Source organism: Shewanella sp. KJ2020 (assembly GCF_024197625.1).
Taxonomy (GTDB): domain Bacteria; phylum Pseudomonadota; class Gammaproteobacteria; order Enterobacterales; family Shewanellaceae; genus Shewanella.
Window position 1 is genome coordinate 1 of the sequence record NZ_JAKUKD010000033.1, and the last position, 47055, is coordinate 47055.

Here is a 47055-nt window from a genome sequence, read left to right on the forward strand (position 1 = left end):
AGCAATATACAACGATATGAGACCGCATCTGAGTTTGAATATGGCAACCCCTAATCAGGTGCACAATAGAAAAGGCCAGCTACTGGAGCTGGCCTAAAAACTGTCAACCTATCTTAGGACGGGACAACACTATGACACCGCAATCGCTATGAGATGTGGTTATTGGTCTCTGCCGTTTGGGATGTTTGCGCAGGTTGATCTTCCCCTGCACTTTTACGTTCTACCCAGTAATCTGCATTCTTAATACCGAGTTTTTCTGGGTCAAATAATGGCTCCAGCCCTTGACTCTGTTGTGATTCATAATCCTTAAGGCAAGTAAAAGCAGTTTTTTGCAAGAGGATAATGGCGACAATGTTGAGCCATGCCATCAGGCCGACACCTATATCACCTAATCCCCAAGCCAGATCTGCCGTTTTCACTGTGCCATATACGGTAGCGCTCATTAAGACGATTTTAAGCAAAACTGTTAGCCAAGGACGATTTACCTTACGATTAATATAGGCAATGTTGGTCTCGGCAATATAGTAGTAAGCCACAATCGTGGTAAAGGCGAAGAAGAACAGGGCGACGGCTACAAACATGTTACCAAAGCCTGGCATCATGCTTTCCATTGCCGTTTGCACATAACCAGGGCCCGCAGCAACACCCGCAATACCCGTGTAGAGTGCGGCACCTTCAGGGCCTTGCACATTGTAAAGCCCAGTGATAAGCAGCATAAAACCAGTGGCAGAGCACACAAATAGCGTGTCAATGTACACTGAGAATGCCTGTACTAATCCTTGTTTTGCGGGGTGACTTACCGCCGCTGCCGAGGAGGCATGTGGGCCCGTACCTTGGCCGGCTTCGTTAGAATAAATACCACGCTTGACCCCCCACATGATGGCAAGCCCTAAAATAGCGCCAAAGCCCGCATCAAAGCCAAAAGCACTCTTGATAATTAACCAGAGAATATCGGGTAGCTGGCCAATGTTAAGTGCAATAATCACGCAGGCGACAATGATATAACCCAGCGCCATAAAGGGCACGACAGTACTCGCAAAGTGGGCGATACGTTTGACGCCACCAAAAATGATAAACCCGAGCAGCATAGCCAATATTGCCGCTGTCACATTAGGATCAATATTAAAAGCCGTTTTTAAGCTCGAACCAATAGAGTTGGCTTGCACGCCGGGTAATAGGATCCCGCAGGCAAAAATGGTCGCAATGGCAAAGACCCAAGCATACCATTTCATACCTAAGCCTTTTTCAATATAAAAAGCCGGGCCACCGCGGTATTCGCCATTGATCTTTTCTTTGTAGACTTGGCCTAAGGTTGATTCGACGAAGGCTGAGCTGGCGCCGAAAAATGCCACCATCCACATCCAAAATAAAGCACCTGGGCCACCAAAAGTGATTGCCGTGGCAACCCCTGCAATGTTCCCTGTACCAACTCGACCCGCTAAGGTCATCGCTAATGCTTGAAAGGAAGACACCCCAGCGTCAGTGCTTTTACCATCAAACATCAGACGGATCATTTCGGGCAGATGACGTAATTGGAGGAATCGGGAGCGAAGGGAGAAATAGAGCCCAACACCTAGGCAAAGAAACACGAGCGCAGGGCTCCAAACGACACTATTGATCGCATTGACCATCTCATTCATATAGTTCAACTCCAATATTTTGTTGTTTTTGCAGAGTTTTTAGATTTACGGGTTTAAAATTTATTTGAAAAAGTCGCATTCGTTGACACTTAACACTTTTGCCAACGTCCAAGGTACTCAACATAACTATTTTTTGGGTTGCTTCATAGCTAAAGTTGTTAAATATTTGATAGTTTGATGTTCTTTTTTTACAAATGGAGTCTTGAAGGGGAAAACTGAGGTCAGCAGGTCTTTAAGATGAGGTTGGCCTGATAGGAGGTCAGTGGCGACTTAATATCCCGTGAAAATAGCGTTAGATAACGAGCCACAACATCATCCATAGCGCAAATAACCAAGCCAAACTACGGCGACTGACGCTATGATCCAGCAGTAGTGAAAGGCTCACGGCAATAGGAATAAACTGAATAATGTTCCAACAGACCATTGGAGCCTTAAGATTGATCTTCTCAAGTCCAATCTGACATAGGAGGCTTAATGCTAATAGCATTAGGCTGTGGAATATGACTAATTGATTGAGTCTTAATGCTAATTTTGGTTTTAAAGCGGGGTTTGTTGGATAGGGGAGTGTGAGTGTTTTCATATATTTCTCCTGATTTATTTCTCCTGTAACTGACAGAATACTATTCTTAAATGAGAACGATTCTCAAATTAATTTACACAGCTTTAGTTTTAGGGAGCAAGCTGTTTAAGTACGAATTGTTAAAGATGCACTCGTTATCGATACCAAGATACCGATTTGCACTCTTAAGTACTTTGCGCTAAATTATACTGTAATTATATCCAGTGTTTGGTGTTTGTATGATCCTCTATATCGCAGAAAAACCTAGCCTAGGGCGGGCCATTGCCGATGTATTGCCTAAACCCCATAAAAAAGGCGATGGATTTATCGAAGCCGCCAATGGCGATTGTGTGTCTTGGTGTGTCGGTCACTTGCTCGAACAAGCGGAACCTGATGCCTACAATCCAGAATATAAGTCTTGGAAATTTGAGCACTTGCCTATAGTGCCGGACAAATGGCAGCTTAAACCTAAGGCGGCGACTCGCAGCCAACTCTCAGTATTAAAAAAACTGGTAAAACAAGCCAATACACTCGTTAATGCTGGCGATCCCGACAGGGAAGGGCAATTATTAGTCGATGAAGTGATTGCCTATCTTGGCGTGACGGGTGACAAGTTACATCAAACTCAGCGGTTATTGGTTAGCGACTTAAACCCACAGGCTGTAAAACGGGCGCTAAGGCAACTGCGCAGCAATCGCGAGTTTATTCCTTTGTCCACTTCGGCCTTAGCTCGCAGTCGTGCCGACTGGCTCTATGGGATGAATATGACGCGTGCCTATACCATTCAAGGTAAAAAGGTCGGTTATCAGGGCGTGTTATCGGTTGGCCGCGTGCAAACGCCCTTGCTTGGGCTTGTGGTGCGCCGTGATGAAGAGATCGCTAATTTTCAATCTAAACCTTTCTATGAAGTGTTGGCCCATTTGGCAACCGAAAAGCAGGAAACCTTCTGTGCAAAATGGCAACCCAGTGAAGCCTGCTTACCCTATATGGATGAAGAAGGGCGAGTGTTAGCCAGAGGTTTAGCGCAAAATGTGGTGAATCGCATCAGTGACAAACCTGCCTTAGTGACGCAATTAGCCTCTAAGGATAAGAAACAATATCCGCCTTTGCCCTACAGTTTATCTGCATTACAAATAGATGCGGCGAAACGTTTTGGTATGAGTGCTAAGGACGTGCTCGATACCTGCCAGAGTCTGTATGAGCGTCATAAACTCATTACTTACCCACGCTCCGACAGTCGCTATTTACCCGTTGAGCAACATAACCTTGCGCCTTCGGTGCTTAGGGCGGTGAGTCAGGGGGCTGGCGAGTTATTGCAAGGGGCTAATGCGCCCGATCCCAGTCTTAAATCTAAGGCGTGGGATGATAAAAAAGTGGATGCACACCATGCCATAGTCCCCACAGAGAAAACTGCTAATTTATCGAGCTTAAGCCTGCGGGAAAAACAGCTTTATCTGCATATTGCCCGCCAGTATTTAGCGCAGTTTTATCCGGCTTATTGTTACAGTGAAACCACAGTGCAAGTGACGATTGAGGGCGGCTTATTTAATACTAAGGCGCGTCAAGATCAGTCTCTAGGTTGGAAACAACTCTTTGCCCGCCAAGAATCTAATGGCAGCAGGGCGAGTGGAAACCAATCGACGGAGGAAAGTACAGGCAAGGACGATGAGGATAATGATGAGTTTATTGGCCAGCTACCGCCTCTGAAATTGGGGCAGGCTTTGCATTGTACTCGAGGCGAATTGCTTGAAAAAAATACCCAGCCGCCGAAAGCTTTTACCGATGCCACTTTACTCAGTGCCATGACAGGGATAAGCCGTTATGTGACCGACCCAGAGATCCGTAAAATACTCAAAGAAACCGATGGCTTAGGTACTGAAGCTACCCGTGCAGGTATCATCGAACTGCTATTTAAACGTGGTTTTTTACAACGCTTAGGTAAATCGATTGTCTCGACAGATGTGGGCAAAGGATTGATTAACAGCCTGCCCGCAAGTGCGACTACGCCGGATATGACCGCGCTTTGGGAGGCGAGTCTGAACGGCATTTGCCATAAAGAAACCTCCTATCAAGCCTTTATGCAACCGCTGCTAGGCACTTTATCCACGCTTATCCAAAATGCAGGAGCACAACTGCCAACCGCGCTTAATGGTTTACAAGGCCAAGGTTATCGTAAAACGGCTGGGAATAAATCCGGTTATCGCAAGTCGCCTTACCGTAAAGCCTCTAGCTCTGCAAAACGCACTGGCACGGCAAGTACCGCAAAAACAAGTACAAGTAGCAGTGCGAAAAAGTCGAGTGCGAGTTCAGGGACGCGGAGTCGAACCCGCAAAGTGGCTGCTGAAGTTTGATGGATACGAGTGTGGGATTTTCCGACCATTAAACAATAGCTGGAACTAGCCTTAAATTTTTTGCAAAAAAAAAAGAGTAAACCAAGGCGGTTTACTCTTACGGAAAATAGGTCGTTGAACGTTGTAACCAAAATCACTCAGTTGGATGAGGAGCCCAGTTACAATGACAGCTTTTACTTAATTAACCCTTAAAATTAACATCTATCTTAAGAGTTCACCCCGATTCAAACTGATCAGTTTATCTAAAATCCGCTCGCCATCCATACGGATCCCATTATGTTCATATTCCGATGTGAGCCAATATTTTAGCTGGCCGATTTGCTGAGCTGACTCAAGGCTGTATTGCATTTCGACAAACATATCCTCGCTATAAATGGCCGCGGCAACGGGGACGCGGTTTTGGGTAAGTTGTTCCAGATGGTAAAGCACTGGCCAATCGGATTTGCTGGCCAGTATTTCTGCTGCAGCTTTGAGTGGCCTGAGGTGGCTAAATTGATCGAACATCCAAGGGTAAATCATTTCGCCAGTGAACAGGAAAGGCTTACCGACTTGGTAGTTAAAGGCGGGAAATGCTTGTCTTACCCTGTGCGCCGCCCACTGGGATGCGCTCTGCTGGCAATAGATGGCCTCGTGTAGCAGGGCAAAAATCGGGTTAGTGTTATAGTCGAGTAGTTGGCAAAAATGATTTAAGAATAATGGATTTACTTCTATGCCGGAGGGCGTGTTGATCAGGGCTTGTTCTAGCAGATAATAGACAGACTCCGGTCCTTGCTCCATGCCTAAGTTGATACCAAGTAGCTGCAACATTTCAACGGTGAGCCGTTCCCCCGTGGCCAAATACACTTCATTGTCAATTAAGTGCTTGGCTAACCGCGTGACTAAATGCTGGGCATCGTGAAAGCGCTGGAAGAAAGCGTGGTTTTTTGCGAGCACTCGATGATAGGTCGCTTGATACACTTCATCACTGCTACGGGTTAAGGATGGAATTCCCCCTGTGATATAGGCTTCACTCACGCCTTTAGGGGCGGCGCTCAGATAATGCAAAACGCAAAATCCCCCAAAACTTTGACCAAGAATCGCCCATTTATCGGCGGGGCAAAGTTGGGCGCGAATGGCTTCGGCATCACGAATGATATTATCGGCCCTAAAGTGGCTAAGGTACTGCGCCTGTTCTATGGGCGTTAAATGTTTAAGGCTCTGGTAATTAACCGGTGTCGATAAGCCCGTGCCGCGCTGATCGAGCAGTAATACGCGAAATTCTTTGAGCGCGCGACGGATCCAACCACTATTACTGGCAGGGCGCATGGCGGCAAACCCTGGGCCACCTTGAAAAAACACTAAGTAGGGGAGCTTTTTATCTTTGTTTTCAGTGCTACACAATTCCCTAGCAAATACTTTGATTTGTTCAGCAATTGGGTGCTGATAATTGAGGGGCAAGGTAAAGGTATGTTTTTTGGCAAGCACACCAGCAAGAACAATATCGGGTTTCATCAATCAACCTCTAGGGTAGGGCTTTGAGTATATTGGCAGATTGTATACAAAAGCACTGTTCCTGCAAGTTGGGACTTTTTGATGTGGCTTTGGTGAAGATCAATTTTTATTGTAAAAAATTGAGCCATGATGAGCCTCTTAGCGTAATCTATCGGCTATGGATAACACGAGATTGAAGCTATGAAGTATCAAATTATTCCTGTGACACCTTTCCAGCAAAATTGCAGTTTGATCTGGTGTGAGAAAACCAAATGCGCGGCGGTAGTCGATCCGGGAGGGAACATAGATCGCATTCAAGCTGAGGCGGCTAAACTGGGGTTGACACTGAAAAAAATCCTCCTGACCCACGGGCATATTGACCATGTAGGCGGTGCTAAATCCCTTGCCCAAGCGGCGAATATTCCCATTATTGGCCCCCACATTGCCGATAAATATTGGATTGATAGTTTACCTAAGCAGAGCCAAAATTTTGGTTTTCCCCATTGTGAGGCATTTGAACCGGACCAATATCTAGAGGAAGGCGATCTGGTTACTTTAGGCGAGCAAACTCTGTCGGTGCTCCATTGTCCTGGACATACGCCTGGGCATATTGCCTTTTACTCGGCGTCTTCAAAATTGGCTTGGGTGGGGGATATTCTCTTTAGAAGCTCAATTGGCCGTACCGATTTTCCCCAATCAAATCATCGGGATTTAATTCACTCGATCACCGAAAAACTGTGGCCCTTAGGTGCCGATGTCGAATTTATTCCGGGTCATGGTCCTATGTCGACCTTTGGTGAAGAGCGCGAGCATAATCCCTTCGTGGCCGATCAGCTGCTGCTCTAATTCAAATATATTGGTGCGGCTAGTACTGGCTATCAGTCCTATCAAATTGCCGATGAATTAAGGCAAAGTTCCGATGAGCTCACTCGGCATCGGTGAATCTAGGCCGCCACCTGTGATGACATGGATGTCAATTCTCGCCCATTCTAAGCCACAATTTTCAGCGCGACATTTTTTGTAAACTATTGCCCCTATCAAAATAGAAACGTCTTTGCTAACGTGTTATCGCAACTGTCTAATGATTGTGCCTCAACGAGTTAGGTTTAATTTGAAGATAGTTTATACCTTGTCAGATATTGATCACCGAGCGGAGCCCTGTGGATGGAACACCAAATCGAAGACTTACTTGAGCATTGGTTACCGCTGGCGGATGACGCTTGGGTGTTGGCGGTGATCACCGCTATTCAAGGTTCTGCTTACCGTAAACCTGGCGCCATGATGTTGTTCCACGAATTCGGTCAGGAGGCGGGAATATTAAGTGGTGGTTGCTTAGAATCCGACCTACGCCGCCACGCTCAACATGCCATGCAGACTAAGCAAGTCATGTGCGTGACCTATGATGCCAGCGATGAGTCCGATGCCAGCTATCGACTCGGTTGTGGCGGTATAGTAGATATCATGTTGATCCCACTGTTAAAAGAGAATCACGATCTTGACCTGATTGAACTCGTGCAGGCATTTCGCCACGGTCAATCGGGGTTTTATCAATTGCCATTAGTTAAAGCGGGGACGGATGCGCGCCAATATCAAGCCGCTTTCTACCCCGAAGCGTTGACACCGTTCCCCGCCAGCGATTTTGTCCGCACGGGCATCTTCACCCAAGAGGCGGGAAAATCGCTGATCATTCCGCTGAGACCAAGATTCCACCTTGGCATTTTTGGCGGTGGTATCGACGCTAAGCCTATTGCCGCCATGGCCCATACCTTAGGCTGGCAAGTGACGGTTTTTGATGGTCGTACCGCCTATGCCAGAGCGGCGGATTTTCCCCATGCCCATGTAGTGAAACTTGCCGCGGGGGAATTAACCGCGAATCATATCGGCCAATTGGATTGTGCCGTAGTGATGAACCATAACTTGGGCTTAGATGCTGCGGCATTGAAGGTTATTCAAGCCCATCCACTCGCTTATGTTGCCTTACTTGGCCCAGCTCATCGACGGGATAAAGTGCTGGGGATGGCAGGGCTGAGCACTGAATCTTTTTCTGGAGTGTTTTCTGCTCCCGCAGGACTGGCCCTTGGGGGCGAGTTACCGGGCGCAGTGGCCTTGAGTATTTTGGCCCAGTGCCACGGCGTACTCCATGGCGCGACCTTAAAACATCTCGATGAGATCATGCGTTAATGACATTGCCGCCAGTGCCAAAGTCGACAGCGCTAACGCTGGCAGAGCAAGCGCCACTGTTATCCAAACGGTTGTTGATTGTGGTACTGGCAGCGGGTGAGAGTCAGCGCTTTGCGGGGGTAAAGTTAGCGCAGCTTGTACCTTCGCTTAGCGCGACTGGAATCAGTGAACAAGCCATCATTTGCGCCCATGTTGAACGTTTACAACAGCTTTATTACCAAGATTTAGAGCCTCAAGGCACGCATTCCCCCAAAAATGCCCCTTTGTTAGTCATACTCGGTGCTCACCAGCCTATATTACAACCATTATTAGCCGAACTTAAATCTCGCCAACTCTTTGATATTTTAGTTAATCCACAGTGGCATACGGGTTTGGCCTCCTCGGTGAGTTTGGCGGCCAGTTATGCTAAGGAACAAGGTTTTGATGCCATGCTGCTGACACTGGCTGATCAAGTGGCCTTGAGCGCCGAGGATTATCGACAGCTTATTCTTATGTGGCATAAAACCGGTAAAGAGGTTGCCGCCCATTATTTGGATGATGTGGGTGTACCTGCTATTTTTAATGCTTCAACATTGCCGCTGTTCACTCACTTAAGTGGTGATCGCGGGGCTAAATCTATTTTAAAACAACAAGCACAGCAGGGAGCGTTAGTCGCTATAACACTACCCAGCGCCGCAATTGATATTGATACCCAAGCCGATCTTGCGTCGTGGTTGGCACTTAAGGAGTGAGTTATGGCAGAAGTATTATCCCCCCAATCCGTCGTCAAGGAAGCCAGTACCGCCGCTTCCACCCAAACACTTTCCATCAACGGTAAATCATTTACCTTAGATGCCGATCCTAAAATGCCCATCCTGTGGGCGCTACGGGATATTTTAGGGCTTACGGGCACTAAATATGGCTGCGGAGCTGGGCTATGCGGTGCTTGCACAGTGCATTTAGACGGCCAACCCGTGCGGGCCTGCTTAACCAGTTTGGGGCAGGCACAAGGTAAACAACTAACAACAATTGAAGGGCTGGATAATCAAAAGCTTAAAAATGCTTGGGCCGAACATAATGTACCCCAATGCGGCTATTGTCAGGCGGGCCAATTGATGTCGGCTGCGGCGTTAGTGGCGCAGCATCCGAAACCCACTGAAGAGCAAATCAACTCTGCCATGTCGGGCAATATCTGCCGCTGCGGCACCTACCCACGGATTAAAGCCGCGCTGCAACACTATGCCAAACTGGAGGGCTAAGATGAGTACTTTTACTGCCGTAGAAAATATCAGCCGCCGCGATGTGTTAAAACTGTTTGGCGCAGTGGGTGGCGGACTCGCATTAGGGGCGAGTGGACTAACGTGGAGCCCCATGGCGCTGGCACAGGATAAAGAGGCGCGGCTGAATCTGTTTATTGCTATTGGTGAAGACGACAAAGTGTATCTTACTTGCCATCGCTCCGAGATGGGACAGGGGATCAGAACCGGCATTCTGCAAGTCTTAGCCGAAGAGTTAGAAGCGGATTGGGATAAAATCGTCCCCATTCAAGGCTTAGCCGATAAACGTTATGCTAGCCAAAACACCGACGGTAGCCGCAGTATTCGCGAAAATTATGATCGCATGCGTCAGATGGGGGCGATGGCAAGAACCATGCTAGAGCAGGCCGCTGCCGCACGCTGGCAAGTTCCCGTGAGTGAGGTGCATACCGCCAACCATAAAGTGCTGCATGCAAAATCGGGCCGCTCGGCCAAATTTGGCGAGTTAGCGTTAGCCGCATCAGAGCAACCTGTCCCCGCTGTGGAGTCATTAACCTTTAAAGAGGTTAAAGATTTCAAGCAGATTGGCGCATCACGCCAGATCGTTGATATGGACGCTATGTTAAGCGGCAAAGCTGTCTATGGCTATGATATTCAAGTCGATAATATGCTTTACGCCAGCATTATGCGCCCGCCTGTACTGGGCAGCGATGTGGCAAGTTTGGATGATACCGCAGCGCGTAAAGTGGCCGGGGTAATAGATGTGTATCGTTTGCCCGCCGCTAAGGGCGCTCCGGCGTTTCAGGCTTTGGGCGGCGTTGCTGTCATCGCCACAAATACTTGGAGCGCCTTCGAAGGCCGCAAAGCCTTAAAAGTCACTTGGACTCAGGCCGACAACAGTCAGCATGATTCAAGCCTTTATTTAAAGTCACTGGTCGAGCGCGTACAGCAAAGCGGTAAAGTCGTGCGCCAAGTTGGCGATGAGATCAAAAACTGGCCCGAAGCGAATACGTTAAAGGCGGTTTATACCGTGCCTTATTTAATCCATTCTTCTATTGAGCCGCCCGTTGCCACTGCCCATGTGACTGAAAAGGGCTGTGAAATCTGGGCATCGACCCAAACGCCGCAAAGTACCCAGCAAAATGTGGCCGCTGCGCTAGGCATGGAAGAAGAGGCGATTAAAGTCAATGTCACCCTGCTGGGTGGCGGTTTTGGGCGTAAATCCAAACCTGATTTTAGTGTTGAAGCTGCGCTGTTATCTAAGCAATTCAAGCGTCCAATTAAAGTGAGTTGGAGCCGCGAGGATGAGATCCAAAACGGTTATTACCATGCTATCAGCGCCCAGTCCTATCAGGCGTTATTCGATGCCAATAATAAACCGACCGCGCTTTTAGCCCGTACGGGATTCCCATCGATCAGTTCAACCTTTGCCGAAGGGGTGGAATATCCCTCCGGCGGTGAGTTGGATTTAGGCTTTGTGGATGTGCCCTTTGCTTTGCCGCATTTAAGATACGAAGCGGTAAAAGCGCAGGCGCATAGCCGTATTGGTTGGATGCGCTCTGTGTGTAACATTCAGCACGGTTTTAGTGTCGGCAGTTTTGTCGATGAAATGGCCCATAAATCCCAAGTTTCATGCTTTAAGATGTGGCGTAGCCTGTTAGGGGAAGCAAGGCGTGAGACCTTTAGCGATCAAGGCTTTAAATACGGCAACTATGGCGAAGATCTCAGTCGTCACCCCGTGGACGTGGGCCGCTATTTAGGGGTTATCGAAGCGGTTGAAAAAGCCCAAGCTAAGGCGCCCAAAGCGGGGAAAAATCAGGGCTGGGGTTTTGCCGTGCACCGCAGTTTTGTCAGTTTCGTTGCCGTGGCCATGCTGGTGGAAGTGAGTGAGGATAAACAACTAAAGGTACTGAAAGCCATCGCAGCTATCGATGCAGGCACCATAGTTAACCCCGATAGGGTAAAAGCCCAGACCGAAGGCGCAATTGTGTTTGGCCTGAGTTTAGCCTTGATGGGAGAAATCACATATAAAGAGGGCAAAGTGCAGCAATCGAATTTCCACGATTATCCTTTACTGCGACTCCCCCAAACCCCCGATATGGAGATCATCATTATTGAGTCCGATGCACCGCCTGCAGGTGTCGGTGAGCCGGGTGTACCGCCCGTTGCCCCGAGTTTGACCAATGCGATTTTTGCGGCGACGGGGCAGAGGATCCGCGATCTTCCCGTGAATAAGCTATTGCGAGTGTAAGTTCTGCAATAGGGTTAACTGAAAGCATTTGAATAAAAAAGCGCCTAATAAGCGCTTTTTTCGTTTTTTTACCACAAAAAAATTGCTTGTTAGCGATTTTACGGGCATTAATGCCGAAAATTAGTAATAGATCAGGTTTTTGTTACCAGAATAGAGGTAATTTAACCAACAGATAAACTTCCGTGAATAGAAATATAAAGGGGTCATCCATGGAAAATCGTTGGCAAGTCGCTATCTCAGCCGGCCTATTGGCGGCTATTTGGTGTGGCATCGCAGATGCATTTCATCTGGTCACTTGGATTGGCTTTTTAGGGTGTAGCACTTTTTTTGCTCAACCTAAGGCTGGTTTTCAAGGCGTGATGATGGCGTGGTGCACGAATCTGTCCGGGGTATTTTGGGCTTGGCTCATTATCTTTGGCAGCAGCTTTTTTGTTTCGCCCGTATTTGGGTATATTTTTACCGGCATCGCCACCTCGGCCATGTGTTTACAGGCGAGCTATCAAAAGTTGAGCTTTATCCCTGGCGCCTTTATTGGTTGCTGCATTACCTTCGCCATGGCGGGGGATGTTGCCAATATAGTGCCACCCTTGGTCATAGGTGGCTTACTCGGTTTTAGTATGAGTCTATTAACGGGGCAATTGGTTACTTTGACACAAAAGTGGTCGACAGCGACTCGTAACCAAGTGGCTAGCGCGGATTAGCATTATATCTGCTTGGATCTTATTGTTGGCGTCTTTGCTGCGGCGATCTGATCTATAATATTGATTTAGTGCCAAATAGCATTTTGCTCTTAGGAATTATCAAGATGAAACAAATCCAGTTTCGCACCATTGATGCCATATTGATCAAATTCAGCCTTAACGGAAAGTTTTGGGTTGTTTGCTCTATGGTGGCGCTGATCACCGCTGCCGTGGCACTTGTTAACTACCAACATGCCCACCGTAATCTCGAAATAGCCTCCCTCGCACGGGTACAAGCAACCGTCGATACCTTCGCCCAAGTGGCCAGTTCCCAGCGGCTTGAGGGTGACGTTCTGACACAATTTGCCCGTGATAACGGGCTGACATTAATGCCACGCCAAGCAGAAGCCGAGCGTAAAGGCGATAATGTGACCGCTAGTGCAACTGTGGTCAGTGGCCAAGCGTTACAGCTTTCACAGAATGTTAAACAGTGGGAAAGCGAAGGGCGTAGCGATGCTAATTTGATGTTTTGGCTTGCCTTAGTTGGTCTTTTACCATTGTTTCAACTGAGCTATTGGATCTCCACCTCCCTCGGTGGCGGCCTGTGGGATATGTATATGGCGATTAAGCGCCTCGCCGATGGTGATTTGAGCTTTAGATTAAACTTTTTTGGTACTGACGACTTCAGCCTAATCGCCCGTGAGATTGACCGCTGCGCCGATAATATGAGCGAAATGGTATCGGCCATTGGTAAAAATGCACAAACCTTGTCGCTTGCATCCGATGAGTTTAATCAACAGGCGGCCACCAGTGATGAGCTGATCGGTTTCCAGCATCAATTCCTCGACTCAGTTGCCGTGGCGATGGCACAGATGACCTCGGCGATTGAAGAAGTTTCAGTTAACGCCAGTAACACCTCATTGCAGACCAAAGAAAACTCAACCCAAATGTCGGCCAGCCAAGGGCGAATTAGCCATACGGTGGACAGTATTGGCTTACTTTCGACTAAGATTGGCGCGGCGTTTTCGTCGGTTGAACAGTTGTCTAAGGATGCGGCGAGTATCGATGCTGTGGTGACGACCATTAATAGTATTTCCCAGCAAACCAACTTGTTAGCCTTAAATGCGGCCATTGAAGCGGCCCGTGCTGGCGAGCAGGGGCGTGGCTTTGCCGTGGTCGCCGATGAAGTGCGTACTCTTGCGGGCCGCACGCAGCAGGCCACGGTCGAGATTCAAGCCATGATCGAAGGCTTACAGTCTGGCACGAGTCGATTATCAAGCATTACCATGGAGATAGTCGAACAAGCGGATGAAGGTCGCAGTGCGATTATCGCTGTAGGTGACGATGTTCAAGGTATGGCGCAGTCGGTGAATGCGGTATTTGATATGAGCAGCCAAATTGCCGCCTCGGCGGAAGAGCAGAGTGTCGCCGCTCGCGACATTGCCGGACAATTGAATGAAATCCGCCATCAGTCTGAAACTATCAAACAAACGGCAAGACGCAGTGTGACCTTGGCGAATGATCTGCACCATGCTTCGGTCGGGTTAGATGGCATTTTAAAGCAGTACCGCACGAGCTAATGTTCACTTTCAATGTGAGTCGTCAGCATTGCCTGTTTTCAGCGTGGGTAGTTGAGCAATAACGCCCGATACTGAGTCTCATACTAAGCATTAGCGTATTATCTGAAAATGGCGGAAATCTTAGATTTCCGCCATTTCAATCTCGAAATACCTCAAAGCAGATAATTGAGTTGCTTAGCATTCATTGTCACTATTTCCCCAATATCACGATCTCCTTTTATGACTTAAATGTCCCTATTTTAGAGGGTCACTGGTGCAACAATGCCAATCTTAACTAACCCTATCGCTGATCGTTTAGCTAAAAAGTAATGCACAAAGCAAGATAACTTTGTTGTCAGTTGTGCTGTATTTATTGTCATTGTTCCCCCTGTGACTCGCCATAAACTCGTCCCTGAGGGCTCGACGACGGCATCCATGCCGCCAACGGTCACAGTTGCAACAATGCCAATTTTAACTAACACTTCTGCTGTTCGTTTAGCTAAAAAAATATTGCCCCTAAGCTGGCTAGCATTCATTTAGTGAATTGAAAACTGACGAATGAATTGCCGTGCAAAATCTCATATATTTACCAAATGTTTGGCCCTATCGTAAAGCGACTAACAATATATGGGTATACAGTCGTATTTAAATTTAGATGCTGTTGAGTGTTTTTAAACTCATTAGTTTGCGCGTTTATCCAGCCTAAAATTTATAAAACCCTTAAAAATCATCCATATAAGCTTTCCCAAAATTAGTTAATAGGTTTGGAAAAACGCGCATGCGCGTTTTTCCGGATGGTGTATTAGATAAAAAGCTGATAAGTTCTTTGCATACAGGTAGTTAAGTGTGCGCGCTTTCACTGGTCTAATGAGGTAAACAGCGCAGCGCATAAATACTAAGACGTTAGGTGAATTGGTAATATCGTACCAGAGGTATTTGTGAAAATTGAATATGATGTAGAGCTTTATAAAGAAATGGCAAACTTCAAGGTCAATGAGCTTGTTCAAGTTTCAAATAGAAAGGGACAAAGAAGTACAATTCAAATCACTAATATCACGAGACTATCATGGCAACAATTGCAGTTACTTGTTTCTAGTGGTGCTGATAGGTTTAGTAAAATGGTGTACTTGTATCGGGAATATTCATCAAGAAAAGACGTTTCTGAATCTGTAATTAAAGGCAAACCACTTTCAAAAAACGAAAGTGATGAGATAAATGAATACATTAGAATATTTCGTGACCATGATTTAACCAAACATCACGAAGTAAACGATATAATTACTGAAAGAAATGATTGGGATAAATTCAAAACAATTCGATCTTTAAATGACCACGGGAAACATAAAGATATTCCTGGCATCCAACCTCATTATTTCGAGGTTGTTTGCAATATTTTAAAAATATCAGGGGAAGGTGGCTTGTCTCTTGATGCTTATAAAAAGTATTAACTTTCTTATAAATGACCCAAAAGGAGATTGCTAGTGAATGCAGAGGATGTAAAAACAACAGTTAATATGATCGAAGAATTTATAACTAAAATTGAAAAACTAGGTTTTAGTGCTGAAAAATTTGAAGATGGAAATATAAAGATTGGCCTAGAGTGTTGTCCTTTCTGGCATATCATCCTGCATGATCTTGATGATGAACGAATGTTGCCATATTTTTATCTGCGTAAAAGGCGAATTGAAGAAGTTACCGACCTTCACGATATGATTCCAACCGTTTTAACCACGATTACAAAATGCAATGGCCATGGCTCTTTTCGCTTTCTTGGGCAACATAATGAGTTTAGCGGAATAGATGATGAACTTTATGGGATGTATTGGTTTCCTTCACAGCCACTGAATGAGCGAATAAGGAAAAAAAGTAAGCAGGACTTTGATTCTCTGTTTGGGATATTGTTTGATCTTTATATTTTTCATATGTATCAAGGGGACATACTTGGTGCAAATGACTCAGACGAAGACGACTTCTCGTATGATTCACCAGAACTTCAATCTTGGGTTAACTCTATTGTTAAAGCAATTGGTGATAATGAATCTCATGTATCAAACCTCCGTAAAAACCCAGACTGGCTTTATTTCAGAAGTTTCTCAGCTGGCTTCTCTGTTTGCAAAAGTCCACACATAGCAAAAACCTTGAAAGGCTTTATAACTAAAAATAGTAATAAAATTAGTAAGATTGATGGTGTTGAATCAACTATTGAGATTCACAATGATATGTATAACACAATCCCTCATGAAGAAACGTGTTTTGTAAAAACAATTCTAGAATCCATCGGTGATGCATCAAATATTGAAGTTGTACCACAAGAGAATCATTTGGTATTTATTACTGACTCACATGTAGTAATGAAGTATACGAATAGTGGTTTAGATTCCGTCAATTCAGAAAAAGAGCTCATAAGGGCTCGGCAACAACATGAAATAGAATTACTTTTTGGTAGCCAGAAATTTGAGTGGAACATATCTGACCGGAAGAAAAGTGCTGAATTTGAAGATTTGATTCTTGAACTTCTGAACAGAGAAGCTTGGGTTTTTTCTGTCAAAAAAGTAGCTCCAACTAATCAGGGGGATAATGGTCGCGATCTAATATGTGAATACAATATGTTACACAACGAGTACCAAGTATCGAAAGATGTAAGTTCTATACAAATCGGAAAAATGATTGTTCAATGTAAAACGAATCTAAGTACATCCAAGAAGTCGTCTGTTGGTAAAGCTGATGTTGATGTAGCTAATACCATTTTCGACTATCGACCCGATGGTTATATGCTAGTAGTAAGCACTCAAATAACTAGAGATCTAACGGAAATGCTCGAGAGGCAAAAAGCTCGTAAGGAACAGAATTCAATTGTTTGGTGGAACTCATTTGATGTAGAAGAGCGACTAAGAAAACACCCTGATATTCTAGCAAGGTACAATAATTTAGTTACTTACGCATAATTCACCTAACAAGCTGTTAAACAAGGATAAAAAACAGTTGGTTTTGCTCCTTCGTCGCTAATTTTAACCAACTATTTTTTGCCTGTTAACAGGGCGTTATCCATAGAAATTTTAATCCGAAACTGACGAGTTAGAGCAAAGGGGCTATCACGATTTTGTCCCGAAACGTGCTGAGTACTTATTTAAAACTTACAGGCTTCGCCGATGCTAAACAGGTGAGCCATGGTGATTTGCGAGACGACCGTCCGCCCTATGGCCGCTCTTTGGCGTCCATGCCATCGCGGCATTTGTGAATCCTTTCACATCAGATGGAGCGGTCGAGATCTAAGGATGGACTTGAACAACGTCCCTGTTTAACTGCCAGTTCGCCATCTGATAGGCAGGACGCCTGAATGTCGTGCAATGCAGGGATGCATGAGAACGACCATGGCTCTCGTTCATAAGCTCAGAACCCTTAGGTTTCTATTCACCGCGTCGATGAGTGAATGCCATGGCTCACGATTAACCTGTGGCTGAAGCTAAGCTCACAACTTTTCTGCGATGTATGCTGTTCATTTTTAACTTACTTGTGCCAATATCATTCTGCTTAAGTCACTCTCAAACAAAAACATCGGCCTAAGCCGATGTTTTATATCTACTAAGATGGTCGAACCTTAGCTGATTAAGCCTCTTTGAACGTGCTCCAGATGGGGGCGTGGTCTGAGGGTTTATCTATGCCGCGCAGATCGTAATCGACATCGGATTCAACTAAACGCGCTGCCAGTGAAGGCGTCGCTAAAATCACATCGATACGTAGGCCGCGGTTGTCATCGAAACCTTTGCTGCGGTAATCAAACCATGAATAGCGCTCGGTGCGGTCTGGGTGTAATTGGCGGAAAGTGTCAATTAAGCCCCAATCCTGCAAGGTTTTTAACCATTCACGCTCTTCAGGTTGGAAGCTACACTTACCGGTTTTTAACCAACGCTTGCGATTCACTTCGCCGATACCTATATCTAAATCGGTCGGCGAAATATTGATATCACCTATGATGGCGATATCTTCGTCATTGCTATGGTATGTCTGCAAGTAGTGCATTAAATCCTGATAAAACTTACGTTTAGCAGGATATTTTGTTGGGTGATCTATGCTTTCGCCCTGGGGAAAATAGCCGTTAAATACGGTCAATGGACGGCCATTGGCTTGGGCAAATGTGCCGATAATCATCCGGCGCTGGGCATCTTCATCATCGCTTGGAAAACCCTTTTGCAGTTTCTCTGGCGCGACCTTTGACAGCATAGCTACACCATAGTGGGCTTTGCCGCCATGGTAATGTACCTGATATCCCATAGCTTCGACTTCGGCTAATGGGAATGCCTCATCGTGCACTTTGGTTTCTTGTAGGCCGATAATATCGGGCTGATGGCTGTCGATCAAGGCTTGCAGTTGGTGCAAACGAGAGCGTAGCCCATTGATATTAAAAGAAACGATTTTCATCAAGGCAGAACTCGTTTGAATGGTTTAACAACAACACTGTGGTAAACACCCGCAGCAAAGTAAGGATCCGCATCGGCCCAAGCTTGGGCGGTCGCTAGAGAATCAAAATCCGCCACCACTAATGAGCCACTAAAGCCTGCATCGCCAGGATTTTCACTGTCGATAGCTGGATGTGGGCCAGCAACCAGTAAACGCCCTTCATCGGCCAATTCTTGTAAGCGTGCGAGGTGTGCTGGGCGCGCGGCTAAACGCTTTTCTAAACTGTTCTCAACATCTTGAGCTGAAATCATATACCACATTATTTGAGTTCCTTGCGTTGATCTTCGGGAAGGTGTTTATAAAGGTAAAATACCGTTATTACAGTATTGAGTAAGGTTAAGGCGGTGAGGCCAAACACTTTAAAATTCACCCAAGTTTCTAACGGTAAGCTAAAGGCGACGTAGATATTCACTAGGCCGCAGATGGCAAAAAAGCTCACCCAATACCAAGTCACATGGGCCCAAATATTGTCCGCCACTTGCATTTCTTTACCTAACATCGACTTAAGTATCGACTTATTCAGAATTTGGCTAACGGCTAAGGCTATGGCAAATAAAGCATAAATAATGGTGACTTTCCATTTAATAAAAGCATCGTCGTGGAAGACTAAGGTGAGAGTACCAAACACTGTCACCATGGCAAAGGTGATCAGGTGCATCTTCTCTAGCTTTTTGTATAGCGCATAGGTCACGATCAATTGCAGTGCCGTTGCGGCGATCAAGGCACCACTGGCAATATAAATATCAAAAAATTTATAAACGGCAAAAAAGATAACGAGTGGCAGAAAATCAAGCAGTTGTTTCATAAATAATCGTGATAAAGAGACGTGGACCTGAGTGTAGCACGCGAGACTAGAGGGAAAAAGCCATCATAGGCATCGATTGCGATCTTGCCCGTGAAACCCGTCTAATCTTGATGTTAAGTAGTGGTTCCAAATTGCTAAGCCCGCATTTTTTCTTTGGTGCGTTGCATAAGAGGGCAATCCTGGCATTGGCCCGTATTGGCGAGTTGATACCTTAAACAGCAGGTACGGCGAATGCAGTGGATTTTGGGACTCGATTTTGAGCTCGTTTTTACGCTTGAGTCTTTGCTCGAATTTGCACTGCTTTGCTCTGGTTCGATAAGCAAGTTAATGCTGTTATACAGCGGATTTGTGCGGCCATCTTGAAAGGTCGGCTGACGAAACAGGGCTTGTTTCAGTTGCTGGCTTTGTTGCTGAGATAATCCTAACTCCCCAAGATACCAGTGAATAAGATAGCCTAAGTGGCTCCAATATAACTTGGCGGGCACAGGGCTTAGGGTGAGCAGGCGCTCAACACTCGGTTGCAGTAAGTTTAAGATAAGTCCTTGTAGAAGGAGTTCTTTATTAAATGTCGGCTTATAGGGGCTTAATGGTGAGTGTGCCTTAGTGTCTGTATTGATACTCGGCTTAGTGTTTATTTGGGAAAGTAGCTCGATGCCATGATGTTTTTTAAACGTCACAGCGGTATTTGGCTGACGATTGACTATGTTAAATTCAAATTTTGCCACTCTGCCACTGGGGTGTACTTGCATAAAAATGGATTGTGGCTGCCAATGAATAGGCTCGAATGTGGCTTTGGGGGCGTTAAAAATCCATTCCATTATAGGTGGAACTAAGAGGCCGAAATACCATTGGCCCCAGAGTGAATGCAATGCTTTGCGAGTGTCTTTGTTGCTGGCTACAGCGTTTTTACTAGCCGCAGCGCTTTTAGTGACCACAGCGCTTTTACTGGAAAAAGCGGGCGCTCGGCTGGTTACCGCTCTTTTACTAACCTCGGTTTCAGCCTGAGTTTCGGCGCTAGGATGTGCGATGGCAAAACGCGTTAGCAGTGTTTGATAGGTATCGGCGCTGCTCCATTCATCGAAACTGAGCCCTGTGGGTGACTGAGTTGCACTAAAGTACTCGCTATAGAAGGGCGCTCGCTTATGTAACAACTGATTGAGCGTCAACATGGTTTGATTCAATGCGTCTTGGCTTGGCGAGGTATCGCGCAATGGTTGCAGTCTGCTGTCTCTCCGTTGGCTTGCCATTGTCACTCCTTATAGGATTGTGATTGGTTCCCGCTGTTATTGCTAAATCCAATATAAATGAGGACCTTGTGAGCCCATGACGTGGGCTCACAAGGTTTTCTAACTATCTCAATAAAAGTCTGACTTAGAAGCGATAGTCCAAGGTTAAGCTGGCACTTCGCGGCGTACCGTATTGGAACTGGCTATATTGACCGACTTGGCTGTAGTAGCTTTTATCTAAGGCGTTGTTCAGGTTTGCGCTGAGCTTAAGTTGCTCGGTAAAGGCATAACTCGCCATTAGACTCGCTAGTGCGTAAGAGCCTTGCTCTACTTCGACTTTGCCAAGTGGCGAATTAACCGTTTGGTAGACTCGGCTCTGCCAGTTAACCCCTGCTCCCATTTGCAACTTATGCCAATCACCGCCAAAGGTATAAGTGGTGAAGAGTTTTAACTGCTGGCGTGGTGAAGTGGTATTGATGCGTTTGCCCTCAGGATCTTCGCTAGTGAACTGGGTGTAGCCTAAGTAAAGATTCCAGTCATCAGTGATTTTACCTGTGGATTCAAACTCAAATCCCTGTGTTTTTGTTCCGTTTACGCCTTCATACACTTGCGTTGTTGTTCCTGGGATCACATCACCAGTGCTGACTCCGACATTGTCTTGTCTGATCTCAAATACTGATAGTGACATATCTAAAGCCTCATCAAACAGGCTCGCCTTAATCCCGCCTTCGTAGTTTTTCCCTTTGACTGGATCTAGGTAGCTTTTATCGATTCTTTGTTTAGTTTGTGGTGCAAAAATATCCGTATAACTGGCGTAGAGCGAATATTGCTCGGTGAGGGCGTAGGTGAGGCCGAAGTAAGTGGTGAGTTCGTTGCTGATACTGAAATCGTAAAGACTGCCAAAGTTATCTTGGTCGGTTTCCCACTCATTGAGGCGTAATCCAACGAGGACGGCTAAGGCGTCGCTGAGATTAAGCTGAGTCGCCACATAGGCAGCGCTCTGTTTGGTTTCGCCAAATGAACCTGTGGTATAGGTTTCTTTCCACTGAGGTTTTGGATATTGGAAGTTCGGATCGCGAAAATCTCCCAGTGGTGGTACTGCCGCAGTGGGATAATAGTAGGGATTGGCGAACTCTTGGCGTTGGCCATTCCAGCCAAACATCAATTGATGTTCTAATCCAAAGAGTTGGTATTGTCCTTCGGCGCGCAAATCCACATTGTGTTGGGTGCGACTACCGTCGACATAGGCGATAGAGCCTGCTGTTGCGCCTATATTCGTTACAGGATCGGGATAGCCCGTGGCCCATAGCACATCGAACTCCAACGAGTTGTCGCCATAGGTGTAAGTGCCTTTTAGGTTCCAACCGTTATCTAATCTGTGTTCTAGACTGGCAAAGGTATTGAGGCCTTGGGTATGCGCCGAGCCCCAATCAGGCGCCGTTGAAGTGGCGCGATCATAATTAGTGCGACTGCCATCGCTGTAAAATAGCGGTAAGCCGCCCGACATAGTGCCGCTCGGTGTGGCATCTTGGTAATCGACCCCTAGGGTGAATAAGGTGCTATCGCCAATATCTGTTTCGACTATGCCGTATAGCGTAGTGCGCTGCTGCTCGTATCTGTCTTGAAACGAATCTTTATCCTGATAGGCGGCCACCGCGCGACCGCGCACAGAACCCGAATCATTTAAGCCGCTGGAAACATCGACCATACCGCGCACATTATTCCATGAGCCCACACTTAGGGATGTGTTGCCCATAAACTCTTGAGTCGGGCGTTTACGGATAAGGTTAATGGCCGCCGAGGGATTACCCGCACCTGTCATTAAACCTGTTGCGCCGCGTACCACCTTTACTCGCTCGTAGATGGCAGTGTCGATCAGATTATCCCCATAGTTAAAGCGGGTGTCGTAGGTGGTGGGTACGCCATCGTACAAAATGCTGGTCACTGCAATGCCGCGGGCACTAATACTGTATCTGTCGTTATCCATAGGGCGGGCATTGATCCCCGCAACGCTGGTCATGGCATCAATCACGCTATTAAGCTGTTGATCGTTCATCATCTGGCGGGTGATAGATGTGACCGACTGCGGCGTTTCTAGATAGGATAAATCGAGCCCAGTTGCCGTGTTCATCGCTTGGGTTTTATAGCGATTGTCGTGTAAATCCTTAGCGCCAATGACATTGATGACTTCAATTTCTTTCTGGTGTTTTTTAGTCTTATTATCCGCATCGACAGTGTCCGCTGTGGCATGGGGAACCGTGGCTAATATGGCTGAGCACAGCAATAGCTTCGGGTTAACGAGGGCTTGCCGACAGACGAGTGCGATGTTGGAGAGAGGAAAAGTCTTCATAATGTTGATCTTTAATTCCATTTAGGTTGGGGTTAAACAAGCTGGGCCAATATTGGCCCATGCTAAAATTTCGGGTTTATCCACTTTGTGGTGGGTTAACGTGTCTTTTGCTCAGCGCTGCCAAGCTTTGGGCGCTTAAAGGCATGGCTTTGTCTAAAGGCCGCCAAGGGGTTATCGATACCACCGGCGAAGCGCAGGTTTTTCTCCCTGTCGGCGAGATCTATCATTTGTTGATTATTATTCAATTGGATACGATTGAGGCAGGTGCGTACAAAGCTGTCCTTAAACAGATCGTATTGGGCAAATTTGGCGGCCAAATGTGGATGCTGGGCTTGGTAATCACGTACATTGTCCGCCACTAATTCCCAGAATTGGCTTTCACTGACGCTGGTTTGCTCATCGAGCAGCGGTGCTAAATAGCGGAAAATACAGTCAAAAATATCCAGTAAGATGTAGTTAAGCTTCATCTCTTCTTCAAGGCTTACCGCCAGGCGTTTGACATCATCAGGTAGCGGCGAAGCGCCATTGAGTACCGCGACTTCTTCGCCTATGTCTTTCATCAAAATCTTGACTGGCACATATTCATCGAGCACTAAAATCAGGTTTTCACCATGGGGCATAAAGACTAGATCGTAGGCAAAAAAGGCATGTAACAGCGGCGATAAATACAGGTTTAAGTAGCGACTGACCCAATCCTTTGCAGGTAAGCCAGAGGCAGCAATTAAGGCTGCAATCAGCGCTTTATCTTCATGATCCGTGTGCAGTAGGGCAGCCATGGTCATCAGATTTTGCTTAGGCTCAATGTGCGGCAGTGGGCTTTCGCGCCACAGTGCCGAGAGCATTTTTTTGTAGGCGCTATCTTGGGTGAGTGCCTGTTCGTAATAATGGTGGTGGTAACCTATGGCGGCAATTTCCTTTAGGATCACAAAGCCTTGCTGAGTAAAGTAAGGATCGCTCTCAACCAAGTTCGCCACCCACGCATTAATTTGCGGTGTGCAGCTCATGTAAAGGGGCGATAGACCACGCATAAAGCCCATATTTAGGATAGAAAGCGCGGTTTTGACGTAGCACTTTTGCGGCGATGCAAGATTGAAGAAAGTGCGTATCGATTGCTGCACTTGGTATTGCTCATTGCCTTCACCAAGATAAACCAGATCGCCACGAGCTATGTCGCCGGCAAAGACACGGGCGATTTTTTCACGCCACTGCCAAGGATGCACAGGCATAAAGTAGAAGTCCTGTGGATCATGCTGCTGGGTTTTAAGACGTTGTTGGAAGTCAGTGAACTGCTGGCCAAGCTCTTCCTTGAGTAACGCGTCGTGACTCAAGTTTTCGAGGGCGGCAAACGTGGTTTTGCTCTTGCGCACCCCAAGCCAGACTAACTGCATTGGCATCGCGCTTTCTGGCGCAAATTGACGGTAATCCTGCATATCGAAGCCAATCCGACCGTTATTGGCAATAAACACCGGATGGCCTTCAGTCATACCCGCTTCTATGCTCTGATAATCGGCTCGCGCCAGCGTGGCGGCGGGGATTGCCTGATGCGCTAACTTGTACGCCTTGCTATAAAGCGTGCTAGTGATTTCCTCTAAATAGGTAGGCAGTAAAGCTTCGCTGATCCCTAAGTCATTTTTAAGGGAAATAATCAGCGACATCGCATCGAGGGTTTGTTCTTTGCCCGCGTTAGAAACGCGGATGGAATCTGCATCAATCGCGAGATGATCGAGCTGATAGTGCCGCGCACTAAAATAGTAAGTGCTGTCTTTGAGCCGCAGTTCATAGTGATTAAGCCCCGCTTTTTGCCCGTAAAGAGTCGGTGTGATGAGCTTCTCATGGGTGAATTCGCAGAGGATTTTCTTCACTAAATGCCGATTCGCCGCTTGCCAATAGGCGGGGGTTAAATGCTCTGGCATAGACGTCGAGGTTGACGATAGCGCTGGGCCTTGTTGAGCATGTACTGATTGATCATGATGATCTTGCGTTGGCAATGGATTTATTAATAAGGCTTTTGTGGGTAAGTTCATCTAATTCACCTAAAGAATCGATAATGTTATGGGAGAGGTTGCGGGTGCTTTGAACGAGCTTGGCAGCAATGAGCTTGTCTGGGCTAAGCCCGTCGAAGAGGGCGGGTTTGATGCCAGCTGGCGATCGGCCGCAGTGCAAAATCCGAGGTAAGCGGCTTTAGTACTTAATTGAATCGCTTTTTCATAGCGAATGCCCACTCGGCTATTTAAGCGATGAATTTTGCCATTGAGTTGATCGGGTTCAACCACAAGGCGGTTAAAGGCCAATTTTTCAAGCACAAGCTTAGCTATCGCATCCATCACTTTGAAAGATAAGCCGCTGATTGGGCAGCCATCGGGCGGCGCAATAATTAAGTGCATACCGCAATCCCCCGGCGCAACAGGATAGTGGTGGCCGACTTCATCGTGGGCGGGATCGTAGAGTTCCACCATAAATAGCGCTTTGCCCTGCCATTCACCTATCAAGGCAAACTTGTGCTGCGTGGCTGCCATAAGGTTCTCTATGGCGGCGAGACTCAAGCCTTGCATACCCCAAAACTGCGCATACTCTTGGTTAAACCAAGACGGCAGTGTTGGTGTGTCTTGCTTAAGATCTAACGCTCTGAACTGGAAATCATTGATGCTTGTAATAGCCGATAGCTGTGTTAAATCTAGCCGCGTTAAACAATGGTCACTAAATTGACTCGCCATTATTGCGCCTCCTTATTCGGCGCCATCAAGACTGACATATGGGGCCCCGCACCTGAACTCGTGCCTGCACTAATACTTGAAGTCGGCATTTGGGTTGGGTACAGACTTTGAGGCGCATCAGCAGTATTTGTGTGATCTGAGACCTTAGTGAAGTTTTTAGGATTAAGATTCAATGTATTGATTGCATTGGCGCCGCAGGGCTGATGACTGGATAATTTAGAAGGATCGAAGGTTTGAAAGGCGATATGTTCTTCAATATGGTAGGGCGCATAACCAAGCACGGCCTTTAAGATAATACCGTTGCGATAACAGCCCATACCCAGATCCGGTGAACTTATCCCATGGGTATGCAAACCGACATTCTGGACAAAAATATCCCCACGAATATCTATGCTGTAGTCGCGCTGCACGCTAAGTTGTCCGGCGTCATCGAATTCGACTTGTTGCTTAATACCATTGATAAACTCGGGTAAACGATAGTGGTAGCCTGTGCCTAAAATGACGGCGCCCGTTTCTTGCTCAAAAGTGTGATTTTTTTCATTGTGGTGGAAATGCAACTTGAGCCTATTGGCTTGGGGCTCGATATGAGTCAGCGCCGCATTTGTCATCAGTTGGCATTGAAAATCGGCCAATAGGCGCTTTTGGTATAACAAGTCGTAAATGTCGTTGATAAGCTCAGTATTTATCCCTTTGTAGAGCTGTTTCTGGCTGGCGATCAGTGAGCATCTTTGATGTGGGAGCAACTCGTGGAAGTAATCGACATAATCCGGCGAAGTCATCTCTAAAGTAAGCTTGGTATATTCCAAGGGGTAAAAACGTGGTGATCGCGTCATCCAATTGAGTTGATAGCCATAGGTATCAATGTCTTGCAGTAGGTCGTAAAACACTTCTGCCGCACTTTGGCCACTGCCAATCACTGTGATGGCATTCTGACTCTGCAAGTAGGTTTTTTGCTGCATATAGCTGGCGGTATGCATGACCCGTGCATCTTGGATTGGGCAATCCTTTGGCAGATAAGGTTCTGTTCCTGTGCCTAACACTAGCTTTCGGCATTGATAGGTATGGGTTTTACCACTGCGTCTATCAAAACCAGTGACGCGATAAATCCCTTCACCGGCGTTGTAATTGACTTGAGTGACCTTAAAACCAAATTTAAGGTTACTGAGTTGTTGGCTCACCCATTGGCAGTACAAGTTGTATTCGTGGCGGGGTAAAAAGAAATTTTCTCGAATATAAAAGGGATAGAGTCTACCCGTCTGTTTGGCAAAATTAAGGTAACTGTAACGGCTGGTGGGATCGGCCATAGTCACCAGATCCGACATAAAGGGGGTTTGCAGTCTTGAGGATTTGAGTAGCATGCCTGGATGCCAATCGAAGCTGGTTTTAGCATCTAAAAATAAACAGTTAAAGTCGTCGATAGGTTCTGATAGGGCGGCTAGGCCAAGATTGAACGGACCAATGCCTATGCCAAGTAGATCAAAGATTTCGCGATCCATTTCCCTTTGTAGTGTAGTCACTTACGCCTCCTTTGGTTCTATTGTGCTAAGTAGAACTTTTCCTGTGATAGTCGAGTGATAAGCGAGAATTTAGTGGATATCTCTGCCATAACTGATTTGGCAATCCATTTATCTCGCTAATAGCGTTTTCAGCTATATCTTCCTGCTACGGTTATCTTGGATGATAACGGATAGGTAAATTAGCACTTTGAAAAATACAAATGCAAATCGTTATCATTTGAGTGCGTGGAATGGTTAATACTTTTAGCGGATATAAAAAAGAATTGTATTTTGTATGGCTGTGACAATGTTTGGTGACTATTGTCGTTGGCAAGAGAGACGTTTTTTGTGGAATGATGTTATGAATTACTTTGTAAAACAGTCTATTAATTTATTTTTAGGTCTAAATACCCATTCAGCTCGACCCGTTGAATTGACATTGAATACGCCCTAAATGAGAGGTGATAGTGACAAAATGAGGTCAGTGTAAATCGACTGTAAATCTCTAGATATTGAACTTTCGATGAGAGGACGATGATATTTTGTTGTTTAAAAACGGCACTAAATAAAGGGTCATTAGGGCGTTAGTATGGTTTCACGCAGAGTGGAAAGCTGATGTGTCATGTTAATTGACCTGTTGAAAACCGTTTTTAACGACGGTTTTCGGTTTTAATTCATAAACAGGATGAATAAATATCTGCCAATACTAAGGGAGTTCGACAAAGGCGGCGGTGAGTTTACGTACTAAAGGTAACACCATCAGCAATGTCGGAAAGGCAACAATCCATGAGATCAGCCAAGCGCCGAGCCAGAGTTCGATAAATTGCGCTGAAGCGCCAACGCCATTGAAAGTGCTGATCCCAGAAACGATACAACTCATGAGAATAGAAAGAAAAAAGGGCATAACCACAGTGGCATACTTGGCCGGTAATTTTGGGGTGCCCAAAAAAGTACGAGGTTTGTTATCGGGTAAAGATTTAGAAACGGTCATCGGATCCTCTAATGGAAATGTATCAGGCGAATGATTGGCTAAAGGCTAGCACTATACCTTCTTTTATCGACTCAATTCATCCAATTTGTTACCCAAAGTTCACCCGTCACATTAACCCAATCACTGAGTGAGATAGGGGATTTCCCCAGTTCATTATCGAAGGGGATCTGTAAGTTTGATTGCAACAGGTAAATCGTATCTTCGGGTGTTTGGCTGATGTCGATGATTTGTCCTGAAGCTTCAAAGTGGCAGTTATGCAGCGGAAACTGCATATGCTGACGTGGCGCTTGCTCAATGATGTCAACTTGAGGGCTCGCATTCGCCAGCCGACCCAATAATTCGACCGTCACCCATTGGTTAAGGGGAAAGCGCGCTTTTGCCTGCTGATCGCTGCCTTGGTAGTAAAACCAAATGGGCGCGCCATTGTCGCATTTTGCGGCTACTTCCCCTTCAAATCCACAGCCCCATGGTGTGAGTTCGAGAATATAGATCCGATACTGCATAAAAAGTCCGTTTTATTGTTGATGCGTCCATGCTACCGAGGAACTGTGACTAAATAAATACACAGTTAGTTTAGGTTGCCGCCTTCATTGCGTGAGTAAATTCCCCGAGCGTTGCAAGTAGCTTAGCTTCATCGTGCTGGTGGGTTTCGATGATTTTTACGACAGCAGAGCCTGAAATCGCCCCCGCAGCGCCCGCTTTGATGGCCTCGCTCACCTGTGAAGGCTCGGCAATACCAAAACCGAGGAGCGGTGGCGGCGCGTTAAAAGTCTTTAACTGAGATAAAATTTCCTCTACCGGCACGCCAGCTTTAGTGTCTGTGCCTGTGACCCCTGCGCGGGATAACAGGTAAGTGTAACCTTCACCGCTTTTACTCACTTGCTCAAGGGTTTCACTGTCGGCATTGGGCGGCGCGATAAAAATGGGTGCAATACCATGGGCTTTAGCGGCCTCGCTAAAGGGCGCGGATTCTTCCACAGGCACATCGGCGATAAGTACTGAATCCACACCCGCGTGCTGCGCTTTGGCGTAAAACGCATCTATGCCGTTAGCAAAAACTAAGTTTGCATACAGCAGCAAACCGATTGGCAGTTCAGGGTATTTGGCACGCACTTGGGCAAGCAATTCAAAACACGCCGTTGGAGTCGTGCCCGCGGCTAAAGAACGCAGGTTAGCGCCTTGGATCACAGGGCCATCGGCCAAGGGATCGGAAAACGGAAAGCCCAGTTCTAAGGCATCTGCGCCGTTTTGCACTAAGGTATCGATAATTTTTAGTGATAACTCAGGGCTAGGATCGCCAAGGGTGACGAAGGGGACAAAAGCGCCACGACCTTCTGCCTTGAGTTTGGTAAAGGTGGCTTGGTATCGGCCAGTGTTGGTAGACGTGTCACTCATGCTTATTATTCCTCTTTACCATTCAAAATGTCAGAAACGGTGAAAATATCTTTGTCGCCACGACCGGAAAGATTGACCACTAAAATGGTTTCCTTAGTGCACTCGCGCGCCATTTTGACGGCATAGGCGAGGGCATGGGCCGATTCCAATGCGGGAATAATGCCTTCGCAGCGCGCCAGTTGTTGGAAGGCTTCTAAGGCTTCATCATCGGTAGCCGATTCATAACGGGCGCGGCCTGTTGCATTGAGGTGCGCGTGCTGCGGGCCAACGGAGGGGAAGTCCAATCCGGCTGAAATCGAGTAAGATTCTTCGATTTGCCCTTCGCTGTCTTGCATCAAAGGCGCTTTCATGCCGAAGAAAATACCTGTCTTACCGTGTTTGAGCGGCGCGCCGTGCATTGGCGTGTCTATGCCTTTACCCGCAGGTTCGACGCCAATCAGTTCGACACTTGGCTCGTCAATAAAGTCAGCAAACATGCCGATAGCGTTAGAGCCGCCACCCACACAGGCGATAACGGCATCGGGCAGGCGACCTTCACGTTCCAGCATTTGCTTCTTGGTTTCTTCGCCAATAATACGTTGGAATTCACGCACGATTGTTGGGAACGGATGTGGCCCCGCGGCTGTACCAAGTAAATAGTGGGCCTTTTCGTAGCTGCCAGACCAGTCGCGCATCGCCTCGTTGCAGGCATCTTTTAGGGTGGCAGAACCTGAGGTGACAGGAATGACTTCTGCGCCCATCAAACGCATTCTAAATACGTTAGGTGATTGGCGCGCAACATCTTTCGCGCCCATATAGACTTTACATTTTAAGCCTAATAGCGCGCAGGCAAGGGCGGTGGCAACGCCGTGTTGCCCTGCGCCAGTTTCGGCAATAATTTCCTTTTTACCCATGCGCTTAGCCAGCAAGGCTTGGCCTAATACTTGGTTAGTTTTATGGGCGCCGCCGTGGAGTAAATCTTCCCGTTTAAGGTAGATTTTCACCATAGGGTTTGGGCTTAAATTGCGGGTTAAGGTGAGCGCCGTTGGCCGACCCGCGTAGTTTTTTAGTAAATCGGTAAATTCGGTTTTAAAGTCGTCATCATCTTGGGCTTCCACAAAGGCAGTTTCTAATTGCTTAAGGGCTGGCACTAAAATCTGTGGCACATACATGCCGCCATATTCGCCGAAATAAGGGTTAAGCTTTAGCTTGGTCATACCGTGTTCCTTATCTTATCAATCTGTTTATCAATGGCTTTACGCTCAAACATGTTTAAATGCATTGCTTTAGCTGAGCCACAGATATGAATGTTTTATCTCGCCATTTAGAAGCGTAAATTGGCAAAAGCCGTTTGGATCAGTTGCGCCGATTTAATCCCTGCGGCGGTTTCTAGGCCAGAATTAAAATCTAATCCGTAAAATCCTTGGGCATTGGCACTGGCCGCATTGTCTGGATTGAGTCCACCCGCCAACATGGCATGGGCCTTTTGCTGGCCTAAGGACTTCACATTAATATTTTGCCAATTAAAGGCTTGGCCCGAGCCGCCAAATTGGTCTGCCGTTTTACTATCAAACAGATATCGCGATGCTCCCTGAGGTAAGTTACCCATTTCCCCCGTTTGTGCATCGACGCTGACGGCTTTCCAAATTTGAGTGGTGAGTCCTGCTTGCTTAAGTCGCTCTGCGAGCTCTGCAATTTCAAGTTCTGTTTCCGCGCCGTGGAGCTGCACCGCAGCTAACTGCAAACGGGCGGCGATATCACAAATGGTTTCTGGCGCGGTATTAACAAATACGCCGACGAACTCAATGGCGGGGGCTGCGGATGCGCGATATTCCCTGAGCAATTGTTCAGCGGCATTAAGGGTTAAGGCGCGCGGGGATTTTTCAGCAAAAATCAGCCCGCCATAGACGGCGCCTGCGGTTGCCGCGGCGCGAATATCTTCCACACGGGTGAGGCCGCAGACTTTATTGTGACCGAAGATCAATTTACGGCAGGCGAGGTCTATATCAGACTCGGCCATAATCGAGCTGCCAACGAGGAAACCATCAACCAGTGGACTCAGGCGGCGTACTTGCTCATTGGTGTAGATGCCTGATTCGCTGATCACCACGCGGTCACTACCAATGTGTGGCGCAAGCGCTTCTGTGGTGGCGAGATCGGTACTCAAATCCCTTAAGTTACGGTTATTGATCCCGATAATTGGCGCATCTAATGCGATGGCGCGTTTAAGTTCCTCTTCGTTACTGACTTCGGTCAGTACATCGAGACGATACTTAGCGGCTTCTTTCACTAGACCTTGATATTGTTCATCATCCAGTACGGATAGCATTAACAGAATCGCATCGGCGCCTTGGTGGGCGGCGAGTTTGATTTGGTATTCGTCGACAAAAAAATCTTTACACAGAATAGGTTGGTTCACCCGAGCGCGCACCTTAGGGATATAGTCCATATCCCCTTGGAAGAATTGCTCGTCGGTTAATACCGAAATACCCGCCGCATATTTGCCATAAATATCGGCAATGGCTTCCACATTAAACACATCGCGAATAAGCCCTTTCGAGGGGCTGGCTTTTTTACATTCTAAAATGTAACCCGCCTTAGGCGCCTTGAGTGCGGCAAATAAACTGCGGTCAGAGATTTTTGGCGATAAGCTTGCCTCAGGGAAACGCAGTTTCAGGGCGGCAATATGGGCCGCTTTGGTATCGACTATACGGGTTAACACATTACTTTTTGGCATAGGGTTAGTTTGCGCCTGTGGCTGAGTTCTCATATCTTGGCTAGCTGTTATCGGTTCTTGAGTCATGGCCACTTATTCCTTGGTTTCACTGCTGACTTTAGCTAATTGGCTTAACAATTCAAAGGCTTTACCGCTTTGAATGGTTGCGAGCGCCAGTAAGGTTCCTGCTTTGACTGAATCCGCAATCCCACACACATACAAAGCACAACCGGCATTGATGGCGACCGCATTAGTGTGTGCATCCGTGCCGTAACCTTTTAAAATTGCCTCGGTGATCAAGGCATTCTTGGCGGGTTCGCCCCCTTCTAAGTCCGTTATTTGCGCTAAAGGCACGCCTAAATCGGCGGGCGTGAGCTGATATTCTATGATATCGCCGTCTTTTAACTCGGCCACTTGGGTGTTGCCGTGCAGTGCGATTTCATCTAAACCGCTACCGTGCACTACCATAGCGCGTTTTGTGCCAAGCGCCTTTAATACTTTCGCTATCGGTAAGACTAACTCTGGGCTGTACACACCAAGCAACATAAACTCGGGGCGGGCAGGATTGATAAGCGGCCCTAACACATTGAATAAGGTGCGTGTTTTCAGAGCTTGCCTGACTGGCCCCGCATGTTTTACTCCGCCGTGGTAGTGGGGCGCAAACAAAAAGCACAGGTTCAATGCGTCGAGGCAACGACTGGCGGTGTCTGGTGACATGGTTAAGTCGATGCCAAATTGCGCCAATAGATCCGATGAGCCCGATTTACTCGACACGCTACGATTGCCGTGTTTGGCGACCTTAGCGCCCGCCGCCGCGGCCACAAAGGCCGCAGTGGTGGAAATGTTAATGGTATTAAAACCATCGCCACCTGTGCCAACGATGTCAACGATGCCATTGCTAAGGCTATCGCCACTCGTGTAGGGAAAAGTCTTGGCGGCGGCGCGCATCGCATCGGCGGCGCCGCTGATCTCATCTATGGTCTCGCCGCGTATTTTCAGCGCGACTAACATGCCCGCCATTGTGGCTTCACTCATTTCACCGCGAATTAACGCGCTAAAAATTTCAAAGGTTTGCTCGCGACTTAAACTTTTACCTTGGTATAAAAGGTCGAGTAAAGGCTGAGTAGGATTGGTACTCATGCGCTTACTCCTGTTGTCATTTCTTGGGTAAGAAAGGCTAAAGTTTGAATAAGCAGTGTGCTGCCCAACGTCGTTAGAATCGATTCTGGGTGGAACTGAAAGCCAACGGCTCTGTGCTCAGGGTGCAAAATCGCCATCGGCATAGTGTCAGTCGTTGCGATCACTTGCAGGCAATCAGGCACGTGAGTGGCGACGAGGCTGTGATAACGGGCAACGGGCAGGGGAGAGGGCAAACCGGCAAATACGCCAGTGCCATCATGGAAAGTCGGGCTTGCCTTGCCGTGCACCACAAAGGGCGCGCGCGCCACTGTGCCGCCGTAATATTCCACCATGGCTTGATGTCCAAGGCAGATCCCTAGCATAGGGACTTTACCTGCGACTTTGGCGATAAGCGCCATCATAGAGCCCGCCTCATGGGGCGCGCCAGGACCGGGTGATAACACCAGCGCTGCGGGTTCTTGTTCATTAAGCAGTTTTTCCGCGATATAGTCGGCGGCAACATCGTTGCGATAAATCACCACTTCACAACCTAGGCTGCGAAATTGATCCACTAGGTTGTAGGTAAAGGAGTCAAAGTTATCGAGTAGATAGAGTTTCATATTTGGCTCCTATTATTGCGGTATGTTGAGGTTTTGATTTACTGGTAGTCCAGCGCCCATCTTGATGGCCGAAATCACGGCTTGGGCTTTTTGACGGGTTTCGTCAGCCTCGCTTTGGGGATCAGAATCAAATACCACGCCCGCGCCCGCTTGAATAAAGGCGGTGCCATTTTTAACAAAGGCGGAGCGAATAACGATGCAAGTGTCCATATCCCCAAGGGCGTTAAGGTAACCCACTGCGCCGCCGTAGCTGCCGCGGCGGGCTTTTTCCGCTTGGCGTACCAGTTGTGATGCGCGTACTTTTGGAGCGCCCACTAATGTGCCCATATTCATACAGGCCTGATAAGCATGCAGGGCATCTAAGTCCTGGCGCAGTTGCCCCGTCACGCGACTAACGAGGTGCATCACGTGGGAATAACGGTCCACTTTTAATAATTCAGCGACTTTACGGCTGCCGCTTTGGCTGATGCGGGCGATATCGTTGCGCGCTAAATCGACCAGCATTAAGTGTTCCGACAGTTCTTTTTTATCTAAGCGCAGTTCAAGTTCGATACGGCTATCTAAGTCAAAATCAATCTCACCCGTGGCGGTTTTGCCACGCTTACGAGTGCCGGCAATCGGGTAGACTTCGACTTGATTACTGCTGGCATCAAATTTGAGCGCACTTTCTGGCGAGGCGCCAAACAGGGTGAAATCATGGCCCCTAAAATAAAACATGTAAGGGCTTGGGTTTGTCAGGCGCAGAGCACGATAAGCGCCTAAGGTATTCGGGCAAGGCAAACTAAAGCTACGGGATGGCACTACTTGGAAAATATCCCCCGCAATAATGTGTTCTTTCAAATCGATAACGGTTTGTTTGAACTCCTCATCGGAAATATTGACTCGCTCAGTCGCGTCGATGGCGACCAGTGTCGGAATATCAGCAGGTGAATTACCGAGGGTTTGACACTCTGCGGTTAAACTTTGTACCCGCTCACTTAGCGCGGTAGTGACAGTGGCACAGTGATCCGAATCAAGGCTGAAGTTATGGGTAATAATGTTGGCTTGTTTCAGCTTATGGTCAATCAGGATTAAGGTTTCGGCGAGGTAGAATAAGTAATCTGGACAATCGTTATCGCGATTTGGTGCGGCAGGCAGCGGCTCAACGGTATCAATCAAGTCGTAGGCTAGTACGCCACCTAAAAACAGATCCTCAACGGCGGGTTTAGTTTGGCCGTCAGTATGAGCGCCACAATCAATTTGCTGGATAAACATCCGCAGGCCATCGAGTGGCGAGGTAGATTTTAAGCGTGCATCTTCATCCTGCAACTGAGTGTCTTTTTGCAGCGTCACCACTAAGGTTAAGTTATCACAGGCAACACTGGCCGCTGCGCTGAAAAACCGTGCGATAGGGGCGAGTAAGCTCGCGCCATTGTCGGTCAGTGCGGTGAAGGTCAGTTGGTAACTATCGCAGCGGATCATCATGGCGGCATGGGTCATTACCATGCTTTTTACGTGATCTTTACTGTCGATTTCGGCCGATTCGAGCAACATAGTATGGGGCGCATCTTGGGTGATGTGCTGATATAAGCGCAATGGGTCGCTGTGGTAGGTTAATGCCGCCTTGAGCGTGCTTGAGCGTGCGAATGTCTGTTTGGGCATGTTCATACTCCAGCTACCTGATTAAATGTCTTTAACATCATGAGTTATCTCGCTTTCTTAACTTTTTACCCGAGTTTGCCGACATTTTTCGCACCTAACAAAAAAGCCCGCATTTCTGCGGGCTTCTTGTTGATTCTGGTCACTTTCAAATGAGCACAGAGCTTCACACCACCCGCTACGTTGGGAAGTGCCACCACCAAATGATGTTTAATGAAGCGTTAATGTGGGTCATTCAAAAGGGTCTCGCTAATTCGTTAATGGACCTATAGAAAACATGAGCCGAGCAATAATGTCAATTGAATATTTTTCAAATTAGATCATTTGTGGTCAAAAATCCTTAGGTTAAATCGGCAATCCTTGGCATAAAGTGCGAGATAACTGCACATTTCTTAACAAATTCGCGTACAATAGCCCCATGAATACTCAAAGCATATTGGCTGATTTACACAGCCACACGACCGCGTCCGATGGTCAGTTAACGCCGTCTGAATTGGTGGCCAGAGCCCTTGAAAAGGGGGTGCAATTATTTGCCATTACCGATCACGATACGGTTGCAGGTTTAGCAGAGGCCCGTCACTTTAATCAGGCCCAGGCGAACCCGCTTAAATTGATTTCAGGGGTCGAAATATCGACTCGCTGGAACAGTTATGATATTCACATCGTTGCGTTGAATTTCGATGCCGATAACCCAGCGCTATTAGCATTTTTAGAAAACCAGCGCGAATTGCGCGAGTTACGTGCCCAAGAAATTGGTCATAGATTAGCTAAGGCGGGCATTGAAGGTGCCTACGAAGGTGCCAAGGCATTGGCGGGTGATGCGGCTTTAAGCCGTGGTCATTATGCCCGTTGGATGGCGGAAAATGGCCATGCTGTGGATATGCCAAGCGTATTTAAACGCTATCTGGCTCGCGGTAAAACCGGTTACGTGCCCAATAATTGGGGCGATATGGCCAGCGCGATTGCAGTGATCCACAACGCAGGTGGATTAGCTGTTTTAGCCCACCCTAGCGGTTACAAGTTATCGGCTAAGTGGCTTAAGCGTTTAGTGCGCGAATTTAAAGAAGCGGGTGGAGATGCCATGGAAGTGGTACTCGGCCAGCAAACGGTGGACGATAGGGCAAATCTTGCAGCTCTTAGCGTTCAAAATCAGTTGCTTGCATCGATAGGAAGTGATTTTCACTTTCCAAGTAATTGGATAGAATTAGGTAAAAATCTGTATCAGCCCCAAGGTATTGATTGGGTCTGGCAGTCAGGATCTTGGGTGGAACGACCATGAGTCAGTTTTTTTATGTACATGAAGTAAATCCGCAAACACGCCTTATCAGTCAAGCCGTTGCCGCCTTAAAAGCGGGCGGTGTGATTGTTTATCCCACCGATTCGGGCTATGCCTTAGGCTGCTTGATTGGTGAGAAAGACGCGATGACGCGGATGGCGCGCATTCGTCAAATCGAGAACGATCATAACTTTTCATTGATGTGCCGCGATTTATCCGAGCTTGCGACTTACGCTAAAGTGGATAATCAGGCCTATCGCATTCTAAAAAGTTGCACGCCTGGGCCTTATACCTTCATTTTCAAAGCGACCAAAGAAGTGCCGCGTCGGCTGCAAAATGATAAGAAAAAAACCATAGGTATTCGCGTGCCCGACAATGTGATTGCGCTGGCACTGCTCGAAGCCTTAGATGCGCCGCTGATGTCAACCAGCTTAGTGATGCCGAATGCGGAATTTGCCGAGTCGGATCCCGAGCACATTCGCGATCTGCTCGAACATCAAGTGGATGTGATTATCCACGGCGGTTATTTAGGCGAAAAGCCGACCACAGTGATCGATATGTCCGAAGATGGCGCCGAAATTTTGCGTGAAGGAGCGGGGGATATCAGCCCTTTTCTGTGATTGCGACAGTTTGAAAACTCATTTATCGGTTTCTTTCGCGGCATAAAGCGGCTATTTGGCAGTTTTATCGCCGCAAATTTACGGGTATAATCGCGCGTTTGGCGTAAGGCCATAGGTGATTGTGTTAAATCTGTGGGTGTGACACGGAGAAAATGGCGGATGCAGGGCACGCAACAGAGTTTACCCTTAGCCGTTATTCGCGGTCAGGCAATGACCGAAATGCCGCAGGATTTGTTTATTCCGCCCGAGGCATTGGAAGTTTTTCTGGAGTCCTTTGAAGGGCCATTAGATTTACTTTTATATCTGATCCGTAAGCAAAAATTAGATGTTGTCGATTTACCCATTCAGCAAATCACCGCCCAGTATTTAGAATACATCGCGATGCTGACCCTGGCGCGTATCGAGCTTGCCGCCGATTACTTAGTGATGGCAGCAACCCTTGCGGAGATTAAATCCCGTTTGCTGTTGCCGCGTATGGTGGCAGAGGATGAGGTTGAGGAAGATCCGCGGGCGCAACTGATCCGTCAGTTAAAAGCCTATGAAGTGATTAAAGAAGCTGCGCAAAAAATGGACGATCTTCCGCGGCTTGAGCGGGATGTATTTCAAGCAAAGGCGATGGCCGCACCGAGTATTAAGCCGTTAGTGATCCCGCCAGAAGTTTCGTTATTTGAGATTGCCCGCGCCTTTGGCGATGTGCTCAAACGTATTGATGCCAATGAAGATCATCACGTTAAGCGTGAACATTTGTCGACCCGCGAGCGCATGAGCCAGATTTTAGCCATGTTGAACTCGGAGGATTTTACGGCATTTGAACGCTTATTTACCGTAGAAGAAGGCCGTGCAGGCGTGGTGGTGACCTTCTTAGCCTTGATGGAATTAGTCAAAGAGTTATTGGTCGAATTGTACCAAACAGAACCGTTTTCAATTATTTACGTAAAGGCCTATTAATTGATGCAGATAAATCCAATTCAATTAAAACAGCTGATAGAAGCGAGTCTGTTTGTATTGGGGAAACCCTTGTCGGTGAAAATGTTGAAAGAAACGGTACTCGTGGATTTCTCCGTTTCCAGAGACAAAATCAAAGCTGCATTGGACGAGCTGCAACAGGATTATCAGGAAAGAGGTGTGCAACTTGTGAAAGTCGCTGGGGGTTACCGCTTCCAGACCTTAGACGTACTGAGTCCTTTTTTGCAGCCCCTGTGGCAAGAAAAAGCGCCAAAATATTCGCGCGCGACATTGGAAACTTTGGCTGTGATTGCCTATCGTCAACCAGTGACCCGCGGCGATATTGAACAGGTGCGCGGTGTGGCCATTAGTAGCCACATCATTAAAAGTTTGTCAGATAGACATTGGATTAAAGTAGTTGGCCACAAAGAAGTCCCGGGGCGACCCGCACTGTATGCCACTACCTTAGAATTTTTAGCATATTTTGGCTTAGACACCTTAGCGGATCTCCCCGCGCTTACGGATGCTGAGTCATTGCAGGCGGTTTTTTCAGGACTGAAATTAGCGCCAGAACAGTCAGAAGAGCAAAATACTAATGAGTGAAAAATTGCAGAAAGTCTTGGCCCGTGCAGGCCATGGCTCCCGTCGTGAGATGGAGGCATGGATTGCTGCAGGTCGAGTTAGTATTGATGGTGTCATCGCTAACCTCGGTGACCGCATCGAAGCCGACGCAAAAGTGCGTATCGATGGTAGAGCGATTTCGCTTAAATCCGCCGATGATGTGATTTGCCGTGTGCTGGCATACCATAAACCCGAAGGCGAGATTTGTAGCCGTAAGGATCCCGAAGGTCGTCCAACGGTATTTGATCGTCTGCCTAAAGTGCGAGATTCGCGCTGGGTAGCCGTCGGCCGTTTAGACATTAACACTTCAGGTTTATTGTTGTTTACTTCAGATGGTGAATTAGCGAACCGCTTAATGCATCCATCGAACGAGGTTGACCGCGAATACGCCGTACGTACCTTCGGTGAAGTCCCTGAAGCCACGGTTCAGCGTCTGCGTACCGGTGTGATGTTAGAGGATGGCCCAGCGCAATTTGATAGCATCAAAGCCGCGGGTGGTGAAGGCATGAACCAGTGGTGGCATGTGTGTTTACGGGAAGGCCGTAACCGCGAAGTGCGCCGTCTCTGGGAATCCCAGGAAGTGCAGGTGAGCCGTTTGATCCGTATCCGTTATGGTATGGTCGAATTACCGAAATCTTTACCCCGTGGCGGCTGGGTTGAATTGCCAATAGAGCAAGTCAACTATTTGCGTCAATTGGCGGGTCTTGAACCCGAAACCCGCACTATGCTTGCCGCCGATAAACACAGCGTGGCCCGTGCTCAGGTCAAGAGCGCCAAAATTCGCCGCGCCGTGCGTAAGCATAAAGTCACTGGGGCGGGAAAAGCTAAACCAACGCGCCAGCGTAGTTAAGTTGTTCTATTCCAATGAAAAAGGCCGCTTAGCGGCCTTTTTGCTTTCTGTTAAATAAAAAATAAATTTACTGGGCGTTAAATTGCTGACCATTGACTGCGCTAGAGTCTTGCCCCATCAAATATAAATAGGTTGGCATAATTTCTTCAGCGGTTTTTAAATCTAATGGATTTTCAGCTGGATAGGCTTTTGCACGCATCTCAGTGCGGGTCGCACCTGGATTGATGCTGTTAACGCGTACTGAAGTGCCATCGCATTCGTGGGCGAGAACTTGCATCATGCCTTCGATGGCAAATTTGGAAAAGGCGTAGGGGCCCCAGTAGGCACGGCCCTGACGGCCAACACTGCTTGAAGTAAAGATAATCGAGGCGCTTGGCGCTTGACGCATGATGGGCAGCAGGGCTTTAGTCAGCATCACTTGGGCCGTCACATTCACTTTGAGCACATCTTCGAGGGATGGAATATCAATATGTTCGAACGGGCCTAGGGCGCCGAGTAAACTGGCGTTATGCAGTAAACCATCCAAATGACCAAACTGCTCGCTAATGGTTTCAGCCATATCACGGTAATTTTGCTCGGTCGCACCTTTAAGATCTAAGGGCACAATGGCGGGTGTTGGGTAACCGGCCTGTTCGATTACATCGTAAACGGCTTCGAGTTTTTTCACTGTTTTACCGAGTAAAATCACAGTGGCGCCGTGTTTGGCAAATTCAATTGCCGCCGCGCGACCGATACCTGCGCCAGCGCCTGTGACCAGGATAGTTTTACCTTGGAGTAAATCTTTTGCTGCTTGATATTCCAACATGAGCCTCTTTTTCCTCTTGGCGAAAATGCCCGCCACTTCTAGAGTCGCCGAACTGATAAACGCTCGTTTCAAACAAACGAATGAAACCTTGTTATCAATAGCTAAAATGTTTGTGACAAACTTGTGGCTAACTCAATATTTTTACGTTAACTTGAAACGAGTTAGGGCTAACATAAGCCCTATTAGTCATAGAGTTCGCGCTATTGTGACTAATTTCTTGGGGAAAACAAAATTATTACAACAAGATTTGGGGAAAAAAAATGAAAAGACTCATTTTGTGTGTTGCGATTGCATCTGCACTGGGCCTCACAGGATGTAGCGAGGACAGCTATAACGAACTCAAGGATAAGACTGATCCGCTCATCCCTGAATCCCATATGGTGTTCGACCCCGCTAATTCAAAGGTACCATTGCCAAACGATTTACTCTTTAGTGGCACGACCGATGGCACATTGTCGATTCCGGGTGAAAGCTCGGGCAACTATGTCGATCCACAAATCGCGCTTGGGGCGTTAGATGGTTGGTCGACAACATCACCGATTTCTATTGATATTGAAGTAGCAAAAAAACACGATGGTACACCACTGACCTTAATGGCGGCCTCCGTTGCGCAGCCAGGTGCGGTGAGAATGTTTGAGGCTACTGTGGGTGGTCCATTGTCTTCCGATCCTGAGTGCAAGGCTAAACCGTCGGTTTCAGCCTGTAAAGTGGGCGCCGAGTTACAGTTTGGCGTTGACTTTGTCTCGACGGCTTCTGGTAATAAAGTGGTAATAGTGCCACTCAAACCCCTTAAGGCTGGCCAGTCTTACATCTATGCCACCACTAACCTTATCCAAGACTCTGAGGGCAGAGGGATCGCTCCTTCAACAACCTATGGGCTGTTGAAAATGGATATCGAGACTTTACCCCTAGAAACCCCAGATCAATTGATGCTGCAAACCTTAGTCAACAGTTATGAGAAAGGCATTGCTGCGGCACATAATGTGGATACCTCCACCATTAGTTATGCAGGGCTATTTACGACTCAATCGGTTGCAAACGTCTATGAAACCACAAAATTGCTGATGGCACAGGGCGCGCCCTATGCGCCAAGTTTTGCGCAAATGCCAACGCCTACAGGTATCACAGTGGCTCAAGCAGCAGGACTAGGTCCTGAAGACGGTGCTGCCTATGTCGTGTCGAGTTTAGCGGATGTGTATACCGCTAAGATTAAGTTGCCGATTTACGGCGATTGTTCATCTGTGGGCTGTTTATCTTCAACGGGCCAACCTTTGATCAACGGCCACTGGAAAGCCCAAGGTGATAGTCCTGTTTCGGTATTATTAGCGCTGCAAGCGGGTACTTTGAGTCAAACCAACTTTGGGATGCAAGCCGTGGCTAACGGCATTGAAAACCCTGCCGATGCCTTAGCCAATCCGGCTTTGATGGCGGGCAAAACTTGGTTGCTAGATGATGGTACGCCGGCCGATAAAACCAAGCATTTAACGAAATTTAACCCTATCCCAGCAATTAAAGGCTATGAAACTGTCTCTGTACTGATTTCAATGCCTAATGCGACTAAATTAGCTGGCTTCTATCAGCAGCAAGGTTTGACTTTCACGCCGCCAACGTCAGGCTGGCCAACCACAATTGCCTTACATGGTTTAGGTGGTGGTAAAGAAATGTCACTGGCCTATGCTGGTACCTATGCGGCGATGGGCGTCGCCACTATGGCTATCGATATGCCACTCCATGGTGCGCGCTCCTTCGATGCGAACGGCGATGGGATTTATGAAGTCTCAGCAACTGATCCTTCTTTTGGGGCTGTGATTGGTCAACCCGATGCCTTTAAAAATGGCAATCCGTTAGTGTTTGTGAATATTTCGAGCACTTTGTCGGTAAGGGATAATTTCCGTCAGGCGACAATGGACCATTTAGGCGTACGTCTGGCGTTAACGGGTTTAGCACAGGCGTTAGCGCAGGCAAATCAACCGCAGGTCTTTGACGTATCGAAGATCAGTGCCCAAGGTCTGAGCTTAGGTGCTATCGTTGGCACTGACTTTGCGACCTATGCCAGTACTGGTCTTAAGCATCCAGCGACGGGTGACACTTTACCTAATGCCTATGCTATCAATGCTGCGTCATTAGTGGCGCCTGCAGGAGGCTTAGCGGGCTCCTTTGCCGGCTCTGCAACCTTTGGCCCAGTGCTATTTAGTAATATTACCGCATCGGCAACCTTCCAGGCGCTGGTCGATAAAGCGAATACCGCAGGGTATGAGCCTGGCAGCCCAGAATATGCCGCATTAGTCGAAGCTGTGTACGCCCAGTTTATTCCCACCTTTGCCTTTGCGGTGCAAACGGCGGTGGACTCGGCGGACCCAGTGAACCATGCCGCTATGTTAAAAGCGACGGGTTTACCGGTTCATTTAATTGAAGTGGCAGGGGATGGCAACGGTAACTTACCGGATCAAGTGTTACCTAATCGCGTTGATAACTTCCCGTTATCGGGTACTGAGCCTTTGATCTCTGCTATTGGTTTACCTTGTGTCGACAGTACCAGTAAAGGTCCTGGCGCGGTGCGTTTCTCCAAGGGACACCATAGCTCTATTGTTGACCCAAGTGAGAAGGACTCCACCGATGGTATGGCTGCAGCAGCTACCGTTGAAATGCAAACCCAGGTAGCCACCTATGCCCTATCTGCGGGCAAAGGGGAAGCCACGGTTTTAGTCTCTGACAGTGGTGTGATTGCAACTTGTCCTAACTAATTGCCCTCAAATCCACAAAACCCAGCGAATGCTGGGTTTTTTTATGGGCCTTTAGGCTGTTAGAATAGCCCGCAATAAATTCAGTGAAGATATACGCAAATATGCGTCCCAATGGAGAGCACTTTGGAATTTTTATACGAGTATGGAATGTTTTTGGCGAAAGCCATCACTATTGTGGTCGCCATTATCGCCGTGGTCATTGTGGTGCTGGCTTCTACGGTAAAGCATAAGTCCGACAAGGGTGAGCTTAGGATCACTAACTTGTCTGAAGAGTTAGCCGAGCTTAAGCATGATTTGAAGGCTGAATTGCTATCAAAGAAACAATTCAAGGCCTACGAGAAACAATTGAAGGCTGAAGAAAAGGCCAAAGAAAAAGCCGCCGATGAAACCCACACTGGCAAAGTATTCGTGATCGATTTCAAAGGCAGTATCGATGCCGCTGAGGTGGCTTCACTGCGTGAGGAAATCAGCGCCATTTTAGCCATTGCCGAAAAAGGCGATGAAGTTATCGTCAATGTCGAGAGTGGTGGCGGTATGGTGCATGGCTATGGGTTAGCTTCCAGCCAACTCGACCGTTTACGTCAAGCCGATATTCCTCTGACCGTCTGCGTCGATAAAGTGGCGGCCAGTGGGGGCTATATGATGGCCTGTGTGGCCAATCGGATTTATGCGGCGCCCTTTGCTATTGTGGGTTCTATCGGCGTAGTCGCCCAGTTGCCTAACTTTAATCGGTTGCTGAAAAAACATGAGATTGACTACGAGCAACACACGGCGGGGGATTTTAAACGTACGCTGACAGTATTTGGTGAAAATACCGATGAAGGCAGGCAGAAATTCCAACAGGAATTGGAAGAAACCCATGTGCTGTTTAAATCCTTTGTGGGTAAGTATCGTCCAGAATTGGATTTGGCTAAAGTTGCGACAGGTGAGCATTGGTATGGCCAGCAGGCCATTGACTTAGGGCTTATCGATGCGATATCCACCAGTGATGATGTTCTCATGTCGCTGGCGGGTGAGCGTACCGTGTATAAGCTGCGCTATCAGATCAGGAAAAAGCTCGCCGATAAAATTGCCCATGGCGCATCTCTATCCGTTAATGCGATTTTTAATCGCCTCGTCGAGAAGAATCGCCCTATGTAAGGGCAAATGTAAGGGCAAATGTCACGGCTATGCCCCTTGATGCTGAACTCAGAACGCCTGCGATTTGCAGGCGTTTTTTATGGAAAATATCCATGGTACAAATTTGTACAATTTTCTAATATTAAGTTTAAATTAAGACTGTTAAAAATAAGGCAAATCTTATACAACTAATGGGTAAAGGATCGCACTAAGAGGAGGGGAGGTTTCATGTTACAACGCGTCGACTATAAAACGAATATGATGGTTGGAGACCAAACCTATCCTGCATTTGAACTGCGAAATATTTTGGACTTTATCGCCACCCAATTTGGGGCGACGGCGAAAGAGGAAGTCTGTTTGCATATTGGTCTTGGTCATCGGGAACTTGAGCACTACCAGTTTGTTTATGTGTGGCAAGTTGAATATGCCATGGAGTTTTTGCGTTTACAGAGCCAAGACCCAGATATTGGCACTAAATTAGGCTTAAGCTACACCGTGAGTAGCCTAGATGTGCTGTTACCGCATTTGGCACAGCTAACCACATTGCAAGCTTGTCTGCAGTTTGTCGTCAATCACCCTAGTTTAGTCGGTAGCTTTACCGATACTTTAATGCGGCTCGAAGACCAAAGCATTTGTATCCGTTGGTTGAATACGGGGCGCATTGAAAAGAGTCAATATCGGTTTCAGTTTCTTCACAGTATTGGCTCTTTGCTTGGGCTTGCGCGTGAGTTAACCGGGCAAACAATCCCTTTTGCCAGGATTAGCTTGGCGGAGCCAGCGCGCGATAGCCACTTTTTAGCGCAGGCAACGGGGGCTGAAATTTGTTTTGATAGCGAATATTTCGAATGGCATATCGATTTGAGTTGGCTGTCATTACCGATTATTTACACTTTTACCGAGCATCAAATTGCCGCGAGTGAGGTTAGGGCGGTTTCTTTTATCGACACTGTGCTAGGTGTTATCCGAGAGAGTTTCCCCAGTGTGCCAAACTTAGATGCGATGGCCGCTCATATCCATATGAGCGATAGAAGTTTTAGGCGAAAATTGGCTCAGTTGGGCTCAAGTTACCAGAGGCTGGTGGATCAAGTGCGTTGCCAAAAGGCGATTGAACTTATTCTCGCTAATCAATTGAGTATTGAGGCTATTGCCGAAACTATGGGCTATGCCGACGTCAGTCATTTTAGGCAATGTTTTAAGCATTGGATTGGTCATCCGCCCGGGTATTTTAGCCGCCTCAACAGCCATGAAATACATAAATAAGCTAAACACTGTTACCTAAATACGGCTCCCTATACACAGTTCCCTAAACTGGGTGCCAGTGAATCAATCCATTGCCTTATCAGTTCTACTCCCTCGCTATGCTCAATACTACGGCCTATGGGCGGCATTCTATCCTTAGGCTCTGACAGTGTTTGGCGGTACAGCATAATAGAGTGCTCCGCATTGCCGGGGACGATATCGTAATCGAGTCCTTTTGCTCCACCATCCCACCCTGGGGGCTGCTTGCAGATCCCATATTGATAACTACTGTGGTCGACATAAAACCCGAGTCTGAGTCCTGAGATGCTGGCAAAGCCATTGGCACTGTGGCAGTGGGCGCAATTCACATCTAAGTAGCCCTTAGCCCGGGCCGTTAAATCACTATTGGTCTCATTGATAGCAAAGGTTTTGCCTATTTCGCCTATGGGCGGTAAAGAGGTGATTAGCCCCTGCTGGGCCCACAGTTCCAACTGATTGATATTTTTGCCTTGATTGTGCACATCAAGGTTGAGTAGATGTGCCTTAAGGCCAATTGGGATGATTTGGCTGCTATTGTTTTGATTACTCTGGTGGCAAATTTTGCACTCGCCGCGACTAGGGATGGCATAGTCAAAGGTTTGAGTTTGGCCCTGATTGGTGAGTGTATGACGGACAGTGGCTCCCGCGGTTATCAGTCTGGCTTCTCCCTGCTGCCATTGGTAGGCAAGGCTAGTTCAGCCTAGGGATCTGTGGATTAACAGTCTGGTTTCGATAAGGGTTTCATTCGCAAAACCTGTAATGGCGGTGTCGAGTGGCAGGGTAAAGGTTTTGACGAGCACAGTGCCAACGGGGAGGTCAAATGCGTTCTGGGGTTGATATTGAATGGTTTTACCTTCGGGCAAATAGATAAAACGGTATTTACTGGCATAGTTTGAAAATAGCTGTGTCGCCAATTGGTAACTAAAACCGGGGGCTTTTGGCTGTGTGCTGGGGTTTAAAGGGTCGGTAAATAGTCCATATTGGCTTAATCTCGGGCAGTCTTCGGCCATTAGTGCCTGCCAGTTTACCTGAGATGTACTCTGCTCACACAAGCCTTGGGGTGTGGTGGGCACTGTGGGCACAGTGGGTGTCTCAGTACTGATATCTTGACTGTCACTGCCACCACAGGCGGCTATTTGGCTGCTGATAATGAAGATTAAGCTACACATTAAACTGTTTTTCATCGTAAACATCCATGCAATCGGAACTGTCTGCTATGTAAAAAGGCTGGCATGGCCCTGTCTCTCATACACAAATCCCTGAACAATGCTCAGGGATTTTTTTTGAACTCATTCCCCGCATTGTGATCAGATCGTCTAGGGCTAAATATTCGAGGCGATTATGATGAAGATGATGGATCCAGA

The 47055-nt window shown here is 47.3% G+C and carries 39 protein-coding genes, 1 pseudogene and 1 other annotated feature; of the genes and pseudogenes, 18 read left to right on the plus strand and 22 right to left on the minus strand.

The features are described 5' to 3' along the window. Positions 1–146: 146 nt before the first annotated feature. Positions 147–1640: a sodium:alanine symporter family protein gene (locus MJO46_RS19565; protein WP_253990757.1), complete on the minus strand. Its 1494-nt coding sequence runs from the start codon at positions 1638–1640 to the stop codon at positions 147–149. A gap of 292 nt (positions 1641–1932) precedes the next feature. After that, complete coding sequence (locus MJO46_RS19570; RefSeq protein WP_253990758.1) at positions 1933–2220, minus strand: hypothetical protein; 288 nt, start codon at positions 2218–2220, stop codon at positions 1933–1935. 218 nt (positions 2221–2438) lie between these two features. Here MJO46_RS19570 and MJO46_RS19575 point away from each other — a divergent pair, with 218 nt between their 5' ends. Next, positions 2439–4550 (plus strand): DNA topoisomerase III, encoded by a 2112-nt coding sequence (locus tag MJO46_RS19575; RefSeq protein WP_253990759.1) that lies wholly within the window; start codon positions 2439–2441, stop codon positions 4548–4550. Positions 4551–4751: 201 nt separating this feature from the next. Here the strand turns inward: MJO46_RS19575 and MJO46_RS19580 are convergent, their stop codons facing one another. Then, positions 4752–6041, minus strand: a complete 1290-nt coding sequence (locus MJO46_RS19580) for an alpha/beta fold hydrolase (protein WP_253990760.1) — start codon at positions 6039–6041, stop codon at positions 4752–4754. Positions 6042–6221: 180 nt separating this feature from the next. Here MJO46_RS19580 and MJO46_RS19585 point away from each other — a divergent pair, with 180 nt between their 5' ends. The 7 genes from MJO46_RS19585 to MJO46_RS19615 all read left to right on the plus strand — a co-directional run bounded on the left by MJO46_RS19585 (position 6222) and on the right by MJO46_RS19615 (position 13947). Next, on the plus strand, positions 6222–6866 hold the full coding sequence (locus tag MJO46_RS19585) for an MBL fold metallo-hydrolase (protein ID WP_253990761.1): 645 nt from the start codon (positions 6222–6224) through the stop codon (positions 6864–6866). A gap of 318 nt (positions 6867–7184) precedes the next feature. Then, the gene (locus tag MJO46_RS19590; protein ID WP_253990762.1) at positions 7185–8201 is read left to right on the plus strand and encodes an XdhC family protein; all 1017 of its coding nucleotides are present in this window, start codon (positions 7185–7187) and stop codon (positions 8199–8201) included. Further along, the gene (locus MJO46_RS19595; protein WP_253990763.1) at positions 8201–8932 is read left to right on the plus strand and encodes a nucleotidyltransferase family protein; all 732 of its coding nucleotides are present in this window, start codon (positions 8201–8203) and stop codon (positions 8930–8932) included. Before MJO46_RS19590 ends, MJO46_RS19595 begins: the two co-directional genes overlap by 1 nt. Before the next feature lie 3 nt (positions 8933–8935). Continuing rightward, complete coding sequence (locus tag MJO46_RS19600; RefSeq protein WP_253990764.1) at positions 8936–9439, plus strand: (2Fe-2S)-binding protein; 504 nt, start codon at positions 8936–8938, stop codon at positions 9437–9439. A gap of 1 nt (position 9440) precedes the next feature. Then, positions 9441–11687 carry a molybdopterin cofactor-binding domain-containing protein gene (locus MJO46_RS19605; RefSeq protein ID WP_253990765.1) on the plus strand — a complete coding sequence of 749 codons (2247 nt, stop codon included), beginning with the start codon at positions 9441–9443 and terminating at the stop codon, positions 11685–11687. A gap of 209 nt (positions 11688–11896) precedes the next feature. Next, positions 11897–12388, plus strand: coding sequence for a DUF1097 domain-containing protein (locus tag MJO46_RS19610; protein WP_253990766.1), 492 nt, complete (start codon positions 11897–11899; stop codon positions 12386–12388). A 104-nt stretch (positions 12389–12492) separates the two neighbouring features. Then, complete coding sequence (locus MJO46_RS19615) at positions 12493–13947, plus strand: methyl-accepting chemotaxis protein (RefSeq protein ID WP_253990767.1); 1455 nt, start codon at positions 12493–12495, stop codon at positions 13945–13947. Positions 13948–14186: 239 nt separating this feature from the next. On the opposite strand, the gene MJO46_RS19620 is transcribed toward MJO46_RS19615, so the two are convergent. Next, a complete protein-coding gene (locus tag MJO46_RS19620) occupies positions 14187–14408 on the minus strand; it encodes a hypothetical protein (RefSeq protein ID WP_253990768.1) in 222 nt (73 codons plus the stop codon). Positions 14409–14864: 456 nt separating this feature from the next. Between MJO46_RS19620 and MJO46_RS19625 the strand changes: the two genes are divergently transcribed. Together MJO46_RS19625 and MJO46_RS19630 are read left to right on the plus strand one after the other, a co-directional pair. Further along, on the plus strand, positions 14865–15374 hold the full coding sequence (locus MJO46_RS19625) for a hypothetical protein (protein WP_253990769.1): 510 nt from the start codon (positions 14865–14867) through the stop codon (positions 15372–15374). 33 nt (positions 15375–15407) lie between these two features. Further along, positions 15408–16871 (plus strand): hypothetical protein, encoded by a 1464-nt coding sequence (locus MJO46_RS19630; RefSeq protein ID WP_253990770.1) that lies wholly within the window; start codon positions 15408–15410, stop codon positions 16869–16871. A gap of 661 nt (positions 16872–17532) precedes the next feature. Here the strand turns inward: MJO46_RS19630 and xthA are convergent. From xthA to MJO46_RS19710, 16 genes are all read right to left on the minus strand, one after another. Then, complete coding sequence (xthA, locus tag MJO46_RS19635) at positions 17533–18345, minus strand: exodeoxyribonuclease III (protein WP_253990771.1); 813 nt, start codon at positions 18343–18345, stop codon at positions 17533–17535. Continuing rightward, positions 18345–18644, minus strand: coding sequence for a YciI family protein (locus MJO46_RS19640; RefSeq protein WP_253990772.1), 300 nt, complete (start codon positions 18642–18644; stop codon positions 18345–18347). The genes xthA and MJO46_RS19640 overlap by 1 nt, the downstream gene beginning before the upstream one ends. Continuing rightward, the gene (locus MJO46_RS19645) at positions 18644–19189 is read right to left on the minus strand and encodes a septation protein A (RefSeq protein WP_198780374.1); all 546 of its coding nucleotides are present in this window, start codon (positions 19187–19189) and stop codon (positions 18644–18646) included. Before MJO46_RS19645 ends, MJO46_RS19640 begins: the two co-directional genes overlap by 1 nt. Positions 19190–19323: 134 nt before the next feature. Continuing rightward, complete coding sequence (locus tag MJO46_RS19650; RefSeq protein WP_253990773.1) at positions 19324–20436, minus strand: IucA/IucC family C-terminal-domain containing protein; 1113 nt, start codon at positions 20434–20436, stop codon at positions 19324–19326. 124 nt (positions 20437–20560) lie between these two features. Next, positions 20561–22786: a TonB-dependent siderophore receptor gene (locus MJO46_RS19655; protein ID WP_253990774.1), complete on the minus strand. Its 2226-nt coding sequence runs from the start codon at positions 22784–22786 to the stop codon at positions 20561–20563. Positions 22787–22860: 74 nt separating this feature from the next. Beyond that, positions 22861–24789, minus strand: coding sequence for an IucA/IucC family siderophore biosynthesis protein (locus MJO46_RS19660; RefSeq protein WP_253990775.1), 1929 nt, complete (start codon positions 24787–24789; stop codon positions 22861–22863). Between the two features lie 9 nt (positions 24790–24798). Then, on the minus strand, positions 24799–25479 hold the full coding sequence (locus MJO46_RS19665) for a GNAT family N-acetyltransferase (protein ID WP_253990776.1): 681 nt from the start codon (positions 25477–25479) through the stop codon (positions 24799–24801). After that, complete coding sequence (locus MJO46_RS19670; protein WP_253990777.1) at positions 25479–26996, minus strand: SidA/IucD/PvdA family monooxygenase; 1518 nt, start codon at positions 26994–26996, stop codon at positions 25479–25481. The genes MJO46_RS19665 and MJO46_RS19670 overlap by 1 nt, the downstream gene beginning before the upstream one ends. Before the next feature lie 685 nt (positions 26997–27681). After that, a complete protein-coding gene (locus MJO46_RS19675; RefSeq protein WP_253990778.1) occupies positions 27682–27966 on the minus strand; it encodes a DUF2798 domain-containing protein in 285 nt (94 codons plus the stop codon). A 71-nt stretch (positions 27967–28037) separates the two neighbouring features. Next, positions 28038–28469 (minus strand): glycerate kinase, encoded by a 432-nt coding sequence (locus MJO46_RS19680; RefSeq protein ID WP_253990779.1) that lies wholly within the window; start codon positions 28467–28469, stop codon positions 28038–28040. Positions 28470–28539: 70 nt separating this feature from the next. Further along, entirely contained in the window at positions 28540–29361 is an 822-nt protein-coding gene (trpA, locus tag MJO46_RS19685; protein WP_253990780.1) for a tryptophan synthase subunit alpha, read from the minus strand. Between the two features lie 5 nt (positions 29362–29366). Beyond that, the gene (trpB, locus tag MJO46_RS19690) at positions 29367–30557 is read right to left on the minus strand and encodes a tryptophan synthase subunit beta (RefSeq protein WP_253990781.1); all 1191 of its coding nucleotides are present in this window, start codon (positions 30555–30557) and stop codon (positions 29367–29369) included. Between the two features lie 107 nt (positions 30558–30664). Next, the gene (trpCF, locus tag MJO46_RS19695; RefSeq protein WP_253990782.1) at positions 30665–32143 is read right to left on the minus strand and encodes a bifunctional indole-3-glycerol-phosphate synthase TrpC/phosphoribosylanthranilate isomerase TrpF; all 1479 of its coding nucleotides are present in this window, start codon (positions 32141–32143) and stop codon (positions 30665–30667) included. 6 nt (positions 32144–32149) lie between these two features. Continuing rightward, positions 32150–33196, minus strand: a complete 1047-nt coding sequence (trpD, locus tag MJO46_RS19700; RefSeq protein ID WP_253990783.1) for an anthranilate phosphoribosyltransferase — start codon at positions 33194–33196, stop codon at positions 32150–32152. Next, a complete protein-coding gene (locus MJO46_RS19705; RefSeq protein WP_253990784.1) occupies positions 33193–33795 on the minus strand; it encodes an aminodeoxychorismate/anthranilate synthase component II in 603 nt (200 codons plus the stop codon). The genes trpD and MJO46_RS19705 overlap by 4 nt, the downstream gene beginning before the upstream one ends. 12 nt (positions 33796–33807) lie before the next feature. Next, positions 33808–35436: an anthranilate synthase component 1 gene (locus MJO46_RS19710; protein WP_253990785.1), complete on the minus strand. Its 1629-nt coding sequence runs from the start codon at positions 35434–35436 to the stop codon at positions 33808–33810. A gap of 97 nt (positions 35437–35533) precedes the next feature. Then, positions 35534–35641 (minus strand) — a sequence feature (Trp leader region). Between the two features lie 210 nt (positions 35642–35851). Here MJO46_RS19710 and MJO46_RS19715 point away from each other — a divergent pair. The 5 genes from MJO46_RS19715 (at position 35852) to rluB (ending at position 39745) form a co-directional block, all read left to right on the plus strand. Continuing rightward, positions 35852–36712 (plus strand): PHP domain-containing protein, encoded by an 861-nt coding sequence (locus MJO46_RS19715; protein WP_253990786.1) that lies wholly within the window; start codon positions 35852–35854, stop codon positions 36710–36712. Next, positions 36709–37329 carry an L-threonylcarbamoyladenylate synthase gene (locus MJO46_RS19720; protein ID WP_253990787.1) on the plus strand — a complete coding sequence of 207 codons (621 nt, stop codon included), beginning with the start codon at positions 36709–36711 and terminating at the stop codon, positions 37327–37329. Before MJO46_RS19715 ends, MJO46_RS19720 begins: the two co-directional genes overlap by 4 nt. A gap of 159 nt (positions 37330–37488) precedes the next feature. Next, complete coding sequence (locus MJO46_RS19725) at positions 37489–38277, plus strand: ScpA family protein (protein ID WP_253990788.1); 789 nt, start codon at positions 37489–37491, stop codon at positions 38275–38277. A gap of 3 nt (positions 38278–38280) precedes the next feature. Further along, positions 38281–38877: an SMC-Scp complex subunit ScpB gene (scpB, locus tag MJO46_RS19730; protein ID WP_198780357.1), complete on the plus strand. Its 597-nt coding sequence runs from the start codon at positions 38281–38283 to the stop codon at positions 38875–38877. Further along, complete coding sequence (gene rluB / locus MJO46_RS19735) at positions 38870–39745, plus strand: 23S rRNA pseudouridine(2605) synthase RluB (protein ID WP_007649268.1); 876 nt, start codon at positions 38870–38872, stop codon at positions 39743–39745. The genes scpB and rluB overlap by 8 nt, the downstream gene beginning before the upstream one ends. 67 nt (positions 39746–39812) lie before the next feature. On the opposite strand, the gene MJO46_RS19740 is transcribed toward rluB, so the two are convergent. Further along, on the minus strand, positions 39813–40550 hold the full coding sequence (locus tag MJO46_RS19740; protein WP_253990789.1) for a YciK family oxidoreductase: 738 nt from the start codon (positions 40548–40550) through the stop codon (positions 39813–39815). Between the two features lie 260 nt (positions 40551–40810). Here MJO46_RS19740 and MJO46_RS19745 point away from each other — a divergent pair, with 260 nt between their 5' ends. The 3 genes from MJO46_RS19745 to MJO46_RS19755 all read left to right on the plus strand — a co-directional run bounded on the left by MJO46_RS19745 (position 40811) and on the right by MJO46_RS19755 (position 45673). After that, the gene (locus tag MJO46_RS19745) at positions 40811–43294 is read left to right on the plus strand and encodes a VolA/Pla-1 family phospholipase (RefSeq protein WP_253990790.1); all 2484 of its coding nucleotides are present in this window, start codon (positions 40811–40813) and stop codon (positions 43292–43294) included. A gap of 123 nt (positions 43295–43417) precedes the next feature. Beyond that, a complete protein-coding gene (gene sohB / locus MJO46_RS19750) occupies positions 43418–44434 on the plus strand; it encodes a protease SohB (RefSeq protein WP_253990791.1) in 1017 nt (338 codons plus the stop codon). Between the two features lie 207 nt (positions 44435–44641). Continuing rightward, the gene (locus MJO46_RS19755; protein ID WP_253990792.1) at positions 44642–45673 is read left to right on the plus strand and encodes an AraC family transcriptional regulator; all 1032 of its coding nucleotides are present in this window, start codon (positions 44642–44644) and stop codon (positions 45671–45673) included. Positions 45674–45702: 29 nt separating this feature from the next. On the opposite strand, the pseudogene MJO46_RS19760 reads toward MJO46_RS19755, so the two are convergent. Then, a pseudogene (locus MJO46_RS19760) lies at positions 45703–46875 on the minus strand (SO2930 family diheme c-type cytochrome). Positions 46876–47055: the final 180 nt, after the last annotated feature.

What these genes read in the sequence shown, in the direction of transcription:
- MJO46_RS19565 (WP_253990757.1), bottom strand. Translation starts at nt 1,640, where the DNA reads ATGAATGAGATGGTCAATGCGATCAATAGTGTCGTTTGGAGCCCTGCG.
- MJO46_RS19570 (WP_253990758.1), bottom strand. Translation starts at nt 2,220, where the DNA reads ATGAAAACACTCACACTCCCCTATCCAACAAACCCCGCTTTAAAACCA.
- MJO46_RS19575 (WP_253990759.1), top strand. Translation starts at nt 2,439, where the DNA reads ATGATCCTCTATATCGCAGAAAAACCTAGCCTAGGGCGGGCCATTGCC.
- MJO46_RS19580 (WP_253990760.1), bottom strand. Translation starts at nt 6,041, where the DNA reads ATGAAACCCGATATTGTTCTTGCTGGTGTGCTTGCCAAAAAACATACC.
- MJO46_RS19585 (WP_253990761.1), top strand. Translation starts at nt 6,222, where the DNA reads ATGAAGTATCAAATTATTCCTGTGACACCTTTCCAGCAAAATTGCAGT.
- MJO46_RS19590 (WP_253990762.1), top strand. Translation starts at nt 7,185, where the DNA reads ATGGAACACCAAATCGAAGACTTACTTGAGCATTGGTTACCGCTGGCG.
- MJO46_RS19595 (WP_253990763.1), top strand. Translation starts at nt 8,201, where the DNA reads ATGACATTGCCGCCAGTGCCAAAGTCGACAGCGCTAACGCTGGCAGAG.
- MJO46_RS19600 (WP_253990764.1), top strand. Translation starts at nt 8,936, where the DNA reads ATGGCAGAAGTATTATCCCCCCAATCCGTCGTCAAGGAAGCCAGTACC.
- MJO46_RS19605 (WP_253990765.1), top strand. Translation starts at nt 9,441, where the DNA reads ATGAGTACTTTTACTGCCGTAGAAAATATCAGCCGCCGCGATGTGTTA.
- MJO46_RS19610 (WP_253990766.1), top strand. Translation starts at nt 11,897, where the DNA reads ATGGAAAATCGTTGGCAAGTCGCTATCTCAGCCGGCCTATTGGCGGCT.
- MJO46_RS19615 (WP_253990767.1), top strand. Translation starts at nt 12,493, where the DNA reads ATGAAACAAATCCAGTTTCGCACCATTGATGCCATATTGATCAAATTC.
- xthA (WP_253990771.1), bottom strand. Translation starts at nt 18,345, where the DNA reads ATGAAAATCGTTTCTTTTAATATCAATGGGCTACGCTCTCGTTTGCAC.
- MJO46_RS19640 (WP_253990772.1), bottom strand. Translation starts at nt 18,644, where the DNA reads ATGTGGTATATGATTTCAGCTCAAGATGTTGAGAACAGTTTAGAAAAG.
- MJO46_RS19645 (WP_198780374.1), bottom strand. Translation starts at nt 19,189, where the DNA reads ATGAAACAACTGCTTGATTTTCTGCCACTCGTTATCTTTTTTGCCGTT.
- MJO46_RS19650 (WP_253990773.1), bottom strand. Translation starts at nt 20,436, where the DNA reads ATGGCAAGCCAACGGAGAGACAGCAGACTGCAACCATTGCGCGATACC.
- MJO46_RS19655 (WP_253990774.1), bottom strand. Translation starts at nt 22,786, where the DNA reads ATGGAATTAAAGATCAACATTATGAAGACTTTTCCTCTCTCCAACATC.
- MJO46_RS19660 (WP_253990775.1), bottom strand. Translation starts at nt 24,789, where the DNA reads ATGAACTTACCCACAAAAGCCTTATTAATAAATCCATTGCCAACGCAA.
- MJO46_RS19665 (WP_253990776.1), bottom strand. Translation starts at nt 25,479, where the DNA reads ATGGCGAGTCAATTTAGTGACCATTGTTTAACGCGGCTAGATTTAACA.
- MJO46_RS19675 (WP_253990778.1), bottom strand. Translation starts at nt 27,966, where the DNA reads ATGACCGTTTCTAAATCTTTACCCGATAACAAACCTCGTACTTTTTTG.
- MJO46_RS19680 (WP_253990779.1), bottom strand. Translation starts at nt 28,469, where the DNA reads ATGCAGTATCGGATCTATATTCTCGAACTCACACCATGGGGCTGTGGA.
- trpA (WP_253990780.1), bottom strand. Translation starts at nt 29,361, where the DNA reads ATGAGTGACACGTCTACCAACACTGGCCGATACCAAGCCACCTTTACC.
- trpB (WP_253990781.1), bottom strand. Translation starts at nt 30,557, where the DNA reads ATGACCAAGCTAAAGCTTAACCCTTATTTCGGCGAATATGGCGGCATG.
- trpCF (WP_253990782.1), bottom strand. Translation starts at nt 32,143, where the DNA reads ATGACTCAAGAACCGATAACAGCTAGCCAAGATATGAGAACTCAGCCA.
- trpD (WP_253990783.1), bottom strand. Translation starts at nt 33,196, where the DNA reads ATGAGTACCAATCCTACTCAGCCTTTACTCGACCTTTTATACCAAGGT.
- MJO46_RS19705 (WP_253990784.1), bottom strand. Translation starts at nt 33,795, where the DNA reads ATGAAACTCTATCTACTCGATAACTTTGACTCCTTTACCTACAACCTA.
- MJO46_RS19710 (WP_253990785.1), bottom strand. Translation starts at nt 35,436, where the DNA reads ATGCCCAAACAGACATTCGCACGCTCAAGCACGCTCAAGGCGGCATTA.
- MJO46_RS19715 (WP_253990786.1), top strand. Translation starts at nt 35,852, where the DNA reads ATGAATACTCAAAGCATATTGGCTGATTTACACAGCCACACGACCGCG.
- MJO46_RS19720 (WP_253990787.1), top strand. Translation starts at nt 36,709, where the DNA reads ATGAGTCAGTTTTTTTATGTACATGAAGTAAATCCGCAAACACGCCTT.
- MJO46_RS19725 (WP_253990788.1), top strand. Translation starts at nt 37,489, where the DNA reads ATGCAGGGCACGCAACAGAGTTTACCCTTAGCCGTTATTCGCGGTCAG.
- scpB (WP_198780357.1), top strand. Translation starts at nt 38,281, where the DNA reads ATGCAGATAAATCCAATTCAATTAAAACAGCTGATAGAAGCGAGTCTG.
- rluB (WP_007649268.1), top strand. Translation starts at nt 38,870, where the DNA reads ATGAGTGAAAAATTGCAGAAAGTCTTGGCCCGTGCAGGCCATGGCTCC.
- MJO46_RS19740 (WP_253990789.1), bottom strand. Translation starts at nt 40,550, where the DNA reads ATGTTGGAATATCAAGCAGCAAAAGATTTACTCCAAGGTAAAACTATC.
- MJO46_RS19745 (WP_253990790.1), top strand. Translation starts at nt 40,811, where the DNA reads ATGAAAAGACTCATTTTGTGTGTTGCGATTGCATCTGCACTGGGCCTC.
- MJO46_RS19755 (WP_253990792.1), top strand. Translation starts at nt 44,642, where the DNA reads ATGTTACAACGCGTCGACTATAAAACGAATATGATGGTTGGAGACCAA.